Annotated in this window: 47 protein-coding genes (1 of these 47 running past the window's edge); 29 read left to right on the forward strand and 18 right to left on the reverse strand. The window is 34.6% G+C overall.

The window, feature by feature from the left end; genetic code table 11:
• Window positions 1-464: 464 nt before the first annotated feature.
• Window positions 465-2,504 (reverse strand): dipeptidyl peptidase 3, encoded by a 2,040-nt coding sequence (locus M0214_RS01100; RefSeq protein WP_248723633.1) that lies wholly within the window; start codon window positions 2,502-2,504, stop codon window positions 465-467.
• 255 nt (window positions 2,505-2,759) lie between these two features.
• Here M0214_RS01100 and M0214_RS01105 point away from each other — a divergent pair, with 255 nt between their 5' ends.
• Window positions 2,760-3,782 (forward strand): GyrI-like domain-containing protein, encoded by a 1,023-nt coding sequence (locus M0214_RS01105; protein ID WP_248723634.1) that lies wholly within the window; start codon window positions 2,760-2,762, stop codon window positions 3,780-3,782.
• Window positions 3,783-4,151 carry a fluoride efflux transporter CrcB gene (gene crcB, locus M0214_RS01110; RefSeq protein ID WP_248723635.1) on the forward strand — a complete coding sequence of 123 codons (369 nt, stop codon included), beginning with the start codon at window positions 3,783-3,785 and terminating at the stop codon, window positions 4,149-4,151.
• Between the two features lie 38 nt (window positions 4,152-4,189).
• On the opposite strand, the gene M0214_RS01115 is transcribed toward crcB, so the two are convergent.
• Entirely contained in the window at window positions 4,190-6,451 is a 2,262-nt protein-coding gene (locus M0214_RS01115; protein ID WP_248723636.1) for a tetratricopeptide repeat protein, read from the reverse strand.
• Window positions 6,452-6,629: 178 nt separating this feature from the next.
• On the opposite strand from M0214_RS01115, the gene M0214_RS01120 reads away from it, so the two are divergent.
• The 5 genes from M0214_RS01120 to M0214_RS01140 are packed head-to-tail and all read left to right on the forward strand — an operon-like array spanning window position 6,630 to window position 11,044.
• Window positions 6,630-7,532 (forward strand): MerR family transcriptional regulator, encoded by a 903-nt coding sequence (locus M0214_RS01120; RefSeq protein WP_248723637.1) that lies wholly within the window; start codon window positions 6,630-6,632, stop codon window positions 7,530-7,532.
• A gap of 48 nt (window positions 7,533-7,580) precedes the next feature.
• The gene (locus tag M0214_RS01125; protein ID WP_248723638.1) at window positions 7,581-9,047 is read left to right on the forward strand and encodes an NAD(P)/FAD-dependent oxidoreductase; all 1,467 of its coding nucleotides are present in this window, start codon (window positions 7,581-7,583) and stop codon (window positions 9,045-9,047) included.
• Window positions 9,044-9,883, forward strand: a complete 840-nt coding sequence (locus M0214_RS01130; RefSeq protein WP_248723639.1) for a phytoene/squalene synthase family protein — start codon at window positions 9,044-9,046, stop codon at window positions 9,881-9,883. Before M0214_RS01125 ends, M0214_RS01130 begins: the two co-directional genes overlap by 4 nt.
• Window positions 9,884-9,900: 17 nt before the next feature.
• The gene (locus M0214_RS01135; protein ID WP_248723640.1) at window positions 9,901-10,353 is read left to right on the forward strand and encodes a sterol desaturase family protein; all 453 of its coding nucleotides are present in this window, start codon (window positions 9,901-9,903) and stop codon (window positions 10,351-10,353) included.
• A 1-nt stretch (window position 10,354) separates the two neighbouring features.
• Window positions 10,355-11,044 carry a lycopene cyclase domain-containing protein gene (locus M0214_RS01140; protein WP_248723641.1) on the forward strand — a complete coding sequence of 230 codons (690 nt, stop codon included), beginning with the start codon at window positions 10,355-10,357 and terminating at the stop codon, window positions 11,042-11,044.
• On the opposite strand, the gene M0214_RS01145 is transcribed toward M0214_RS01140, so the two are convergent.
• From M0214_RS01145 to M0214_RS01180, 8 genes are all read right to left on the reverse strand, one after another.
• The gene (locus M0214_RS01145; protein ID WP_248723642.1) at window positions 11,041-12,006 is read right to left on the reverse strand and encodes a D-2-hydroxyacid dehydrogenase; all 966 of its coding nucleotides are present in this window, start codon (window positions 12,004-12,006) and stop codon (window positions 11,041-11,043) included. The genes M0214_RS01140 and M0214_RS01145 overlap by 4 nt on opposite strands.
• 4 nt (window positions 12,007-12,010) lie before the next feature.
• Window positions 12,011-12,580 carry a TlpA disulfide reductase family protein gene (locus M0214_RS01150; protein WP_248723643.1) on the reverse strand — a complete coding sequence of 190 codons (570 nt, stop codon included), beginning with the start codon at window positions 12,578-12,580 and terminating at the stop codon, window positions 12,011-12,013.
• A gap of 253 nt (window positions 12,581-12,833) precedes the next feature.
• On the reverse strand, window positions 12,834-13,703 hold the full coding sequence (locus M0214_RS01155; protein WP_248723644.1) for an anti-sigma factor: 870 nt from the start codon (window positions 13,701-13,703) through the stop codon (window positions 12,834-12,836).
• A gap of 74 nt (window positions 13,704-13,777) precedes the next feature.
• A complete protein-coding gene (locus M0214_RS01160; protein WP_248723645.1) occupies window positions 13,778-14,449 on the reverse strand; it encodes a Crp/Fnr family transcriptional regulator in 672 nt (223 codons plus the stop codon).
• Between the two features lie 101 nt (window positions 14,450-14,550).
• Entirely contained in the window at window positions 14,551-14,979 is a 429-nt protein-coding gene (locus M0214_RS01165) for a DUF5606 domain-containing protein (RefSeq protein ID WP_248723646.1), read from the reverse strand.
• A gap of 53 nt (window positions 14,980-15,032) precedes the next feature.
• Window positions 15,033-15,623 (reverse strand): peptide deformylase, encoded by a 591-nt coding sequence (def, locus tag M0214_RS01170; protein ID WP_248723647.1) that lies wholly within the window; start codon window positions 15,621-15,623, stop codon window positions 15,033-15,035.
• Between the two features lie 44 nt (window positions 15,624-15,667).
• Window positions 15,668-16,078, reverse strand: a complete 411-nt coding sequence (gene ruvX / locus M0214_RS01175) for a Holliday junction resolvase RuvX (RefSeq protein WP_248723648.1) — start codon at window positions 16,076-16,078, stop codon at window positions 15,668-15,670.
• Window positions 16,079-16,314: 236 nt separating this feature from the next.
• Entirely contained in the window at window positions 16,315-16,626 is a 312-nt protein-coding gene (locus tag M0214_RS01180; RefSeq protein ID WP_248723649.1) for a hypothetical protein, read from the reverse strand.
• Between the two features lie 454 nt (window positions 16,627-17,080).
• Here M0214_RS01180 and M0214_RS01185 point away from each other — a divergent pair, with 454 nt between their 5' ends.
• Together M0214_RS01185 and M0214_RS01190 are read left to right on the forward strand one after the other, a co-directional pair.
• Window positions 17,081-17,896, forward strand: coding sequence for a 2,3,4,5-tetrahydropyridine-2,6-dicarboxylate N-succinyltransferase (locus M0214_RS01185; RefSeq protein WP_248723650.1), 816 nt, complete (start codon window positions 17,081-17,083; stop codon window positions 17,894-17,896).
• Between the two features lie 86 nt (window positions 17,897-17,982).
• Window positions 17,983-19,041 carry a glycosyltransferase family 9 protein gene (locus tag M0214_RS01190; RefSeq protein WP_248723651.1) on the forward strand — a complete coding sequence of 353 codons (1,059 nt, stop codon included), beginning with the start codon at window positions 17,983-17,985 and terminating at the stop codon, window positions 19,039-19,041.
• Here M0214_RS01190 and M0214_RS01195 read toward each other — a convergent pair.
• Entirely contained in the window at window positions 19,034-19,849 is an 816-nt protein-coding gene (locus M0214_RS01195) for a glycosyltransferase family 2 protein (protein WP_248723652.1), read from the reverse strand. The genes M0214_RS01190 and M0214_RS01195 overlap by 8 nt on opposite strands.
• Window positions 19,850-19,891: 42 nt before the next feature.
• Between M0214_RS01195 and M0214_RS01200 the strand changes: the two genes are divergently transcribed.
• Window positions 19,892-20,662, forward strand: coding sequence for a glycosyltransferase family 2 protein (locus M0214_RS01200; protein WP_305879789.1), 771 nt, complete (start codon window positions 19,892-19,894; stop codon window positions 20,660-20,662).
• Between the two features lie 4 nt (window positions 20,663-20,666).
• Here the strand turns inward: M0214_RS01200 and M0214_RS01205 are convergent, their stop codons facing one another.
• A complete protein-coding gene (locus M0214_RS01205) occupies window positions 20,667-21,461 on the reverse strand; it encodes a lipopolysaccharide kinase InaA family protein (protein ID WP_248723653.1) in 795 nt (264 codons plus the stop codon).
• Between the two features lie 90 nt (window positions 21,462-21,551).
• Here M0214_RS01205 and M0214_RS01210 point away from each other — a divergent pair, with 90 nt between their 5' ends.
• The 5 genes from M0214_RS01210 (at window position 21,552) to M0214_RS01230 (ending at window position 26,331) form a co-directional block, all read left to right on the forward strand.
• Entirely contained in the window at window positions 21,552-22,640 is a 1,089-nt protein-coding gene (locus tag M0214_RS01210; RefSeq protein WP_248723654.1) for a glycosyltransferase family 1 protein, read from the forward strand.
• Window positions 22,621-23,184: an L-threonylcarbamoyladenylate synthase gene (locus M0214_RS01215; RefSeq protein WP_248723655.1), complete on the forward strand. Its 564-nt coding sequence runs from the start codon at window positions 22,621-22,623 to the stop codon at window positions 23,182-23,184. Before M0214_RS01210 ends, M0214_RS01215 begins: the two co-directional genes overlap by 20 nt.
• 43 nt (window positions 23,185-23,227) lie before the next feature.
• Window positions 23,228-24,646 carry a CCA tRNA nucleotidyltransferase gene (locus tag M0214_RS01220; RefSeq protein WP_248723656.1) on the forward strand — a complete coding sequence of 473 codons (1,419 nt, stop codon included), beginning with the start codon at window positions 23,228-23,230 and terminating at the stop codon, window positions 24,644-24,646.
• Window positions 24,647-24,828: 182 nt separating this feature from the next.
• Entirely contained in the window at window positions 24,829-25,782 is a 954-nt protein-coding gene (locus tag M0214_RS01225; RefSeq protein ID WP_248724917.1) for a COX15/CtaA family protein, read from the forward strand.
• 36 nt (window positions 25,783-25,818) lie between these two features.
• Entirely contained in the window at window positions 25,819-26,331 is a 513-nt protein-coding gene (locus M0214_RS01230; protein ID WP_248723657.1) for a plasmid pRiA4b ORF-3 family protein, read from the forward strand.
• On the opposite strand, the gene M0214_RS01235 is transcribed toward M0214_RS01230, so the two are convergent.
• Complete coding sequence (locus tag M0214_RS01235; RefSeq protein ID WP_248723658.1) at window positions 26,328-27,392, reverse strand: hypothetical protein; 1,065 nt, start codon at window positions 27,390-27,392, stop codon at window positions 26,328-26,330. The two genes, M0214_RS01230 and M0214_RS01235, sit on opposite strands and share 4 nt — an antisense overlap.
• Window positions 27,393-27,511: 119 nt before the next feature.
• Here M0214_RS01235 and M0214_RS01240 point away from each other — a divergent pair, with 119 nt between their 5' ends.
• From M0214_RS01240 to uvrB, 6 genes are all read left to right on the forward strand, one after another.
• Window positions 27,512-28,420 (forward strand): ABC transporter ATP-binding protein, encoded by a 909-nt coding sequence (locus M0214_RS01240; protein WP_248723659.1) that lies wholly within the window; start codon window positions 27,512-27,514, stop codon window positions 28,418-28,420.
• Window positions 28,421-28,425: 5 nt separating this feature from the next.
• Window positions 28,426-29,259, forward strand: coding sequence for an ABC transporter permease (locus M0214_RS01245; RefSeq protein WP_248723660.1), 834 nt, complete (start codon window positions 28,426-28,428; stop codon window positions 29,257-29,259).
• Between the two features lie 28 nt (window positions 29,260-29,287).
• Window positions 29,288-32,014 (forward strand): T9SS type B sorting domain-containing protein, encoded by a 2,727-nt coding sequence (locus M0214_RS01250; protein WP_248723661.1) that lies wholly within the window; start codon window positions 29,288-29,290, stop codon window positions 32,012-32,014.
• 145 nt (window positions 32,015-32,159) lie between these two features.
• Window positions 32,160-37,085 carry a T9SS type B sorting domain-containing protein gene (locus M0214_RS01255; RefSeq protein WP_248723662.1) on the forward strand — a complete coding sequence of 1,642 codons (4,926 nt, stop codon included), beginning with the start codon at window positions 32,160-32,162 and terminating at the stop codon, window positions 37,083-37,085.
• 154 nt (window positions 37,086-37,239) lie between these two features.
• Entirely contained in the window at window positions 37,240-43,011 is a 5,772-nt protein-coding gene (locus M0214_RS01260) for a T9SS type B sorting domain-containing protein (protein WP_248723663.1), read from the forward strand.
• Between the two features lie 76 nt (window positions 43,012-43,087).
• Window positions 43,088-45,091, forward strand: coding sequence for an excinuclease ABC subunit UvrB (uvrB, locus tag M0214_RS01265; protein WP_305879790.1), 2,004 nt, complete (start codon window positions 43,088-43,090; stop codon window positions 45,089-45,091).
• Between the two features lie 72 nt (window positions 45,092-45,163).
• Here uvrB and M0214_RS01270 read toward each other — a convergent pair whose 3' ends face one another.
• Window positions 45,164-45,571, reverse strand: a complete 408-nt coding sequence (locus M0214_RS01270) for a TerB family tellurite resistance protein (protein WP_248723665.1) — start codon at window positions 45,569-45,571, stop codon at window positions 45,164-45,166.
• A 403-nt stretch (window positions 45,572-45,974) separates the two neighbouring features.
• The gene (gene sucC, locus M0214_RS01275; RefSeq protein WP_248723666.1) at window positions 45,975-47,165 is read right to left on the reverse strand and encodes an ADP-forming succinate--CoA ligase subunit beta; all 1,191 of its coding nucleotides are present in this window, start codon (window positions 47,163-47,165) and stop codon (window positions 45,975-45,977) included.
• 187 nt (window positions 47,166-47,352) lie between these two features.
• Between sucC and lysA the strand changes: the two genes are divergently transcribed.
• The 7 genes from lysA to M0214_RS01310 all read left to right on the forward strand — a co-directional run bounded on the left by lysA (window position 47,353) and on the right by M0214_RS01310 (window position 55,239).
• Window positions 47,353-48,588, forward strand: a complete 1,236-nt coding sequence (gene lysA / locus M0214_RS01280; protein WP_248723667.1) for a diaminopimelate decarboxylase — start codon at window positions 47,353-47,355, stop codon at window positions 48,586-48,588.
• A gap of 208 nt (window positions 48,589-48,796) precedes the next feature.
• Entirely contained in the window at window positions 48,797-49,525 is a 729-nt protein-coding gene (locus M0214_RS01285; protein WP_248723668.1) for a hypothetical protein, read from the forward strand.
• 95 nt (window positions 49,526-49,620) lie between these two features.
• Window positions 49,621-50,502, forward strand: a complete 882-nt coding sequence (locus tag M0214_RS01290; protein ID WP_248723669.1) for an ester cyclase — start codon at window positions 49,621-49,623, stop codon at window positions 50,500-50,502.
• Window positions 50,503-50,515: 13 nt separating this feature from the next.
• A complete protein-coding gene (locus M0214_RS01295) occupies window positions 50,516-51,565 on the forward strand; it encodes a hypothetical protein (RefSeq protein WP_248723670.1) in 1,050 nt (349 codons plus the stop codon).
• 18 nt (window positions 51,566-51,583) lie between these two features.
• The gene (locus tag M0214_RS01300) at window positions 51,584-52,621 is read left to right on the forward strand and encodes a hypothetical protein (RefSeq protein ID WP_248723671.1); all 1,038 of its coding nucleotides are present in this window, start codon (window positions 51,584-51,586) and stop codon (window positions 52,619-52,621) included.
• Window positions 52,622-52,623: 2 nt separating this feature from the next.
• Window positions 52,624-54,039 (forward strand): MBOAT family protein, encoded by a 1,416-nt coding sequence (locus tag M0214_RS01305; protein ID WP_248723672.1) that lies wholly within the window; start codon window positions 52,624-52,626, stop codon window positions 54,037-54,039.
• A gap of 15 nt (window positions 54,040-54,054) precedes the next feature.
• The gene (locus tag M0214_RS01310; RefSeq protein WP_248723673.1) at window positions 54,055-55,239 is read left to right on the forward strand and encodes a DUF1624 domain-containing protein; all 1,185 of its coding nucleotides are present in this window, start codon (window positions 54,055-54,057) and stop codon (window positions 55,237-55,239) included.
• On the opposite strand, the gene M0214_RS01315 is transcribed toward M0214_RS01310, so the two are convergent.
• Both M0214_RS01315 and M0214_RS01320 read right to left on the reverse strand, forming a co-directional pair.
• Window positions 55,240-55,797 (reverse strand): hypothetical protein, encoded by a 558-nt coding sequence (locus tag M0214_RS01315; protein ID WP_248723674.1) that lies wholly within the window; start codon window positions 55,795-55,797, stop codon window positions 55,240-55,242. It lies immediately after the preceding gene.
• Window positions 55,790-56,641: a PPK2 family polyphosphate kinase gene (locus M0214_RS01320; protein ID WP_248723675.1), complete on the reverse strand. Its 852-nt coding sequence runs from the start codon at window positions 56,639-56,641 to the stop codon at window positions 55,790-55,792. The genes M0214_RS01315 and M0214_RS01320 overlap by 8 nt, the downstream gene beginning before the upstream one ends.
• Window positions 56,642-56,763: 122 nt before the next feature.
• On the opposite strand from M0214_RS01320, the gene M0214_RS01325 reads away from it, so the two are divergent.
• Window positions 56,764-57,414, forward strand: a complete 651-nt coding sequence (locus M0214_RS01325; RefSeq protein WP_248723676.1) for a hypothetical protein — start codon at window positions 56,764-56,766, stop codon at window positions 57,412-57,414.
• Between the two features lie 19 nt (window positions 57,415-57,433).
• On the opposite strand, the gene M0214_RS01330 is transcribed toward M0214_RS01325, so the two are convergent.
• Window positions 57,434-57,671 carry the end of a sigma-54 dependent transcriptional regulator gene (locus M0214_RS01330; RefSeq protein WP_248723677.1) on the reverse strand. The gene runs 929 nt beyond the window's last position, so only the last 238 of its 1,167 coding nucleotides appear in the window; its start codon lies beyond the right edge, outside the window; the stop codon is at window positions 57,434-57,436.

Raw genomic sequence — 57,671 nt, forward strand, 5'->3', positions numbered from 1 at the left:
TTTTTATTGTCTTTGCAATAATTATTGCATTTACCTACAGAAAAGATTTAAAGCTCCATAAACGCTTTTATGCCGGAAGCGTATGGATTCTTATTGCCTTTATCTCCTTTATTCTCTTCATAGCTGCCATAAAATTTTTCTTTAAATAAATTTATTAAGTTCGCTTTAAATATTTACCAAGCTATATGGTTTAGTAGCACATGACTCGTAGAGTGGAAAAATCAAAAAAAAGAAGGTAGGAAAAACATGTTTTAAACTGTTTAATAAATAAAAGCAATAATCAACGCAACCTTTTTTTGTCCTGTACATCTAGTTAATAACTAAACCAACTATTAAATATGAAGACGCTATTAATTATCTCCATTCTCTTAGTAATTAATCTACTCTTACTGGTATTTAGTGTAAATAAAAGAACAGATCCCTGAAACAGAAATCCGTTCTTATTTTTTACTAAAAAATTAGTTTTAATTCACTTCTGGCAAGAAACTATAGTTTTTGCTATAGTCTAACATTTGAGATGTAAATGCCTCTGGTTGTATTACTTTAATAGCGATTATTTCGCCTGATTCATTTTTATCAGCAACCAAAACCGGATTCACAAACCCTGAATATGGTGCCGAGGTAAATTGCTTGTTTCTTTCTAAAACCTCTGCATGAATATCTTGATCTACCTTAACACCGTAACCTTCTACTAAAGCCTCTACTGCAGCGTAATCACCTTCAGATTTTATACGTTGTGTTTCTCTTAATAACTCTCCAAAAAGACTATGTAACTTATCATAATCAGTTATATTAAAGAATGTCTTGCCCTCTCTTGTTACTTTTTCAATGACATTATCCTGTTCTCCTTTTTCCAAAACCCATGCACTTACCCATTGCCTGTTTCGCATGTGAGCCTCTTCAACGTCATCGCCTAGATTTAGTCTTATTAGCTGCATGAGCAAACCATTACGAATGTAATTATCGTATGCAGCCTTCCCAACCGCTTTCCAATCTTCAACTAAACCTAATTCTTGCAATTTAGGATTGTACAAATAATAAAGCCCTACTAAATCTGCTCTTCCTTCTTCTAGTGTGGAGGCATAATTTTTTAGTGTCTCTTTGGTTTCACCAACTCCTGGGTTTAATTTTCCAGAGGCATGCCCAATCACCTCGTGTAACGCCGTATGAAGTTTATCGGCTAATTGCCCATATTTTTCCTCTAAATCATACTCTTCTTGATCATGAACAAATTCCTTTAACCTTCCTGAACTACCTGCATTATTGTAAGCTTGAATAATATTTCCTAGAGAGACCGATTTACTTCCTACTTCTGCTCTTATCCAATTTGCATTAGGTAAGTTCACACCAATAGGAGTACTTGGCGAGGCATCTCCAGCTTCTCCAGCTACATTAACAACCTTATAGGTTACTCCTACCACATTAGCTTTTTTGTGCTCTTCCATTATTGACGAATTATCTTCAAACCATTGTGCATTATCAGATAGCACTTTCATTTTTTGAGACATGTCAAAATCATTAATCTGAACAATATTTTCGTATGAGCCTCTATATCCAAGCGGATCATTGTACACTTCAATAAAACTATTTATGTAATCTATATTACCATCTGTGGCATTAGTCCAAGCTACATTATAATCGTCCCATGTTTGAAGATCACCTGTTTTGTAGTAAGCTATCAATAACTCCAATGCTTTTCCCTGAGCTTCATTTTCAGCTACACCAACAGCTAACTCTAACCATTTTACAATTTCATCAATAGCACTACCATAAAGTCCACCTGATTTATAAGTACGCTCTTTTAAAACACCGTTTTCTTTAACTAGCTGAGAATTTAAACCAAAAGATAGCGGCTGTTCTGGATTGGGTGATTTTTTTGCAGCATAGAAACTTTCCACATCTGCATTAGTAACATTAGGTCCATAAAAATTTACTGCAGACAGAGCAACATTATCAACACCTTTACTTTGATTTACCTTTTTTGAATCAAGGTCATTAAAAATTACATCGAACGCCTCTCCTTCTAAAACCGTATTTGTTTCTGCCAATAGCTGTTTGAAGTAAGCCGGTGAAAAGTCTGGCTTCAACTTATCGTTTGAGTAGTGATGATGAATGCCATTACTGAACCAAACACGCTTCAAGTACACTTCGAAAGCATTCCATTCACTGGATTTTTTATCACCTGTATATGTTGTGAAGATATTTTCTAGAGCCTTCCTTATGGTTAGGTTGTGACGATAGTTTTGATCCCACATAATATCCCTACCACTTAAACCGGCCTGAACTAAGTAGTATACTAATTTTTGCTCTTTCAAAGTTAATTGTTCCCACCCTGGAATTTGGTACCTTAAAATTTTTAAATCTGCAAACTGCTCAACATTGTAATTGAATTTAGAATTTTCTACTACTTCGGCAGTAGCTGGGTTCTTTTCGCTTTTTGCATCAATACACCCAAAAAACAAAGCTGCAAGACATAAGGTACTTAAAACGGTATTTAGTTTCATTTTGTAAGTTTATTTATTATTAAATATCTAAAATTTGAATCAAAAAAAGATTATGATTATTAATTAAAACAAAAATACATTATTTAACTATAAACAGATATTAAAAAACATACTTTAATGACAATTAAAAATGATTATCTTTGATTGACCAACCACCTAACTCCCTAAAACGAAATAAATATTTAACATGTTATCTTACATGAGTCTATTTTTCTGTAAGATTACTTAAAGATTTTTAAATTAATAGACACATTCATGAAAGCTCTTAAATATATCTTATTTCTGTTGCTCATAATTATCATAGGTACATCTATCTACATAGCGGTTCAACCAAATAATTATGAATTTTCCAGGAGCAGAATAATTCAAGCTCCAGCCTCCTTGCTTTTTGAAGAGGTAAATGATTTTAAAAATTGGCCTAGTTTTTCACCTTGGATAGAGAAAGAACCTAATGCTAAACTTACTTTTGGTGATGTTACCTCTGGTGTTGATGGTAGTTATGCTTGGAACGGTAAAATTCTAGGTGAAGGAAGTATGAAAACCATTGATGCAACAGAAAACAAGTCCATTGCGCAGCGTATTGAATTCATAAAACCTTTTGAATCTCAATCTAATATCAATTGGACTTTTGAAAAGACCAACGAGGGCACCAAGGTGACTTGGGGCATGAAAGGGGAACAAGATTTTATGACCAAGATATACACCACTTTTATGGGTACCATTGAAGACAATACAGGTCCAGATTTTGAGAGAGGCCTGTTTAAACTGGATAGTGTTATAAGCTCCAATATGAAAAAGTTTTCAATACATATTGATGGAGAAACAGAATATGGTGGCGGTTTTTACATGTACAAGACAACAGCAGCAACCGGCGCCAATATCAGTCAAATAATGGGTAAACAGTATGGAGATATTATGAGCTATATGGCAAAAAACAACATTGTTGCCAACGGTATGCCTTTTACTATCTACAATGAAATGAATCCTGAAAATGGGAGTATCATCATGAGCAATGCCATTCCTATTATGAGTAAGGTTAAAGTTGAAAAAGAAAGCGATATTATATGTGGCTTCATACCTAAATTAAAAGTTCTTAAAACAACACTTAAGGGCAATTACAGTAACTTACCAAAGGCTTGGGAGGCCGCTATGCAACATGTAACAGAAAATAATATGGTATTATCTGAAATGAAACCCTTTGAAATCTATGTTAATGACCCAGGGGATTTTCCTAACCCAGGGGATTGGATTACCGAAATTTATATCCCTATAAAGTAAATGAAACAGCTTTTTTTCGTTTTTATTGGCGGAGGTTTTGGTAGCGTGCTCCGCTACATTCTTGGCAAGTATTTAAACAACAGCGAAACCGGAATACCTTATGGCACGTTTGCAGCAAACATTTTAGGCAGCTTGCTCATTGGTATTATACTAGGATTAGCAGCTAGAAACAATACTTTAAACCAAAGCCAAACCTTGTTACTTGCAACGGGTTTCTGTGGAGGTTTCACTACATTTTCAACATTTGCTTACGAAAATCATATATTCTTAAAATCTGGAGACTTCACAAGCTTTGCGATATATACTGTTACTAGCTTTACCGTTGGATTTTTAGCAGTGTTTTTGGGCATGTTTTTGGTTAGGCCGTAATATACCAAAAAACTAATGATTACAATTTAAAAATAAAATTACGCACCGCTTAAACCATTTAGCAGAGCCATATATTGTCTGTTATTTGGATATAGTTCAATAAGTTGTTTAGCAATATTTCTAGCTTTATTGATTTGCCCTCCTTTCTGATATATATAGGCTAACACATATAGCAAATCTCCGTTTTGTGGAGAAATTTCTAGCCCCTTAACAATAGTAGTCTCTGCTTTTTTCAAATTATTTACCTTATCATACAAAAGGCTTAAGTTATAGTAGAACCTTATATTATCAGGCATATACTTAATCGCAAGCTCCATTTGCTCTATGGCTTCTTCGTTTCTATTTTGTTCACCTAAAAGTAACGCATAAGAATAATATGTTTGTCCAAATTCTGGTTCCTGAGAAATGACAGTTTTAAAAGCTTCCTCAGACTCTTTTAATTGTCCATTTCTGTAGTACAAGTTCGCCAGGTTAGTACGTATAATATTATTTTGGTTATCAATCTCAAGAGCACTTTCATAAGATTTAATGGCATTTGGCACATCACCTTGTTTCAAAAAGAAACTACCCCGCTTGGCTCTCCCTCCAGCAAAATCTGATGTAACCCGCAAATGCGTTTCAAATTCCTTTTTTACCTTATTGTAGATTTCCTTATACTCTGGAGGTACTTGCTGTGAATTTAAATTACCCAGTGCAAAGAAAGCTTTAACCCTAACACTTCTTTTTTCATCTTTTAAAAGAGGCAAAAAGTAATTAATATAGTCGACATTAGTAATTTCCCCAAGTACATCTAGTGTAGCTCCACGCACAAGGGGCGAATCATCTTGTAAAAACTGCAGCATGTTTTCTATGGCATCGGCGCTATAATAATTTGCCATGTTATTAATTGCAGAAGCTCTAGCAATATTTGGGTAAATAGTATCGTGCGCAAGAGCCAACAAACTCTCATAACCGTTGGTTTCTCCAGCAATACCGGGTGCAAGCAAATCTGAAAAATGATTACTATCTGGCTCGCCATAATTCTTCTTAAAATGATCCAAGGCCCATTCATTAGTTTTATCATCATGACAACTCACACAAGCATTTGGAGTACCATATTTTAAACTCTGGTCTGGTCTTGGAATTCTAAAACTATGATCCCTCCTATAATCATTACCCATATAAAACTTACCATCCATATGGCAATTTATACACTTAGCACCTTCAGAATCTATCTCATGAAAATGATGGGATGACACATCGTATTTTGGTTTTTCATGGCATTGCAAACAAAGTGCATTTCCTTCAAATTTTAATTTTAGGCTATGAGCATTATGACAGTCTGTGCAAGTTACATCGTTTTGATACATCTTACTTTGTACAAAAGATCCATATACATAAACCTCGTCCAGAATTTGGCCATCTGGATGGTATAAATTGTTCGTCAATAACTGCGGAAAATAATGGTCTAAAGTTGTTCCTTCGAAATTAAAATGTGAAGAATATTGCTCCCTGCGCATATGGCATCGAGCACATTGATCTACCAATGTTTTAGGCGGTGTTTTTGAAGTCATCCACATACTTTCTGTGGATTTATATTGCTCACCAAGCTCCTTAACTTGATTCACGTGATTTTTCCCTGGTCCATGACAGGCTTCGCAATTCACATTGATTATGGCATATTTGGTATTATAACTATGAGTAGCTTGATCATAATTCTTTCTAACGTTAGTAGAATGACAGTCTGAGCACATGTTGTTCCAGTTAAGCCCTCCCCGAGACCAATGCAACCACTCTGAGTGAATCACTTTAAAATCTGGATATAAATCGAACCACTTATTTTTCTCGGTATCCCAGGCTGTTCTTAAACACTGGTAATGACCATTTGGAAACTTAACGATATATTGTTGCAGAGGTGTTAAACCAAAAGTGTATTCAATTTTATAGTCATGGTATTCACCATCAGGCCCTTCGGTATTAACATAGAATCCATTGTCTTTTGTGAAAAATCTGGATTTTACATCTTGACTTGTAAAAGTTGTGTCATTGAAATTACCAATAACTGTATTTTTGTCAGCTACCTGCATAGCTTTATCATGATGCGACCCTTCCCACTCCTCTGATTCTCCTTTATGACATTCCGCACAAACTTTATCTCCCAAAAAGTTACTATCCGGAATTAAATGGTCCGAAACGAAAACATCACCATCTTTGGCGTCAACATAACTTGGCTTCTTTTCATTACACGAGAAAAACGATGTAAAAAAAACAAATAAGACCCCAGCAGCAAGCGACCGAAATAACAAAGAAGTTGAATACATAAAAATCACTAAGTGTTGACCAATAAAAGTATTCAAAAATATGCTTTGCAATGGTCGTATCAAAGAAAATAATATGATTAAATAAATATAATTTTCATCAAATAATTAACTTTTTCAAGCTTTTACTAGAATCAGAGCATTAAAATTCGTAATTTTGTTTAACTTATATCTATTTTTAATGAACAACATACAAGTTAATTTTAGCATTAAAGACCTTGAAAACCTAACGGGTATAAAGGCGCACACCATAAGAATATGGGAGAAGCGCTATAATTTGTTGCAACCTAATAGATCGGACACAAACATAAGAAGTTACAGCATAGGAAGTTTTCAAAAGCTACTCAATATCTCCTTTTTAAATAATAACGGCTACAAAATATCTAAAATCGCTAATCTTAGAGAGGAAGAAATACCAATCAAAGTAAGAGAAATTGCATCCAGATCTAAGGTAGAAGACCATGCCATTAATGCTTTAAAAATGGCAATGATTAATTTCGATCAAGTATTATTTTACAATACCTATAACAACCTGATCGAAAATAAAACTTTCAGTGATATTTTTTATACTGTTTTTCGTCCCTTGTTAAACGAAATAGGCATATTGTGGCAAACAAGCACGATAACCCCAGCTCATGAACACTTTCTATCTGTTCACATAAAACAGAAAATACTTTTAAATATTGAAAGACTACAGAGCCTTGAGCCTAAGCCCAATTCTAAAACTTATATATTGTACCTCCCAGACCACGAGATACATGATATAGGTTTATTGTTTATCAATTACCAACTTAGGAGCAAAGGGTTCCACACCATATTCCTTGGCGAAAGTGTACCTGTAGAGAGTCTTACTAGTGTCATTGAATTTTTCAGTGAAATAACTTTCATATCTTATTTTACAGTATATCCTGAACTTGAGAAGATACCAGATTACATAAACGACTTCCATGATTTATTACTTAAAGACTACAGTAATAATGAACTTTATCTCTTAGGACAAAAATTAAATGGCCTAGAAGATTTCAAACTACCAGAAAAAGTCACTATTTTTAATAACATAGAGGAGTTAGTAGAAAAATTTTAGCTTATAAATTTCTTTTTGTTTAACTTTTTTATATTTTTGTTAAACAAAATGAAAAAGACAATTTTAATAATCGGTTCTGGGTTTTCTTCACTAGCAGCTTCGTGTTACTTAGCAAAGGCTGGATATGAAGTTACAATACTAGAGAAAAATGCGACCATTGGTGGTAGAGCAAGACAATTAAAAAAGGATGGTTTTACTTTCGATATCGGTCCAACCTGGTATTGGATGCCAGATGTATTTGAAAGATTTTTTAATGACTTCAATAAAAAACCATCTGATTATTACACACTAGACAAACTCAGTCCTGCTTACAGTGTTTACTTTGGAAAAAACGACTTAATAACCATTGATGATTCCTTAGAAAAAATATCAGAAACCTTTGAATCTAATGAAAAAGGGAGCGCCTTAAGCCTAAAAAAGTTTATTCACAAAGCCAAAACGAATTATGACATTGCTATTAAGGATTTGGTCTACAAGCCTGGTGTTTCTCCTCTTGAACTAGTTTCGCTTACAACAATGACTCGCCTTAACCAATTTGTCAGTAACGTTAAGCGAGATGTAAGAAAGCGTTTTAAGAGTGATAAACTCAGGAAAATACTTGAATTCCCAGTATTATTTTTGGGAGCCAAACCAAGTAACACTCCATCTTTCTATAACTTTATGAATTATGCCGATTTTGGTATGGGGACGTTCCATCCAAAAAAAGGAATGTACCAAGTTATTTTAGCCATGGAACAATTGGCTAAGGATTTAGGTGTGAAAATCCAAACAAATTCAGCAGTTTCAAAAATAAACGTTTCTAAAGGAAAGGCTTTAAGTGTTATTGCCAATAACATGATACACAGTGCAGATGTTATTTTAAGTGGTGCAGATTATTGGCATTCTGAAACTTTATTGGACAAACCTTATAGACAATATAGCGAAAACTACTGGATAAAGCGTGTCTTTGCTCCATCTGCACTACTATTTTATGTAGGCTTTGACAAAAAATTAAAAAATGTAGACCACCATACTTTATTCTTTGATGTGGACTTTGACATTCATGCCAACGCCATTTACGATAACCCTAAATGGCCCGAAGAACCTCTATTCTATGCTAGTTTCCCTAGCATGACAGATGATAGTTCTGCTCCAGAAGGTAAAGAGGCTGGAATTTTCCTAATACCCTTAGCTCCTGGACTAGAAGACACCGAAAAATTAAGAACTACGTATTTCAATAAAATAATAGAAAGATTTGAAGACCTAACATCTCAAGAGGTTAGAAATAGCATAATTTTCAAAGAGTCTTTTTGTGTAAAAGATTTTGAAAAAGACTATAACTCATACAAAGGAAATGCCTATGGAATGGCCAACACCTTATTACAAACCGCCTTTTTACGACCAAAACTTAAGAGCAAGAAGGTAAAAAATTTGTATTTTACAGGACAGCTTACTGTTCCTGGTCCTGGTGTGCCTCCATCTTTGATTTCTGGAAAACTAGTCGCAGAATTAATAACCAAACATCATCAACTATGAAACAATTATTCGATTCCATATCCTACAACTGTAGCAAAACAGTAACTAAGACTTACAGTACTTCGTTCTCTTTAGCTACTAAAATGTTATCAAATTCTATACGTAATGACATCTATAATATTTATGGTTTTGTAAGACTAGCTGACGAAATAGTTGATACTTTCCATGATTATGACAAAGAAAGACTGTTTAATAGTTTTACTAAAGACTTAGAACAAGCACTAGAAGACAAGTTAAGTTTAAACCCAATATTGAATTCATTTCAATATACATTCCACAAATACAACATAGACAAATCGCTTGTAAATGCTTTCATGAAAAGCATGCGTCTTGATTTACACAAAACCAACTACCTCACCGACACAGAATATAAAGAGTACATATATGGTTCTGCCGATGTTGTAGGCTTAATGTGTTTAAAAGTATTTGTTAAAGGTGACGATAAAAAATACAATGAACTAAAAGATACCGCCATGTCCCTTGGTTCTGCGTTCCAAAAGGTAAATTTCTTAAGAGACTTAAAAGCTGATTTCGATGAATTGAATAGAAGCTATTTTCCAAATGCAGACCTATCTAATCTTGATGAGTATTCCAAACAAGACATTATAGATGATATTGAGGCAGACTTTGCTGAAGGTCTAAAAGGGATTAAAAAATTACCTATGGAGGCAAAGTTTGGTGTTTTTATGGCTTATAGATATTACAGACAATTACTAAAAAAACTCAAGAAAACACCAGCATTACAAATAAAAACGACTCGCATAAGAGTATCTAACCCAAAAAAAATTGAACTTTTGATGCGTAGTTATGTAAAATATCAATTAAATTTAATGTGATTAAATCACACTCACTTATGCAAACATTACTTTGGATTATCATTTTTTTAGGCGCTTATTGTATCATGGAATTCATGGCATGGTTTACCCACAAATATATCATGCATGGTTTTCTTTGGAGTTTGCATAAAGACCATCATAAAAAAGACCATGATAGTTGGTTTGAACGTAATGACCTGTTCTTTATCTTCTATGCCGTTGTGAGTATTACTAATATTTTACTTTGGGAATTCAACGATTTTTGGGCTGGACTACCTATTGGTTTAGGGATTTTAGCTTATGGCATATCCTATTTCGTGGTCCATGATATTTTCATTCACCAACGTTTTAAAATGTTCAGAAACGTAAACAACTGGTATGCTAAAGGTGTTAGGAGAGCCCATAAAATACACCACAAAAATATTGGTAAAAAAGACAGCGAATGCTTCGGTATGCTATTCGTACCTTTTAAATACTTTAAAAAAATCTAAAATGAACTACTTGTACCTATTACTTAATTTAGGTTCTATAAGTGTTCCATTTTTATTTAGTTTTCATCCTAAACTAAAATTTTACTCTTTCTGGAAGTCCCTGTTTATCAGTATGGGAATTACCATGCTTATCTTCATTCCATGGGATATCATTTTTACTGTAAATGGGTTTTGGGGCTTTAATAGTAAATACCTACTAGGAGTTACCATATTCAATTTACCTCTTGAAGAATGGCTATTCTTTATCTGTATTCCCTACGCTTGTGTATTTACCCATTTTGCACTCTTGTACTATTTCCCGAACATGAAACTCTCTAGCGGGTTCACTAAGCTTATAAGCTATATCCTCATACTACTTTTTGCCGTATTGGTAATCTACAATTTTGATAAATGGTATACCTTAATAAATTACTCTTTAGCTTTAGTTTTAACTTTTTTATGTGTCACAAAAAAACCTGAACTACTAAGTTCATTCTTTCTCACTTTTTTAGTGATGCTCATACCATTTTTTATTGTTAATGGTATCTTAACCGGGAGTTTTATTGAAGACCAAGTGGTCTGGTATAACGATTATGAAAACCTAGGCATTAGGTTATTCACCATACCTATTGAAGACAGTATATACGCATTCTCATTAATACTAATGCACCTGTTTTTAATGTCTTTTCTTCATAAACCAAAAACGTCTTAAACGTTAACTACGTTAATAGGTTTCCCGTTTAAATAAGCCTTTAAATTATCAATCGTAATATTTAATAATCGAAGTCTAGCTTCTTTAGGAGCCCAAGCTATATGGGGAGTGATAATACAATTGTTGGCTTTTAGCAACGGATTATCAGATTGCATTGGCTCTACCGACACAACATCTAAAGCCGCTGCAGCTAGTTTACCGGAATTAAGAGCATCTGCTAAATCCTGTTCTATGACCAAGCCGCCTCTTGCTGTATTAATAATCATAACACCATCTTTCATTTTTTTAATATTGGCAGAATTAATAATACCTTGAGTACTATCAAAAAGTGGGCAGTGCAGCGTAATAATATCAGATTTCTTAAATAATAAGTCTAGATCAACAAATTGTAAAGTTTCAGATTCAAAATCTGCTTTTTTCGTTCTACTAAAAACTAAAATATTCAAACCGAAAGCCTGTGCTACTCTGGCAACAGCCTGTCCTATTTGTCCAAAACCAATAATCCCAAGTGTTTTACCTTCTAACTCAATTAAAGGGTAATTCCAAAAACAAAAATCTACCGAATTCACCCAATCTTCATCATGGACTGCTCTGCTATGGTCACCTACTCTATGACACATTTCAAGTAACAAAGCCATTGTAAATTGCGCTACAGATTGAGTACTATAGGCAGGAACGTTAGTTACAATCATACTTAAAGATTTAGCTGTATCGACATCAACAACATTATAGCCCGTCGCTAAAACCCCAATAAACTTAACTTGTGGTACTTTTTCGAGCACCTCTTTAGGTAGAGGTGTTTTGTTTGTATATATTATTTGAGCATCTCCAATGGTCTTGATAACCGTTTCTACATCATACGGTGTTCTATCATGTACTGTTAAATCACCATATGCTTCTAAAGCAGACCAGTTCAAGTCTCCTGGGTTTAATGTGTACCCATCTAAAACTACAATTTTCAATTTATTAAGATTTTGTTAGAATTAATTTGTCTATGATTTCCCGAACAGTTTCGCTATTCCAATTTGCTGCTCCAGTTTTATCTATTATAATTTTACCGTTTTTATCAACCAAAAATGTTCTAGGAATACTCTTTAGCTCAAATATCTTATTAAAATTTGAAACCGATCTGTAAATAGGTAAATTATAATCATTCTTTTTCAAAAATTGATTTACTGTCTTAAAGCTATCATCGGTAACAAAAACAAACTCAATCTTCTGATTATAATCGTCATAAAGCTCCTGTAAACTGGACATTTCGGCGATACAAGGCGGACACCATGTCGCCCAAAAATTCACCAAGATTACTTTACCTTTTAATGTTTCAAAATTAAAGTTTTCACCATTTTCTTGTACTAAACTCCAACTATAGCCAGCAATATGCCCTTGATTTTCTTCACTTAATACCGAAGGTGAAATAAGCGCTAAGCCTTTATTTAAAAATACTTGAATGGGTTTTCTTGTTTGAGGTATAATTAAAAGGGCTACCACAATTAAAAACAGTACATCCCTAAATTTTGGTTTTTTTAATTTCATGAACAACTTAGTTCTAGCACAATATTTTGAAATACTTAACAATGAATCATTCTAAATGTCATAGAAAATATTCCTTAAAAAAAGAAGCATGGTTAAAAAACCATGCTTCAAATCTAACAAAAACAACTAAAAGAATTTCTGAAAAAAAACTTTTAGTTTAGATCCCGAAACAAGTTCGGGATGACAATTTATAGGAAACCCCAATGTAAAACATTGGGGAACTGCAATTAATCTTCTTCATAGCACTTTTAAATTATCTACTAATTACTCCTGATAGACTTTTTACAGGACCATCTCCCATAGCAATAGCGGTGTGATTCATGGCATCGCTTGGCACCATATGAGCCAATGGTTTTAACGTAAATGGTGCTGGACTGTTGTCTGGATAGGGTTCTACAGAAACAACAATAGTCTTGCCTTTTAAATCTGTTGGGAAGCTTAAACCAGATGGTGCATTTTGTAAATAGTCTTCTCCTGGGTAAGCTGGTCCATTTCCTGAATCACCTTTAAAAATAGACGTTGCAGCGTTATCATCTGCTGTGTTCATTGCTAAAAAAGTTCCTGTACTTACTGGTGTACCATCGAAAACCACCCAACCTTCGTACTTCCAACCTGCTGAAAGTGTAGGTAAGCTTAATCCTGGTGCAGGACTTCCGCTAGAATTATCTAAAAACCAAACACCACTAGCCTCGTTCGTGTCATCCATATCGGTAGGAGTAGCTAAAATATACTTCCCAGTAGAGGCACTAAAATCCCCAACAATACCATTAGAGCTAACACTGGCCAGATTTCCTGAAAAATCTCCTGCTAAGATTTTGGTATCAGCTGGAGCTGGATCCGGATCTACAGCTGGCTCTATAGATAATACGAATGTAGTCGCACGTGCCAACTGTTCGCTATCTACATTAAAAGTTTGAGGAAACGTCACCGAAGAGAATGTTCCCGTAGACACAGGACTACCATCTACTATAATCCATCCTTCATATACAAAATCATTTCCAAGAGCTTCTAAACCGGTAAGGTCTAAAGTTAAATTAGAGGTTGTTGTTGGATTATCGTCTTCACTACATGAAACCGTTAAAAATCCTAAAGCTAAAATCGCTAAAAATGCTTTTCTTATCATTACAATATCTTTTAAATTATTTAATACTTCAAAAGTATATTGCGACGATTTCTCAAAATGTTAGCTAACTAACACTAGGCAATTTTTTTATGGATTCTTATCTCTTTTCTACCAAATTCAATCACCTCTTCTTCTTTAAGTTCGTTAAGAAGTATATTTAATGTGGGTCTGGAAGTTCCAATAAGAGAGGCGATATCTCTTTGTGTATATGGATGATGGATTACCTTATCTCCTGTTTTTTCACAATCGTATCCATAATCTGAACACAATTCCTCTAAAAACTCCACCAACCTTGTTTTGGCATCTTTAAAAAGTAAAATCTGTAAACGCCTTTCTAACCGCTTCAGTTTAAAACCAATGAGTTTATAAATTTTCAAACTAAACGTTTGGTTATCACGCATTAAATCGTGCATGGTCTCAACGCCAACAGGGCAAATACTGGTTGTATTATCTACAGATTGGGCAAATTCTTCTCTCTTTTCCTCGCCTAGAATAGCAGTTTCTCCAAATAATTCTCCTCTGGTCAATATGGCTTTTACTACCTCTGTCCCATCTTCGTTGTAGTAACCAATCTTTACTTTTCCTTTTTCTATTAAGTAGACTTTATTCGCAGAATCCTCTTCAAAATAAATATAATCTTGTTTTTTGTATGAATCTAGATCATGATTGGCCTTATAGGCTTTAAATTTATGGGGACACAATACTCTAAAGAGATTTACATCATCAAAAAACCAAAGCGATTTCATAAAGATTGAGATTGAATTTATTAGCTGTTTATAGGTCGCACAACAACTCATTAGCTTACAAAATCGCATAAAAAAACCTCCTTATTTAGGAGGTTTGTATTTTATTCTTCTTCGTCTGTACTAACAGCATCTTCATCATCATCTAAATAATGAAGCATATCGTGACTCTGTAGAAGATTATACCATTGTACCACTTTTTTTATATCGCTAGCATATACGCGGTCTTCATCATAATCTGGTAATACATCAAAGAAATATTCTTCCAGCTTATCTTTACTATCTTTTGGTTTTACAGAAGCCTGTTCTCCATTTTCTTTTTCCTTTATTTTCTTGAAAACTTCCTTTAACGGCACTTCTTCTGCTAGTGTATAAATAGCGATTTCACTTAAAACGCTTACATTATTTTGAAGACCAACAGACATTCGCTTATTATCTATTAAAGATTCGGCCACAAAACCGCCACGGGTTTGGGCTATTAATTTGTATAACCCAGGTTTTCCTGATATTGAAAGTAATTTTTCTAAACTCATACTATTTTATTGAAAGGCGCAAATATCTAGCCTTTATTATCATATTACAAATATTAACGTTTCTTTTTTTGATCTGGAAAGCGCATCCTGTAGTCTACTTTTATCTTTCCTTTGGAGATATTATTTAACCTTCCTTTTATCAATCTTTTCTTTAAACTAGAAAGTTTATCGGTAAATAAAATGCCTTCTATGTGGTCGTATTCATGCTGAATAACACGAGCTATGAGTCCATCGAATGTTTCGGTATGTTTTTCGAAATTTTCATCGAAATACTCAACAGTTATAGTTGGTTGCCTAAAAACATCTTCCCTAACATCCGGAATACTTAAACAGCCTTCGTTAAATGCCCATTCATCGCCTTCTTCTTTTAGAATATTGGCATTGATGAAAACACGCTTAAAGGTCTTTAATTGTGCTTTCTCTTCTTCTGAAAAATCCTCATCATCGGCAAAGGGTTCTGTATCTACTAAAAAAATTCTAATAGGCAGCCCTATTTGCGGAGCAGCTAATCCAACCCCATAAGCACCATACATGGTTTCGAACATATTCTCTAAAAGCGTATCTAAATTGGGGTAATCTTTAGAAATCGTTTTTGCCTTTCTTTTAAGAACGGGGTCGCCATAGGCTACTATAGGTAATATCATAACTGCATTTTGCTTTTAAAGTCGCAAAAATACGAATACTTAATTTATTTAGAATACAAATAACTCTGAAGAATAAGGGTTGCACTAATCTCATCGACCAAAGCCTTGTTCTTTCGTTGGTTCTTTTTCAATCCGCTATCAATCATGGTCTGAAATGCCATTTTGGATGTAAACCGCTCATCTACCCTTTTGATTGGAATTTGAGGAATTTCTTTTTTTAGAATCTCCATAAACTTTACAATAAAGACTTCGCTTTGCGATGCTGTATTGTTCATTTGTTTGGGCTCACCGATTAAAAACAATTCTACGGTTTCTTTACTAACATAGTCCTTTAAATAATTAATCAATTCATTGGTGTTAACAGTAGTAAGACCGGAGGCTATTATTTGAAGTTCGTCTGTAACTGCCAATCCTGTTCTTTTGGTACCGTAATCTATTGCTAAAATTCTTGCCATTAATGAATTAATTTTTGGTAAAAGTAATAAAGAATTTGAGCAAACTCTTCATTTAGATTCCCGTTTTATTAGTAGGCTCTCACTTCCTACTATTGAATTCATGAATCTTCAATTTCACGGGAATGGCAACTTTAACGGATACTATGAGTAAACTCAAGAGGTTTTTCTCAAAAAAAAGGCTGTTCATTACGAACAGCCTTTTTTAATTTAACCTACTTATTAAACCTTTGAGAGTCTTAGGCTTTTTTTGCCTTATTTACTTTAGGGAACAATAATTTAATGTTGTCAACATTTCTTTCTCTGTTGAAATAAGTTCTTATATCACTTGCAGTACCTGCGATAGATGTTCTTAATTCTTCTTCGCTAATTAACAACACTTCTTCTTTTTCAGTATTTAAAGTATCGTTAGCAACAACCGCAGTATCATTATCTTCAGAAACAGTAACAGTTTTAGTAGTTTCAACAGTAACCTCAACAGTAGCTTTTTGAGCGTTTGCGAAAGTGAAGCTTAAAACTAAAACTAATAATATGTAGATTCTTTTTGTCATGATTTGGATTGTTTTACACTTCAAAGATATATCGACACCAAAGCTGAAAAGGAAAAAAATAGTTGTAAAACCTCGAATATTCGTTTATTAGAGAATGTGTCTAAAACCCCAGATTAACTGGTAAAAAGCAGATTTTTTTCGGTTAAAATACATTAAGCATGCATTTCATCGATGTTTTTGTTTCTCTTCTGGAAAATCAGAAAAACACACTCTATAAAGTGCATTTCATATCAGATTAAAAACATCCTATTTTTAACCTATTTTGTACGCTAATCGGTAAAGTGCATCCACTCCATACTTATGTAATGCTTTTGAACAGGCTAAATATTGATTAAATAAAAATTGAATGCCTAAAAACAGTAAAGTTCTATTTTAAGTTGTTCATTGTATTTGACATTGATGCATTTTTTAATGACAAAAAATCATGTACTTTTGCCCAAACAAAAAAATACAGATGACTGAATTACAACAAATAATTGAAGCAGCTTGGGATAATAGAGAGCTTTTAAAAGAAGAAAAGACAACTAATGCCATTAGAACCGTAATAGACTTATTAGATAAAGGTGAATTACGAGTTGCCGAACCAATTGAAGGTGGTTGGCAAGTTAACGAGTGGGTTAAAAAAGGGGTTGTACTTTATTTCCCTATCCAAAAAATGGAAACTATCGAGGCTGGTCCTCTAGAGTTCCACGATAAAATACCATTAAAGACTGGCTATGCTGAAAAGGGAATTCGTGTAGTTCCTCATGCTGTAGCAAGACATGGCGCTTATATTTCTCCAGGCACAATTTTAATGCCTAGTTATGTTAACTTAGGTGCTTATGTAGATGAAGGCACCATGGTAGATACTTGGGCAACTGTTGGTAGTTGTGCTCAAATTGGAAAAAACGTACACTTATCTGGCGGTGTTGGTATTGGCGGCGTATTAGAGCCATTGCAAGCTGCACCTGTTATTATAGAAGATAATGTGTTTGTAGGTTCAAGATGTATCGTGGTAGAAGGTGTTCATGTTGAAAAAGAAGCAGTATTAGGTGCTGGTGTTGTTTTAACCATGAGCACAAAGATTATTGATGTTACTGGTGATGAACCTGTAGAAATGAAAGGTAAAGTTCCTGCTCGTTCTGTTGTAATACCAGGAAGTTATACTAAAAAGTTTTCTGCTGGCGAATACCAAGTACCATGTGCTCTAATTATTGGTAAACGTAAAGAAAGTACAGATAAGAAAACATCATTAAACGATGCCCTTAGAGATAACGAGGTAGCGGTTTAAATGACAAACCAAAAAAATTAAATTCCAAATTCCGAAATATACCAACTTTGGAGTTTGGAATTTTTTATTTGTAATTTAACCAGCGTATGAAGATTTTAGTGATTCAGCAAAAAATGATTGGCGATGTGCTTACCAGCAGTATCTTGTTTGAAGCACTTAGAGAAAAATATCCCAAAGCCGAATTACACTATCTAATAAATTCCCATACTTTTCCAGTTGTTGAAAACAATCCGTTCATAGACAAGTTTGTCTTCTTTACCCCAGAAACAGAAAAAAGCAAAACGAAGTTCTTTTCGTTTCTTAAATCGATTAGAAAAGAAAAGTACGATATCGTTGTTGATATTTATTCTAAATTCTCAAGTAATTTGGTTTCGCTATTTTCTGGAGCTCAAACTAAAATCTCGAAATACAAGTGGTATACATCAGCCATTTACACCCATACATTTAAAGAAGCTAAACAACCTAAAACCAATGCCGGATTAGCAATTGAAAACAGATTACAACTTTTAAAGCCACTAATTTCTGAAGATGTAAAAGTATTCAAACCAAAAATCTATTTAACAAACTTGGAAATAGAACAGGCTAAAAAATACCTAGTAGACCATGGCATCGATTTAACTAAACCCTTGTTTATGATAGGTGTTTTAGGAAGCGGAATACAAAAAACCTATCCGCTTCATTATATGGCTAAGTTGTTGGATTTTATAATTACTGAAACTAAAGGGCAATTGTTATTCAACTATATACCTTCTCAAATAAAAGATGTAAAAGAGCTTTACAAACTTTGCAAAAAAGAAACCCAAGAACACATATATCTTGATGTATTTGGTAAGAGCCTAAGAGACTTTATGGGTTTAACTACACACTGTAATGCTCTAATAGGCAACGAAGGAGGTGCGGTAAACATGGCAAAAGCTCTAGACATCCCAACATTTGCTATCTTTTCACCTTGGATCATTAAAGAAGCCTGGAATATGTTCGATGATGGCATAAAAAATGATTCGCTTCACCTCAAAGATTTCAAGCCTGAATTATTCAACCAGAAAACCTTAAAAGACATAAAAAAAGATTACAAGAATTATTACAACCTCTTTACACCCGAATTTATATTAGAAAAGTTAAGGGACTTTTTAAAAGTTATTTAGAAATACCAAAAGCAGTACGAACTACTTTGTTTTTTTTTGTTAAGGCTCTAATTTGTTTGTTATTTTCAATCATTTCCGGACTTACATATCCACGTTCGTGGTCTAAATGCAAACAAATAGCACTATATCGTATTTGTATAGCTTTAAGTCCTTTGTTAAACAAACGCTCTCCCAGCTCTCTATCTTCACCTCCATATTGCATACGTTCATCAAAACCGTTGGCTTCTATTATGTCCTGTTTCCAACCTGAAGCGTTATGCCCATTCCATGTAGCTGTTGTTGGTGTGAACCTATTTAATAACTTTTCCTTAAAGCCTTTAGCTGTTATTTTGTTATTCTTGAATGAAGCCTTGAGACCATTACTTTTCAACCAATCAATATCAAAACATCGTTGTGTTTCAATATCGTCTCTGGAGATTAGTTTGCTAATATGCATAGAAAGCTTAAAATAACCACCAGATAAAAAACAACCTTTCTTTCTTTTGCTTACATGCACCTGCAAAAAATCGTTCCTCGCAATACAATCACCATCAGTAAAAACTAAATACTCACCTTTACTAGAGACAATTGCTTTGTTTAATATAGCTGTTTTTTGAAAACCTCTATCCGGATGCCAAACATGTTGAATAGGATAACTAAGCTGACCTCTTAACCTTTCTATTAAATCCGCAGTATCCTCACCAGAGCCATCATCTGCAATAATAACTTCAAAATCCCTGTAAGTCTGTTCCTCAAAACTCCACAGGACCTTTTCTAACCATTCCGGCTGATTGTAAGTTGTAAAAATTACAGATACATCTATTTTCATTGCTGCAAAAATAACTATTTTTACCCAACACTTTTTTGTTTTATGATTAAACTATCTGGAGTAATTATTACTTATAATGAAGAGCGAAATATTGAAAAATGTTTACAATCTTTGGTTCCTGTTGTAGATGAAATTATAGTAGTCGACTCCTTCTCTACCGATAGTACAAAATCTATATGCGAAAAATTTAATGTTACCTTTATTGAGCAAGAATTCTTAGGCTACGTAGAACAGAAAAACTTTGCTCTTGAACAGGCTTCAAATAATTATATAGTATCTCTGGACGGTGACGAAGCTTTATCTGAAACCCTTCAGAAATCCATAAAATCATTAAAATCGAATTGGAAGTTAAATGGGTATTACTGCAACAGGCTCAATAATTTTTGCGGACAATGGATAAAACATTCCGATTGGTACCCCAACAAGAAACTAAGAGTTTTTGATAAACGAAAAGCCCGTTGGAAAGGTATTAACCCACATGATAATGTTAATTTGAATGACCAAAGTGATGAAGTAGGTTTTCTAAATGGAGATATCTTACATTGGACCTATCAGTCCTACTCAGAATTCAATTTGAAAACTGAACATTTTTCTAGTATTTCTGCCAAATCGTATTATGATTTAGGAAAGACTTCAAACCTATGGAAAATAGTATTCAATCCCACATGGGCTTTTTTCAAAGCTTTCTTTTTAAGACTAGGGTTTTTAGATGGGTTGAATGGTTTTGTTATCTGTGTTCAAACTGCAAATATTACATTCTTGAAATATACCAAACTAAGGGAACTTCAAAAACGTAAAAACAACCAGACCTAGCTCATTAAAGAGGACTTCTTGTCGGCCTATTCGCGTACTTTTTTTTCCAAAAAAACACACGCTTCTTTAATCTTATTTTTCTGTAGTAGCGTTCTTGAAAGGCTTTGGTATACTTTAACATTAGATTATATACCTTATCGTAATCTTCATTAATGCATTTAGCATACTCATCGCTCATAATTTCAATCATAGATTTATGAACAGTTAATCTTGAGAAATTCTTTATTCTAGTTTCAAAATCCAGAGGTTTAAATTCCATTCTGTTTAAATCTACAAGACTAAACTCGTAAGAGCCATTGTTTATTTTAATTAAAGTGTTACCTGGAGAATGGTCTAAAAAGTGTATACCTTTCTCGTGCATGTTATAAGTGAACCTTGTAAACGCCCTTAAAATAGCTTCATGGTTAGGAAAGTTCAAGTCTAAAGTAAGTTCTCTGTAAGTTAAATCACAGTCTAGCTGTTCACTAACATAATAGCTCTTATTAAAAAACAGGAAGGATTTAAACTCAAAATAAGCTATTGGTTGTGGTGTACCAACTCCCAAAGCAATAAGCTTGTTGGCATACTCGAAAGAACGCTGTGCTTTACTCTTTCTAAAAAAATTATAGGCTAATCTGTTGAAAAAATTGGGTACTCTAAAAGACTTGATATTAATAACATCATCTCCTATTTGAAACAACTTGAGTGAATTCCTGTCTTGGTCACCAAACGGAATACCGTCAACATCAAAATTATCTACAAATTCATGAATTACAGATTGTTGCTGTAGATATTGTTCATTTATCTCAAAATGCTTCATAACGCAATATTACAACTACTTTTTTTCTTTTAATAGAATACAAATAGAATTCATTTTAATAATTTGTCTTTCTTTGCAAAAAGCTTAAAAATGTATAAAATCTTTCTAGAGACCCATAACCTTAATAATCTACATACTGGTTTTGGACAATTCAACCTACATATACTTAAAGCATTAGAGGCTATCAATGACCCAGAACTTCAATTTACCATACATGCTGGTTTTAAGGATTCCATAAAAAAAGAATTCGGCTCGTTTTTTAAATATAAGATTTACTTCGGGGCACGCAGATATAAATTGGCTAGGATAAAAAGCCGATATGATGTTTGGCATTCCTTGAATCAAAATACCAAAATAGAACCTTACAAAGACATCCCTTACGTTTTAACAATTCACGATGTTAATTTCATCAATGAAATTTCAAACGACCCAAACCACAAGAGAAATCTTAGATTTAAAGAAAAACTAAATAAGGCTCATGCTATAACATATATTTCTGAATTTGCTAAAAAATCTACTCACAAGCATTTTAAAATCCCAAGTCATATTCCAGAGCATATTGTCTACAATGGAAACCCAACAACAGGTTTTTTAAATCTTGAAAATTTTAAACCAAATGTAGACACAACTACTCCTTACTTTTTTGCTATTGGTGACTTTAGAGCAAGAAAAAATTTCCATGTACTAGTAGAAATGATAGCACATCTTCCCAATTATAACTTGATTATTGCTGGGAACAATTCAAGAAGTTATGGCGAAACTGTAAAGAAAAGAATTGAAGATTTAAATCTCCAAACTAGGGTAACCCTAGTTGGAAGAATAAGCGAAGAAGAGAAACAGTATTACTTAAAACATGCTTCCGCTTTTGTTTTTCCTTCGTTAAATGAAGGGTTTGGACTTCCTATAATTGAGGCTATGAAATTTGGTATTCCCGTTATGCTGGCAAATACCTCCTCACTACCAGAAATTGGTGGTAAGCATGCTTTTTATTGGGAAGAATTAACTCCAAAACCTATGGCAGAAAAATTAGTTCAGTGTTTAAAAGAATACGACAGCAATAAAGAATTTTACAAACAGAAATATATTGAACGGGCCAATATGTTTACCTGGGAAAATGCTACCAAACAATATATAGAAATCTATAAGCAGGTTATTGAAAATGCAAAACGAAGTAAATAAAGCTTTACAAACCTTAAAATCTGGTGGGGTTATCTTACTCCCTTCTGATATTGGCTGGTCCTTGGGGTGCAATGCTTCAAACGAAGATGCCATAAAAAAAATGCTTTCCATAAAAAAAACTAAAAACACAAACCTTCTAACCTGCCTAGTCGCCGATGATAGGATGCTAAAAAAATATATACGAGAAATCCCTTTTGCAGCACAAAGTATTATCGATGCTACCGATAAACCTACTACTATTATTTACGATGAGGCAAAAAATCTTCCTTCGGTTTTAATAGCCAAAGATAAAACTATACCCATTAGAATACCCGACAATGAATTATGCTACTGGCTTTGTAGAAGACTAAATGGTGCTATAGCGCATATAAGTGCCAATGTAATAGAAAAAACTACTCCAAAATCTTATAAAGAAATAGCTCCAGAGGTTTTAAAAGGAGTAGACTATATCGTAAATTTGCATAAAGATAAAGTTTACGTAAAATCAACTCCTTCAATTATCAAATTAAGTAATTCTGGAATTGTAAAAATAATTAAAGCGTAAGCTTCTTTTTATTAGAAAACGTGCTCATTTTTAGGAATTTGCGATGAATTACAAAGAAGCGTTAAGACACCCTGTTTTTAAAATAATATCAAAATCGGTCGAAGAGCTCGATTTATGTGCTTACGCCATAGGAGGTTTTGTTCGCGACTTTTTACTAAAAAGAGGCGACGCAAAAGATATAGATATTGTAGCCATTGGCAGTGGAATTGAATTGGCTAAGCAAGTATCAAAAAACTTACCCAACAAACCCAAAGTTCAAGTTTTTAAAACTTATGGTACCGCAATGCTGCGCTATGAGGATATTGAAATTGAGTTTGTAGGCGCTCGTAAAGAGTCTTATTCTGAAGATAGCCGAAACCCTATAGTAGAAAACGGGAGTTTACAAGATGACCAAAACCGACGGGACTTTACCATAAACGCCTTGGCTTTGAGCTTAAACGAAAGTACTTTCGGTAATTTATTAGATCCTTTTGATGGTACACAAGATCTAGAAAATAAAATAATAAGAACGCCATTAAACCCAGACATTACCTACAGCGATGACCCTTTAAGAATGTTAAGAGCTATTCGGTTTGCAACACAATTAGGTTTTAAGATTGAGGAAAATAGCCTAGAAGCTATTACTCGCAATTCGTCTAGAATAAAAATCATAACTATGGAAAGGGTCGTTTCAGAACTTCATAAAATTCTAGAAAGCGATAAACCCTCAATAGGTTTTTTACTACTAGAAAAAACAGGGTTATTGGATTATATTCTGCCAGAGTTAACAGCGCTTAAAGGTGTTGAAGAAGTAGAAGGTCAACGTCATAAAGACAATTTTTACCATACTCTAGAGGTTGTAGATAACATCTCAAAACACACTAACAATCTCTGGTTGCGCTGGGCTGCACTATTACATGACATTGGAAAAGCGCCTACAAAAAAGTTTCACAAACGCATTGGCTGGACCTTCCATGGTCATGAATTTGAAGGTTCAAAAATGGTTTACAAACTTTTCAAAAAACTCAAAATGCCTTTGAATGATAAAATGAAGTTTGTTCAAAAAATGGTACTAATGAGCTCTAGGCCCATTGTGCTAGCTCAAGATATGGTAACCGATTCTGCGGTAAGACGCCTTGTTTTTGATGCTGGTGATTATGTTGATGATTTAATGACGCTTTGCGAAGCCGATATAACCACAAAAAACCCAAAGAAATTCCAGAAATACCACAACAACTTTAAAATTGTACGAGAAAAAATTATTGAAGTTGAAGAACGAGATCATGTACGTAATTTCCAACCACCAATTTCTGGTGAAGAGATTATGAAAACTTTTAATCTGAAGCCCTCTCGTGAAATAGGAGTTATTAAAGAATTCATCAAAGAAGCTATATTAGAAGGAGACATCCCTAACGAGTACGAAGCTGCATATACATTAATGCTCAAAAAAGGAAAAAAATTAGGGTTAGAAGTTAGAAGTTAGAAGTTAGAAGTTAGAAGTTAGAAGTTAGAAGTTAGAAGTTAGAAGTTAGAAGTTAGAAGTTAGAAGTTAGAAGTTAGAAGTTAGAAGTTAGAAAATTAAAAATCTGTAAAGAAGTGGCTAAAACAAAAGACAATAAAAAAGTAATATACTGGTTGCTAACAGGTTGCTTCCTGATCTTTATAATGGTTGTTGTTGGAGGCATTACCAGATTAACCCATTCGGGATTATCTATGTCCAACTACAAGTTAATTTCAGGAACCATACCACCAACAAACGACGTTGAATGGCAAGAGGCTTTTGAACTTTACAAACAATACCCTGAATATCAAAAGCTAAATAGTCATTTCACCTTACAAGATTTTAAGGACATCTATTTCTGGGAATGGTTACACCGTGTTATTGGCAGGCTAATTGGCATCGTATTCCTAATACCATTCGTCTATTTTTTAATTACAAAACAACTGAGTCGCGCTACTATAAAGAAATCTGTGATATTAATGTTTATGGGAGGTTTCCAAGGATTCTTAGGTTGGTACATGGTAAAAAGTGGCCTAGTAGACAATCCTGATGTAAGCCATTATAGACTGGCTGCTCATTTAACTACGGCATTCTTAACTTTCGCTTATACGTTTTGGGTTGCATTAGATTTAATGTTCCCCCAGAAGAAAGAAATTAATACTAAATTCAGAAATCTGGTTCGATTTGGTTTAGCAGTCCTTTTAATACAAATTATATACGGTGCATTTGTGGCAGGACTAGATGCTGGTTTTATTCATAATCACTGGCCCTTAATGAGCGAAGGTAAATTTATGCACCCAACTGTTTATATTGAACAAGACCCATTATACAAGAATTTTATTGAAGGTAAAAGTGGCGTGCAGTTTGTTCATAGAATACTAGCCTATATTGTTGTAGTTTTTGTCTTTTTAATTTGGATAAAATCTAAAAAACTAAGTGTTTCCAAAGACCAACTCAAAGGTCTTAAAGCACTTAATTTCGTAGTAATATTACAGTTTATTTTAGGCGTTTTCACTATTCTCTTACAAGTTCCTGTTTGGTTAGGTGTTGCACATCAAGTTGGAGCATTTTTCTTGTTAAGCGCCATGACATTTACCCTGCATCGCTTTAGCAAATAACCAAAAAAACGTAACTTTGTGACATAATTTTTTATCATGATTTATAGGTTTAGAGTAATACTTGACAATGATACGGAAGATGATATTTTTCGTGATTTAGAAATTAGAGAAACTGATACTCTTGAAGATTTACACAATATAATCACACAGTCTTTTGGTTTTGACGGAAGTGAAATGGCTTCGTTTTATTTAAGTAATGATCAATGGGATCAGGGTGAAGAAATATCATTGTTCGATTTAAGCGATGATAACTCTGCAAGATTAATGAACGAAACCGCCATTAACGATGTGGTACACGAAGCTAGCCCCAAGCTTATTTATATTTATGATTTTTTAAGCATGTGGACGTTTTATGTTGAACTAGCTGAAATTGTTGACGAAGCCGAGAGTACCGATTACCCTAATCTTATGTTTGTTCACGGTCAAATTCCAGACACAGCACCAGACCGTATGTTCGAAGCAGAAAGTGAAGATGTTTTTAATGAATTTGAGGATAATCTTGACGTAGACGATTACAACAGTCTAGATTTTGATGAAAACTGGAACTAACCAATAAGTTTTAGTGGGTTTACGTTCTCGTAATTCGTCGTTAAAAACTCCAATCCGCACTTTAGAATCTGTCCCATCGTGTTACATTTCAAAAACTTTTCATCTTTAGAATATTTGTAAATCTCCTTCTTGAGTTGATCTATATGTTTCTTTGTAGAAATAGTGTCTTCTCTCATACAGGTCAATAATACTTCAATACGATCGTTAAAACTTTTTAAACGCTTAACTAAAATAGAGCGCTCTTCTGTCTTATATTGGTCTATTGACAATTTTCCTAAAATTTGCGAAACCATTTGTACTATTTCAAGATTTTCCTTAAAAAATTGCGGCCTGTAAATATTAAACTTTCCTTCGTAAGCCTGTTGATCAAAATCTATAGCCCTAATTTTATAGACTACATGATCAAAATCGTGCGTAGGAACAATTACATAATTGTATGATCTCATATCACCTAAGAGCCTAATCATACATCGTTCATTAAACTTAACAAACTCTTTAGCAATTTGAGATTTTTCTGATTTAGTACAATTTGGTAACATTGTTTTTATAAATACATCACCAGGAATGCCAGAAATATGTTCCTCTATAAGTGTATTTTCATAAACTAAAAAATTCAAATTATAAGGAGACAGCATGTGTTCAAACTCCAAACCGTAAATTCTTGATGCGTCTGCAGTTTTAACATAAAAGTAGGTGAAGTTATCATTCAGGATGTTTCTTATCTTTATCCTAAACGGCCGGGAGTTACCAAAAGTACAGTAGTCTATAGCATCAACACTTAAAAAAGGATGCGCCTCTTCATTTCCATCAGAATGTAAAATCGTGTATACTTTTTTTAAGGATACTTCAATTTCTTCGCGTTCATAATCGTTATAATAGACCCGTACCCACAATGTGTCATTTTCATCTTTATCGTAAACCACTACCGAACCTTGAAAACGCAATAAATCATCATAATTTATTGGTATTTTTATGTTTCTATTGTATTCTGTTAAGTAAGCACTTAGCTTTTCACTTATTGGATAAGATGGTTTTCGTTTCGAAATTTTTAGGTCCTTCATACCGTAAAATTAATCATTTTATAAGGTTTTATTACTATCGTGTAACAAAATATAAATAGACTCGTCATACCCATGTAACCAATTAACACCAAAACTTTTTTGGTATAAAAAATAATCATTTGGAAACCATTCTAACAATAAACAACCTTACCAAAAAATTTGGAGCTTTAACTGCTGTTAAAGACCTTTCATTCACTATAAACAAGGGCAATGTTTATGGCATTTTAGGACCCAACGGAAGCGGGAAATCCACAACTCTTGGTATAGTTCTCAATGTGGTAAATAAAACCTCTGGATCGTTTCAATGGTTTGATGGTAATACCTCAACGCACGATGCTCTAAAAAAAGTAGGTGCGATTATAGAACGTCCCAACTTTTATCCTTACATGTCTGGTTATGATAACCTTAAGCTAGTTTGCAAAATAAAAGGAGTAGGTTACGATAAAATAGACGAAAAACTCAAGACCGTAGGATTATTGGAACGAAGAAACAGCAAGTTTAAAACGTTTTCTTTAGGTATGAAACAACGTTTAGCCATTGCTTCGGCGCTTTTAAACGACCCTGAAATCTTAATACTAGATGAACCTACCAATGGCCTAGACCCTCAAGGTATCCATCAAATTAGAGAAATTATTAAAAATATAGCCGCCCAAGGCACTACTATCCTTCTAGCTTCGCACTTGCTAGATGAAGTAGAAAAAGTATGCTCGCACGTTGTTGTTTTAAGAAAGGGAAAAAAGCTTTATGCAGGTAGAGTGGACGAAATGATTTCTAGCCATGGTTTCTTTGAGCTAAAATGTAACGATAATGAAAAATTAACTAGTCTGCTTAAAACCCATGATGCTTTTGGTGAAATAAAAATTGAAGGCGATTTAGTTACCGCCTTTCTAAAAGATAAAATGAAATCGGATGATTTAAATAAATATCTTTTTGAGAAAGGAATCATTCTAACACAATTAGTGCAGCGTAAAGAAAGTTTAGAAGAACAATTTTTACAATTAACCGACAACCAAACCACTCAAAATTAGTTGAAATGCTACGATTATTAAGTATAGAATACCATAAACTTATTCACAGTAAAGCCAGTAGGGTACTTATTATAATTTACTTTGCGCTTCTTAGCCTAATATCCTTATTTGCGACTATCAAATTTGATATTGGTCCTATTAAATTTCATTTGGCAGAACTTGGCATATTCAACTTCCCCTACATATGGCATTTTAACACTTTTGTTGCCGCTTTACTTAAGTTCTTCCTATTATTGGTTATAGTTTCTATGGTGGCCAATGAATATAGCAATAAAACTATTAAACAAAACCTCATTGATGGTCTTAGTAAAAAGGAATTTATTTTATCCAAGTTCTATACCGTTATTGCTTTGTCTCTCATTTCAACAATTTTCGTGTTTGTAGTATCGCTTATTTTAGGTTTAGTATACTCGAGCTACACAGAAATAGGTATCGTGTTTTCGGATTTGGAATTCTTGGTGGCCTTCTTTGTTAAATTACTAGGTTTCTTTTCCTTTGGTCTTTTTATGGGTATGCTAATAAAACGTTCTGCTTTTGCTGTTGCGGCCATGATTGTACTATTTTTCATGGAATTCTTCAGTTATCTTATTGTTTCTGGATATAATAGAGGAACTGAGGTTGCAGACAACATATATCAATTTTCACCTTTTAAATCGTTGTGGAATCTAATAGACGAACCTGGCTCAAGGCTTTCTGCTGTTAAAGAAGTTGCTGCTCAAGTTGGTGAGGACCTGTCTTATGATTATGCTGTGCATTGGTACGAAATTGCAATAGTACTGGCTTGGACAGCATTATTTATCTTTTTGTCGTTCAGATTATTAAAAAAGCGTGATTTATGATATCTTTGATAGTCTAGGCTATTGAAGAATGAATAAAATTACCATATCCCTCGTGTTGTGTTTTTTTAGTGTGCACCTGTTTGCTCAAAGACAGGCCTCTAATTGGTATTTTGGCTATGGTGCTGGAATTCAATTTGACCTTGCCAACAACACAATTAATTCTGTAGATAATGGCTTTTTGTTCACCAACGAAGGTTGTGCTTCAATTTCCGATGATGACGGTAACCTATTATTCTATACAGACGGAAAAGTGGTATGGGACAGAACTCACGGTGTTATGATTAATGGCACTGGTCTTTATGGAGACTCTTCAAGCACACAATCGGCAATTATAGTCCCAAAACCTAACGACGACAATATATACTACGTCTTTACAGTAGATACAACGCTTAGAGAGACTGACCCTAATTTCGGATTAAATTACTCGATTATTGATATGAGTATGAACTTCGGACTTGGTGCAGTAACTCAAAAAAACATAAATCTGCTCTCGTTTTGTTCTGAAAAACTTACTGCAGTCTTAAAAGATTGTATCACAGATTCTATATGGGTAATTACTCTGGCGTCGGAGAACGGAAACACCGATATTTATGACACCTTCCATGCTTATGAAGTCAGTGAGCTTGGAGTAAATACAACCTCTATTAAATCTACTTTTCCAGGACTCGCCCTTACTGAAAGAAGAGGTTATTTAAGACTATCTCCTGATGGCTCCAAAATGGCAGCAGCTAGCGTTACTGAAGGTTTACAGCTATTCGATTTTGACAAAGCATCCGGTATGGTGAGCAATATTAGATATTTAAATATAAACAATTTCCAAAGTCCGTTCCCATATGGCATAGAATTTTCTCCAAACAGCCAATTACTTTATGCGCATGCCTCTAACGATTTTTTTGATGAAAATATAGCTGAAACCGAAAACCCAGCCAATCATACTTCTGTTCTTGTTCAATATAATCTTTTGGCTGAAGACGTAGAATCCTCTCAGGTTGTAATCGATGATAGAAACTTATATCGTGGCGCCCTTCAATTAGGACCTAACGGTAAAATTTATAGAGCACTAAGTGCCACTTATACTCAGGGGTTACCTTACCTTGCTTCTATAAACAACCCAAATAAAATTGGAAGAGAATGTAACTATCAGCATCAAGCCATCTCACTGTCACCTAATGACTCTTCGCAAGGTCTCCCACCTTTTATCACCTCATTTTTTAACAAACAAATTGATATTATAAAAAACGGTAGAAGCAGTACTAACTTAGATTTGTGCGATGGAGATACTTATACTTTAACTTCAATTGAAATTCCCGGGGCAACATACACATGGACAAAAGATGATACCCCCTTAACAGAAAACAACAGTAGTCTAGAAGTTTTGGAATCTGGTCATTACGAAGTTTCTATAGACCCAAACAATGGTGAATGTGCCATAGAAGGAGATGCGTTTGTATTGTATAACAGAAATCCCATAGCTAAAGACCATATCATTTTACAATGTGAAGATGATGACAATCCTGACGGACTTACCATATTTAACCTAAATGAAGCAAATACCGAAATTAACGTAAATAGTGCTTCTGCCACTACAAAGTTTTATTTAGATAATGCCCGAACCCAAGAAATAAATGGTGATTCTTTTTCTAACACCTCTAACCCTCAAATTATCTACGTTGAACTAAAGAATGAAAAAACTGGATGCTCAGACTATTCAGAACTCACACTAAAAGTAAGTACTACCAATGTAAAGGATGTTTCTATTATACTTTGTGATGATGACACCGTTGAAGATGGTTTTTACACCTTCAATCTTCTTGATATAAATAACCAAATTATTGATGGCTTACCAGACAGCCTCAACATTACCTACTACGAAAACTATGAAGACGCCCTGTTAGAAAACAATAAATTGGAAGAAGCATACACCAATAACACCCCATTTCAGCAAACGATTTTTGGTAGAGTAGAAAACGATAATAATTGCTACGGAATAAGCGAGATAGAATTAGTCGTAAACACGCCTCCTGATATAGAACAAAATGCTGAAGTTTATTATTGTTTAAATCAATTCCCCTCCACAATCTCTATAAATGCTGGTATTTTAGACGGAAATATACAAGACTATTCATTCAATTGGTCTACTGGAGCCACTACTTACAGTATAGACGTGAACGAAATTATTGAATATCAAGTAGTAGTTACCAACCTAAATACCATGTGCTCCAAAACAAGGACAATTTCGCTACTAGCATCTGATGTTGCAAGCTTTAGCTCCCCACCTTTTACATCAAACGCACCAGCTGATAATAATATAATCTCATTATTTGTAACTGGTAACGGTGAATACCAATTTCAGTTACAAGATGAAAGCGGCAATATCGTAGCACCCTACCAAAGCAACAATACCTTCGAAAATATTAATCCAGGTATTTATACAGCAAGTGTAAGAGATACTAAAAACAATTGTGGCATCGTTAACCAATTAGTTTACGTTATCGGTTTTCCTAAATTTTTTACACCAAACAATGACGGTGTAAACGATACTTGGGAAATTTATGGAATTTCAGAAATGGATATGCCCGATATTAAAGTACGAATATTCAATAGGTATGGTAAGCTACTTAAAGAGTTTAACCCTATAATAAGTGGCTGGGACGGTATCCTAAATGGTCAAACATTACCACCAGATGATTATTGGTTTTCAATTAAGCTACAAGATGGAAGAATTTTTAGAGATCATTTTACCTTAAAAAACTGATGAGATGATTCATAAAACAAAAAAATACGCATTTTGTCCTGTATTTTTTGTATTTCATCTAAAAAAAACATAATTTTCGGCATTGATTTTCGGTTTCAATTGCCGATAATCTGTGCCAAAAAATCAAGAAGAAACACCTACCGCTATGAGATTTGTTTATCTTTTCATATTTACCATGTTCTGTAGTTACAGCATGGTATTTTCTCAACAAATCTCTGTTGATAGTTCTGTTGGTCTTCAACAGCTCATAGAAGACAACCTCGTAAACGGTTGTGTAGAAATTTCTAACATTACATCTCCTATCAATGGTAATTCTTCTGGTCATCCAAGTTATGCCTATTTTGAAAGAGGCATGTCTAATTTCCCTTTTCAAAATGGAATAATGATTTCCACTGGTTCTGCAAATTCAGGAGGAAATACGGTTAATACAGGGGTTTTAAGCGAAGGAGATGCTTCTTGGGGTTCCGACCCAGATTTAGAAACCACACTAGGAATTAGCAATACACTAAATGCCACTTCTATCGAATTTGATTTTGTTTCAATTTCAAGTCAATTCCAGTTTAATTTTCTTTTTGCTTCAGAAGAATATTTCGATATACTACCATGCCAGAACGTAACAGATCATTTCGTTTTTTTAATAACAGAGGTAGGAAGCGGAAATCCATACAGAAATATTGCTGTAGTCCCAGGAACAACTACACCTATAAACTCTGTAAATGTACATAATGAAGTTTTTGGAGTATGTCCCGGTTCAAATGACCAATACTTTGATGTTTTTAACGCTGGTGACACAAATTATAATGGTAGAACGACTGTTTTAACAGCTTCGGAAACAATTGTTCCTTACGTACAATATCATGTTAAATTGATAATAGCAGATCAAAGAGATGGAACTTTCGATTCTGCAGTTTTCATTGAGGGTGACAGTTTTGAGGTATTAGATTTAGGTGAAGATATAACAACTTGTGCAAGCTCGGTAATGCTGGACGCTAATTTGCAAAACCCACTTGCTTCTTATGCTTGGTATCGAAACGATATTCTTTTACCAGCCGAAACAAACCCTACCCTTAATGTTAATCAAGATGGAACTTATCGCGTCGAAGTGAGTGTTCCTTTGAGCTCTAATAATTGTATCGAGGAGGATGATATTACTATTGTTTTAAATGCCGAGGAGCCCATTGACCCTATAACCGATTTCCAGTTATGTGATGATTTAACCAATAATGATGGTACAGAAGTCTTTGATTTAAATACCAAAGACACAGAACTAATTCCTAACATTCCATTTACTAACTACACATTTTCTTATCATTTATCAGATTCTGGTGCTAGAAATAATACAGGAACAATAACTGGCCCTATATCCAATACGAGCAATCCCCAAACAATTTATGTTAGAGTAGATGATTTGGATAGTGATTGTTTCGCCTACACCAATTTCGACTTAGTAGTTAATTCGCCACCTACAGCTACAACGCCATCACCTCTAGAAGTTTGTGACAGTGATGATACTCCAGATGGTTTCACAGTAATTGACCTTACCGTTAAGGATAGTGAAATATCGGGTGGACTTACCAATCTACTTGTAAGTTATCACTACAATGCTCTAGATGCTTCAACTGGTGATAATGCCATACCGGGGTCTTATGTAAACACGAACACACCCATCGATACCGTATTTGTTCGAATTCTTGACACAGATACTGGTTGCTACAATACAACCACATTAACGGTGGATATGACCACCAGCCCTGTTGTTAACAGAGATACACAATTTTTGGACGCTTGTGATACAGACCAAGATGGTAATGCTTTTTTTGACCTAGAATCTGTACGTAGTACTATTGTTGGAACTCTTACTGGAGTAACTGTAACCTATCATGAAAGTTTCGACGATGCCAATACCGGAACAAACCCTGTTGGTGATCCAAACAATTATGAATATACAAATCCAGCAGGTGAACCTGGATTACGCAACTTATTTGTAAGGGTTGAGGACGACGTTACGGGTTGTGCTTCAATTGTTCCTCTCGAAGTTCACACAAATTTATTACTAACTGGTACAGATACTGGAGATTTTGCTCTTTGTGATACTAATGATGATGAGAACGACACACTCAATTTTAATTTAATTACGGTTGAGACCTTTATTAATAATGACCTACCTAACCCTGTAAACGTTACATTTTTTGAAACAGAAGAAGATCGTAATAATAATGTAAACGCTGTTAATAAAAATTCAATTTATGCAGCTGTTAGTCCAACTGTGCTATATATCAGACTGGAGGATACAGTTAGTGGTTGTGTTGAAATGTCTGAGATTACCCTTTTAGTAAATCCCATATTATTATTTGAACCGGCTGATCCCGTGCCTTATTGTGATACCGATGACGATGGAATAGTTAGCATAGATTTGCATTCACTTGACGAACTTGTAACAAACGGTAATACAAACTTCTTGGTAAGCTATTTCAGTTCTGAGACTGATGCCCTGAATAACACCAATGCTTTACCAGATTTTTATCCAAATTCGGCGCCAATCGAGACTATTTTCGCTAGAATAGAGAATATAGATTCTGGATGCTCAACGGTTAATGAATTTGAAATAGAGGTAGTTGTAGCCCCTGGAACTAATATTCCAACGCCAATAGTGATCTGCGACGATGACCAAGATGGGCTTTTTGTGGTTAATCTGGAAAGCAAAATTCCTGAAATGATTAGCAGTACAACAGGAATTAACATCTCCTTTTTCTCCTCTGAAGATGATGCTATCAATAATACCAATCCAATACTAGACCCCTCTAATTTTAGTACGCAAACGCAAACCATCTACACCAGGTTTGAAAGTTCTATTTCAGGTTGTTTCAATATCACTCCTCTTGAAGTAATAATAAATACGCTGCCACAACTACCAACAGATTTACTATACCAAATTTGCGAAGTTACAGGAACAACAGTTGCCGACTTTTTGTTAATTGACATGGATGCTGATATTCTTAACGGACAAACAGGAAAGGAAGTCTACTATTTCGAAAATGAATCTGATGCATTGGCAGGGAACTTAACAAACGCCATAGATAAAACTAATATTTACAATAATACAAGTAGTCCTCAAACGATTTACGTAAGAGTAGAAAATACAACAGCTGATACCAATACTTGTTTTGCCACATCCTCTATAACATTGCAAGTATCTCCTGAACCGATATACAATCCTATAGTAGATTTTTTAGTTTGTGATGACATTACTAATGATGGTTTCCATATTTTTAATCTAATTGAAAAAAGTGATGAAATTGCACTTGGCTCTACAGACAACCTAAATATATCTTACCACCTAACTTTCAATGATGCGGATACCAATACAAATCCTCTTGGAGATACGTACACAAACACTCAAAACCCTCAAACTATTTTTGTTAGGATAGAAAGTGATGATTCTTTATGTCATGTTGTAGAACCAATAGGTATCAATATTATAGCTGCACCAGATATAACGCAAGTATCGGAACCTTTAATATCTTGTGATGAAGATTACGACGGCTTAACATCTTTCGATTTAACCATAGCTAATTTTCAGTTACTAGACAGAATTCAAGACGATTTAGAAATCAATTATTTCGAAAACTTCGAAGATATTAATCAGTCTGATGGATTTGATAATAGTCTAGCTATTGTAGATCCTTCAAATTTCATTTCAAATACACAAACAGTGCACATTAAAGTTTGGAACAACCTAACAGGCTGTTTTAGCGTTATTGACTTAGAGCTTGTGGTAAATCTACCTCCTGCTACAAATAACATAGGTACAATTGAATTTTGTGATAACGACACCAATACTTTCGATTTATCAACTGTAAATGGTAGCATAGTAAATGACACAAGTACTGTAATTATTAGTTATCACAATTCTTTCGCTGATGCTTCTAACAACCTATCTCCTTTACCACAAAACTTTACTTACACTTCTAGTAATCATGAGATTTTTGCCAGAGTTAGTTACACAGACACAGGTTGTACTATAGTCAACTCATTCTTTTTACAAGTCAATCCTAATCCGATTGCCAATACAACTCCAGACTTAATAGACTGTGACGACGATTACGATGGCCTATTACAGTTTGATTTAACACAAACTAGCACCACTATTTTAGGCGCTCAAAACCCAGCTAATTTTACAATAACATACTATGACGATGCCCTAAATGCAGAAGCGGCTACTTCGCCAATAGACCACGGCAACTATTTGTTTAGCGACGCCCAAGTTATTTATGCACGCATCGAGAATAATACCACTGGTTGTTATGAATTAACCCAATTTTCAGTTAGAATTAATCCTTTACCGGTTGTACCTATTGAGGATATTATTGCACTTTGTATCAATGATTTGCCTTTAGTTATAAATGCAGAAACAGGAAACAGTAATGATTCTTACTTTTGGTCGACTGGAGAAACGACTCCTCAGATAATTTTAGATGACCCCTCTGACATTGGAGACTATTGGGTAACGGTTACTACAGACAACATTATTGGTAATGACTGTAATTACACACATAACTTTTCTGTAATAGAATCGGAACAAGCTATTATTGATATAGATGCTACAAAAGCTGAGAATTTTGGTGACCCTAATAGCATAACCGTAAACCTAATAAACGCAAGTAGCAGTGGTGATTACGTTTATATTCTCGATGATGGAGAGCCTCAAACATCAAACGTATTCCACAATGTATCTTTTGGTAGGCACACTATAACAGTAAGAGATTTAAATGGATGTATGGATGCGTCACACTCAATAGTTGTTATTGATGCACCCAAATTCTTCACTCCAAATAATGATTCTTTCTATGATACTTGGCACATTATAGGAATTGAAGAAATCCCAGGAACAGTAGTCTCAATATATACCAGACAAGGTAAGCTCATTAAAACCTTAACCCACAATTCTTCTGGTTGGGATGGTACTTATAATGGGTTTAATATGCCATCAGACGACTATTGGTTTGTAGCTGAAGTTATCGAAGATGGCCTATCCTACGACGTAAAGGGACACTTTGCCTTAAAAAGATAAAAAACAGTAATATAAAACCTACTTTAAATCATTTTATCTATAAGTTTTAAACCTTTGAGGAGTTATGCTGTCTAAAGTAAATTAAATAATTTATTTTAGACAGTTGTTTCTTCCTGACAATGACTGAAACATCGACTAAATTATAAAATTGACTATGTACAAAAGCACCCATTTTAGCAACCTACTATTTGTGTTGTTGATACTTACCTCTATTGCAGGATATTCACAATTAAACAAGAAGCACTACATACCCCCATTAACAAGTGCCGAGTTTGGAAATGCAAACCCAGAGGACCAATACTTATATATCTCAACCCCAAGTAATGGTCTTGTTCCTTACACCATAATACCTGTAGGTCAGCCAGCTGCAAATTACATAACAGGAACAGTATCTAATACCACTCCGCAAACCATACCTGTAGGTTTTGGCACTACTCAACTGTTCGTAAGCTCAAGTACTACCAGTAATGTTTTCAACGATAAAGGTTATATTATCGAGGCAGAGGCTCCAATTTATGTATCGGTAAGATTGAATGCTGGTAACGGTGCTCAGGCTGGCGCCCTAGTAAGTAAGGGGCTTTCGGCTTTAGATACCGCCTTTAAAATAGGAACTTTTACAAGTGTTAATCCGCAAAGCAACTATTTAAGTTTCGTTTCAGTAATGGCCACAGAAGATAATACAAATGTTGTTTTCGATAATTTACCTGCAGGTTTAAACATTAAGAACTATACAGGCACAACCCCAATTAATGTCTCTTTAAACGAAGGAGAAAGCTATGTGGTCGCTATAAATATTTTAGACAACGGTCCCACGGCAAATAATTTAATGGATGGCTTGATAGGAAGCACAGTTACCTCTACAAAGCCTGTTGTTGTAAACTGTGGTTCAGCAAATGGTAGCTTCGGGGTTGGTGGTGCTCGGGACTATGGAATCGATCAAATTGTTGGAGTAAGCAAAATAGGTAGAGAGTATATTTTTGTTAGAGGTAATGGAAGTGACGATTGGGAAAATGCACTACTCATTCCTGCAAGCTACCCTGCAAATGTATTCGTAAACGGTAGCACAACACCAATTACAATAAACGCAACAGATAAGTATTTAGTTTTAGAAGGAACCAATTATAATGCCGATGGTAACCTATACATACAAAGTGATGTAGATATATTTGCTTATCAAGGTATTGGATCTTCATCTGAGGCCAATCAGGGTATGTTTTTCGTACCACCGCTAAGTTGTGAAACTAGAGGAAATATAGATAATATTCCAATTATTGATTTTATTGGATCCACAGATTATTCGCAAGAAAGTGGCGTCTCTATTGTTACTAAACAAGGGGCTTCAGTATCAATTAACAACACAGCACTAGGAGCGCTACCCGGAAACATTAATGTTACTGGACCAACAGCAGTTACCGGTAAAAACGACTACGTCACATATAGGGTAACAGGCTTAACAGGAAACGTTTCGGTTCAAGGAAATGATGAATTGTATGTTGCTTACTTTAACGTTAATGGCGCAGCAACTTCGGGTAGTTTTTATTCTGGATTTCCTACCAATCCTGAAATTAACTTTGATGCGCAATTTGCAGCACTTGGTAATTGTATTCCAAATATTACTCTAGAGGCTGCCAACGCCCAAAACTTCGATACTTTTGAATGGTTTTTTGATGATGGTACTGGTGGAGGTTTCCAACCTGTACCCGCTTCACTCAATGTAGCTTCTATTACACCATCAGTTCCAGCTAAGTATAAATTAATAGGAACTATAACCTGTACCGGGGAAACCCTTGAATCTGTTGAAGTCCCCGTTAGTATTTGTCCTGATGATATTGATAACGATGGTATAATAGACAATATAGATATTGACAATGACAATGATGGTATCTTAAATTGTACCGAATCAAGAGGTGATGTCGTTTTGGATTTATCTGATACTAGAGATCCAATTTTAAGATTTCAAGACGGTACTTCGGATGCTTCGATAGCAGTAGACAATATTACCTCAAATAGAGCTACTCCTGGCACTAATACTGTTAGACTGAGAGGAACAGGAAATATTACTAGTGAAATCCCACAAGATAGTAGCGGGGAGAATATTTATAACGTCACGTTTTCCGAACCTGTAAACATTAAATTTTCTGAAGATTTAAGTTATACCCATGTATCTGTAGATGGTGAATTTTTCGTAGCCAAAATTTTACCTGCAAATAAAAACATCACTTTGGTAGACCCTGATGATCGACTACTTGTTGATTCTAACTTCGATGGTCTATTCGAAACAGGTATTACTCAAATTTCGGGTTCAGAGATTCGCTTCAAACCTAATCCTGCAGCTACGGGAAATACTCCCTATGAATTTTTAGCCAACCAAGTGGATGGATTTGAATTCATTCACACATTAAGTAGTTTGACAAACAACTCAAACTTTCAGGCAAACTTAGCTTTAACATGCTTTAAGATAGATTCTGATAACGATGGAATCAAAGACGAGCTAGACCTTGATAGTGACAATGACGGTCTACCAGATTTCATTGAGAACCAGGGCACCCTTATTACATTATCCGGTGTGGATGCAGATAACAATGGTTTAGATGATGCCTATGATATTAATGCATTACCGATAGACTCCGATGGAGATGGTGTACTTGATTTTTACGATCTGGATAGCGACAACGATGGCATCTACGATTTAATTGAAACTGGACAACTTGGTACGCTTTCTGATACGAATTTAGATGGCATTGAAGATGGCCCTAATTTTGGAACAAATGGATGGGCTGACGCAGCCGAAACAGCTCCAGACAGTAATCTTATAGGGTACACTCCCAATGATCTCGATGCAGATACTATTTTCTCCTATATAGATTTAGATAGTGATGGCGATGGTTGTAGCGATGTTATCGAAGCAGGATTCTTAGACGGGAACAATGACGACTTACTCGGTAATTCTGCCATTACAGTTGATGCAAACGGATTGGTTAACAATGCTACAGATGGCTACACGTTACCAAATGCAGACTACCTAGACTTTGCTCCTATTACGATATCTACACAACCAGTTAATACTATTGTTTGTGAATTAGGCAATGGTATAATAACTATTGTTTCTCAAGAAGCAGAAACGTATCAATGGGAATTTAGTACCGACGGCACTACTTGGACGCCATTAATTGATAACGCGAATTATTCTGGAACAAATACTGCAGATTTAAATATCACCAATGCACCATTATCCTTTAATAATTATCAGTACAGGGTATTTTTAAATAGAAACGGTAATAGTTGTGGTTTATACTCTGATGAAGTTTTATTAACAGTTGATGTTCTTCCTGTTGCCAATGCAGCTCCTAACATGCTATTATGTGATGATGACAATAATGGCACTATGCCTTTTGACCTAACCTCACAAGATGCTATTATTGGAGTTACTCCAGGGGTGACTACATTAACCTATCACGAGTCTCAAGTAGATGCAGATAACAATACAAACGCAATTACCAGTCCTTTTGAAAGTGGAAATACTACAATTTTTGCTCGTTTGGAAAATGATGCAAATACCTCGTGTTATGACACGACTAGTTTTAACCTAGAAGTTTATGACAGTCCGTTTCCAGAATTAAATGTTTCTCCGATTCAAGAATGTGACGACACCTCTTTCGGTACAGACACAGACGGATTAAGAGTATTCGATCTAACCCAAAAAGAAACCGAAATCCTTAATGGTCAAAGTGCTACAGATTTTTCTATAACTTATTTTACAGATGCTGGATATACAAGTCAAATCGCGACCCCTGCATCATTCACAAATACAGTACCGGGCTTACAGACTATTTATGTTAGGGTTACAAACAACACTAATAATTCATGTTTTGCAGATACCACATTTAATGTTGAAGTATTTAGCCTGCCAACTGTAAACAATCCAAGTACTTACACACAGTGTGATGACGAAACTAATGATAGAGTAGCATTTTTTAATTTAACGCTAGATAACATAAAAGAAGAAATTAACGTTAATCATGTTGCGGAAGGTTTAACATTTACCTACTATAATGACCAAACCCAAGCAGAAACCATTGGAGGAACAGAGATACCCGATGAAACTAATTACTTTGTAGACCTAACAACCAATACCTCTGAGACGGTCTGGATTCGTGCCACCAACCCAAATGGATGCTTTAGAGTCGTTCCCCTCAATCTAGAAATAAACCCATCTAGTGCGGCTTTAAATAACTACAACCCAGGCTCTATTTTCGAATGTGATGATGGTTTAGACCTAAGAGATGGTGTATCTACGTTTGATTTCTCATTTGCAAGAGATTTTATAACAAATAATATATTTACAACATTCAATGTCTCTGTTCACTTCTACGAAAGTCTAATGGATGCTGAATTGGAAACTAATGAAATACCTGATATTTCTAATCATCAAAACACAAACTCACCCAACGTACAGACCATTTGGGTCCGTGTAAAAAGTAGCCTTGGTAATGATTGTTTGGGACTTGCAGAATTAACAGATTTATTGGTCGTTGAAGCGTTGCCTGTGGCAAACCCAGTGTCTATAGGAAGACAATGTGATTTTGACACCTCTGATACTCAAATTTCTTTTCCTTTCGACACCGCTTCAGTAGAAGCTACCGTGTTAAACGGGCAATCCCTTGCTGATGTTACTGTAACTTACGATTATCTAGATATCACAGGTGCTGCAGTAACTTCGAACACCTTACCAAACCCGTTTTTAACCGAAACCCAAACCATAACCATTACAGTAACCAACAATACCACACAAGATCCAGATGGTGCATGTTTTGACCAAACAACTCTGGAATTTACAGTTGATGAACAACCCATAATTGCCGCTCCTGTATCTCCTCAGATTGTTTGTGATGGAAGTGCTGGAGATATTGATGATGATGGCTTTTATGACTTTGACACCTCTAATTTTGCGAGTACAATTTTGGGGACTCAGTCTTCTGTTATGGAAATATTCTTCGATTACGAAGATGAAAATGGAAATTTAATTAGTGGAAGTCCCACATTACCAAACCCATTATTTTCTAGTAATCAAACCATAACAGCTACTGTTGTTAATTCAATAAACAACACCTGTACGGCTACTACTAATATTGAATTGATTGTAAATCCACTACCGGAGTTTACCATAGATTCTGAAAATATTGTTTGTACTTCAGACCCGACTTTTACTATAGAACTCGACCCTATTGAAGCAAATATTACAGAAACCTTCACTTATGAATGGCGTTGGACAAGTCTTGACGGAAGTTCCGTTAACGAGTTACTTCCGCAAACCACACCAACCATTGAAGTATCTACTCCAGGTACTTATCATGTAACCCTAACGAAAACCGACGGCACAGGCTGTTCAAGAACAAGAGATATATTTGTTAATGCTTCAGAAAAAGCAATAATTAATATTGAAGATGTTACTATTGTGGACTTTACCGAAAACAATAATACGGTAAGCATAAATACGACTAATCTTGGACAAGGATCTTATGAATTTGCTTTGGTTGAAGAAGGTTCTAACTTCATAACCTATCAAGACTCCCCAGAATTTACAAGAGTCCGACCTGGTTTTTATTCAATCTATATCAATGATAAGGACGGTTGTGGACTAACAACTCTGGATATTTCTGTTTTGGGATATATGAAATTCTTCACCCCAAACAATGATAGCTTTAACGATGTATGGAAAATCATTGGAGTTAGTGCGGCTTTTCAAAGTCAGAGTCGAATTTTAATTTTTGATAGGTATGGTAAACTACTAAAACAAATTTCTTCTCTGGAAGAAGGCTGGGATGGTACCTCTAGAGGAAATATTATGCCTACAGATGACTATTGGTTTAAAGTTTTCCTAGAAGACGGACGTGTTTTCACAGGTCATTTCACGTTAAAACGATAAATTTTAATCAACATATTAAAAACTCAACTGCTTTAAGTAATTTTAATAATTCATATTTTGAAGACGTTGAATGCTTATGAAATTTAAAATCGAATCGGATTTTAGTCCTACAGGAGATCAACCAGAAGCTATAAATCAATTAGCTGAAGGTATTATTTCCAACGAAAAATACCAGACCCTATTGGGGGTTACTGGGTCTGGTAAAACCTTCACAGTTGCCAATGTTATTAAGGAAGTACAACGTCCTACATTAGTACTAGCTCACAATAAGACCCTTGCAGCACAATTATATTCAGAGTTTAAACAGTTTTTTCCTAGTAATGCCATTGAGTATTTTGTATCCTATTACGATTACTATCAACCAGAAGCTTACATTCCTGTTTCTGGTGTCTATATAGAAAAAGACCTTTCTATTAACGAGGAAATAGAAAAAATGCGCTTAAGTACAATATCATCCCTTCTCTCAGGAAGAAGAGATGTATTGGTAGTGGCATCGGTTTCATGTTTATACGGTATTGGAAACCCTCTTGAATTTCAGAAAAATGTAATCACCATAGAAAGAGATCAAGAAATATCTCGAACAAAGCTCCTTCACCAACTGGTTCAAAGTCTATATTCTAGAACCGAAGCCGAATTTAATCATGGGAATTTCAGAATCAAAGGAGATACCGTTGATATTTTTCCTGGTTATGCCGATAATGCATACCGTGTTCATTTTTTCGGTGATGAAATCGAGGAAATTGAATCTTTTGATATTCAAACCAATCATGTTCTTGAAAAGTATAATAGACTCAATATATATCCAGCAAATATGTTTGTGACCTCTCCCGAGGTTCTACAAAATGCCATCAAAGATATTCAGGACGATTTAGTAAAACAGCACGACTATTTTAAAGATATTGGTAAACATCTTGAGGCCAAACGTCTAAAAGAACGTACAGAGTTTGATTTAGAAATGATTCGCGAATTGGGTTATTGCTGGGGCATTGAAAACTATTCGAGGTATCTAGACGGAAGACAAGCTGGATCAAGACCCTTTTGCCTATTAGATTACTTTCCAGACGACTTCTTAATGGTAATAGATGAAAGCCATGTTACCATTTCGCAGGTACATGCTATGTACGGTGGAGACAGAAGTAGAAAAGAAAATTTGGTAGAATATGGATTTAGATTACCAGCGGCCCTTGACAACAGACCTTTAAAATTCGAGGAATTTGAAGCACTTCAAAATCAAGTCATTTATGTTAGTGCTACACCTGCAGATTATGAATTACAAAAAACAGAGGGCATCTATGTTGAACAAGTTATACGCCCAACAGGACTATTAGACCCAGAAATAGAAGTGAGACCTAGTCTAAACCAAATTGACGACCTAATAGAAGAAATCCAACTTCGTGTTGAAAAAGATGAACGTACCCTAGTTACAACACTAACTAAGCGTATGGCAGAAGAACTCACGAAATACCTGGATAGAATCCAAATAAGATGTAGATATATTCATAGCGATGTTGACACCTTAGAACGTGTTGAAATTATGCAAGACTTACGTAAAGGTCTTTTTGATGTTTTAGTTGGTGTAAACCTATTAAGAGAGGGCTTAGATTTACCGGAAGTGTCACTTGTGGCTATTCTTGATGCAGACAAAGAAGGTTTTTTAAGGTCTACGCGTTCATTAACACAAACTGTTGGTAGAGCCGCCAGAAACATTAATGGTAAGGCCATAATGTATGCAGACAAGATAACCAGAAGTATGCAAAAAACTATAGATGAGACCAATTACAGGCGAGAAAAACAAATAAACTACAATACTAAAAATAATATTACCCCTAAGGCTTTAAACAAAAGTTTGGACAATGCTTTAGCTAAAAATTCAGTTAGCACCTATAAATATGAGATGGATGCCCTAAAAGCCGCTGAGCCTGAGAGCGAATACCTAAGTAAACCAGAACTGGAGAAAAAAATAAAAGAGAAGCGCAAGCAAATGGAAACAGCAGCTAAAGCATTAGACTTTATCGTTGCTGCCCAATTACGAGATGAGATAAAAGCATACCAAGAAAAAATAGAAAAGCTAAAGGTGTAACCTTTAGCTTTTCTACATTCCTCTCAAGAATGAACAACACTGTATTTCTAAAAAATATTAGCAGGTTATCGTTTAGTTATACTGAGTTTTAAAAATATCTATTAATACATCCGGTGGGACAATCTTATTTGGAAAACTTTCCATGAGGTACAGAACCTTTGTTATAGATTCATGGCTCAATCCCATACGTAAACCAAAATTATATAACTTAATAACTCCCGCCGAATCATTATTATTATCCTGATCAATATTCATAAGTAAAACTAACCTATGGAATTGTACAATTCTTTCGCTATGAGATTTTAAATGAGTGTAATTAACCGGGTGGTCAATTAGATATTCAAAATCTTCACGAGATATATCTAATTGTTTAGCTACGCCCAATAAAAAATTATATTCTATTTCCTTAATGTCTTTGTCATAGCTTGCAAAAGCAATCATTTCAGACAAAAGACTTAATTTTTCTACTCTATTAACCATTTCCAAAGGCTTTTTATTAATACTATAAAATTAAGTAGAAGAATAAATTATTAATCGTAGATATAGTGCCACTTATCGAAAAACAGATTACAGTTAGTCGTGGTTTTTTTCTAGTTTAACTACAGATTAGGTTCATTCATCTAACAAAGCCGTATTTTAACATTTAACTTTTTAAATTAAAAAACCTCCTCATTAATATATAATCAACTGATTTTCAATATTTTAAAAAATAAAATAAATAAAAACTTCTGTTCCTCTTTAAACGTAAAAAAAAGTACTACTGGAAGAAATCAGGAAAACGCTAGAAGACTTACCTCAACAAATGAAAATCGATGAAATACACATAAAAAAAAAGGAGCGACCTTAGGTCGCTCCTTTTAGTATCTTGAATTGCTTTCTTTACTTAAGCTAGTACTTCTTGTACTTTATCTGCAGCCTCTTGGAACTCGGTAGCACTCAATACAGCTAGACCAGAATTATCAATTAACTCTTTTGCTATATCAGCGTTAGTACCTTGTAAACGTACGATGATTGGTACTTCAATATTACCCATATTTTGATAAGCATCGATAACACCTTGTGCCACACGATCACAACGTACAATACCTCCAAATATGTTTATCAAAATAGCTTTAACCGCTGGATCTTTTAAAATAATTTTAAAAGCTTGTTCAACACGAGCAGCATCTGCTGTACCTCCAACATCAAGGAAGTTAGCAGGCTCACCACCAGCTTGTTTAATTAAATCCATTGTAGCCATGGCTAAACCAGCTCCATTTACCATACAACCCACATTACCATCTAAATCTACATAATTTAGACCAACTTCTTTTGCTTCAACTTCGATTGGATTCTCCTCTCTAATATCTCTTAAGTCTACATAATCCTTATGTCTGTATAACGCATTATCATCTATCGTCACTTTAGCATCAACAGCTAAAATCTTATCATCACTTGTTTTTAAAACCGGATTGATTTCAAATAAAGATGAATCTGATTTTACATAAGCCGTATAAAGCGCCATAACGAATTTGGTCATTTCTTTAAAAGCTGTACCGGATAAACCTAGATTAAAGGCAATTTTTCTAGCTTGGAATGGTAATAATCCAACAGCAGGGTCAATTTCTTCGGTAAATATTAAATGTGGGGTTTCTTCTGCCACTGTTTCAATATCCATACCACCTTCTGTAGAATACATAATCATATTACGACCAGTACCTCTGTTTAAAAGCACGGACATGTAATACTCCTCTGTTTCACTATCCCCTGGGTAATAAACATCTTCTGCCACCAAAACTTGGTGCACTCTTTTTCCTTCTGCGGAAGTTTGAGGTGTTACCAAATCCATCCCAATAATCTGTCCAGCTAACTCTTCAACTTCTTGTAAATTCTTAGCAAGCTTAACACCGCCACCTTTTCCTCGTCCTCCAGCATGAACTTGTGCTTTGATGACATGCCAACTCGTTCCGGTTTCGCTTGTTAATTGCTTCGCAGCTGCTACAGCTTCCTGAGCATTTTGGGCAACAATACCACGTTGTATGCGTACTCCAAAACTGCTTAATATTTCTTTACCTTGATATTCGTGTAGATTCATAATTTGCTCAATTTTAAGAGTAGCAAATGTAAATAATAGCACTTACTTACCCTAATATAAATTCTGAAAAACCCACTAAATTTTTAGATTGTTAAATAATTAACATATTGTTTATTTTATATAATTTTTTTAGTTATTTATTACTAATTCGATTATATAAAATATCTTTGGCAAAAATTTGAAAATTATGACGGACAATCAATTGCTCGAAGTAGTACAAGAGTTTGGAAGCCCAGTTTATGTTTATGATGGTGAAAAAATTGCCAGTCAGTATAAAAGGCTTACCAATGCATTTAAAAGCGTTAAAAGTTTAAAAATAAACTATGCCGTAAAAGCATTGTCCAATATTTCCATATTAAAGCTTTTACATTCCTTGGGCTCTGGAATAGATACAGTTTCTATTCAAGAGGTACAATTAGGTTTGGCTGCTGGATTTAAACCAGAACAAATAATTTTTACTCCTAATGGTGTTTCTTTAGATGAAATTGAAGCAGCAGCTAAATTAGGTGTTAAAATAAACATTGACAATCTGTCTATATTAGAACAGTTTGGAACCAAACATCCTAACATTCCGGTATGTATTAGAATTAACCCACATGTAATGGCCGGTGGTAATGCCAATATTTCTGTGGGGCATATCGATTCTAAATTCGGAATTTCCATTCACCAAATCCCGCACATACTTAGAATTGTTGAAAATACTAAAATGACAATCAACGGTATTCACATGCATACAGGAAGTGACATATTAGATGTTGAAGTTTTTCTATATGCAAGTGAAATATTATTCGAGACGGCTAAACAATTTAAAAACCTAGAGTTTATAGATTTTGGTTCTGGATTTAAAGTGCCTTACAAATCGGGCGATATAGAAACTAATATTGAAGAACTAGGGAAAAAATTATCTGCTCGTTTCAATACATTCTGTAAGGAATATGGCAAACAGTTAACATTAGCTTTCGAACCGGGTAAATTCTTGGTAAGCGAATCCGGTAATTTTTTGGTTCAAGTAAACGCCGTAAAACAAACAACATCGACTGTTTTTGCTCAAATAGACTCCGGTTTTAACCATTTAATAAGACCTATGTTTTATGGTTCACACCACGACATCGTCAATATTTCTAATCCAAAAGGCAAAGAACGCTTTTATACTGTAGTAGGCTATATATGTGAAACCGATACTTTTGGAAGCAACAGACGCATTAAAGAGATAAGCGAAGGAGATGTTTTATGTTTTAGAAATGCTGGTGCTTATTGTTTCTCTATGGCCAGTAATTACAATTCTAGGTTTAGACCTGCCGAAGTATTATGGTATAATGAGAAGGCCCACTTAATTAGAAAAAGAGAAACCTTTGAAGATATAACGAGAAATCAAATTGAAGTAGATTTTGGTGTTCAAAAAGAAAAAGAATTGGTTAAATAAATCAAGGTTAAATCTTAGTTATGAATGCTCAACTTAAGTTGAGCATTTTTTTTGTATCAAAAAAAACACTACCTTTAAATATGGTCTCTTAGTTTTTAGGCCATTTTATCCCTTCTCTTAATAGCAACAAAATACTTGCCCTAAATTAATTATGATGTTAGAATAGTTCTAACACGTTTAACTATTAATTAATTTAAACCAACCTAAAATGAAAAAATTATTGTTTTTAGTATTGATACTGCCAATGTTGGTAGTTGCACAAGAGAATGAATCTTATTTGCTAAATCTATCTGAGATTACTGTAAAAAATGGTCATAACGCTCAGTTTATTGAAGGTGTAAAGGCTTGGAAAGAATGTTACCTAGAAAATAACGGCGAAGACAAATGGAATATGTGGAAACGTGTTCAAGGTGAAGGCACTGTTTATACCATGACAAGTGTTATGGCTAATTGGGCAGAAATGGATGAAAAAGGCGACGCCGCTGGAAAAGAATGCAGAATGATTGTTGTTAACTTAATCATGCCGCATGTTAAAAGTGTACATTATAACATAGCACGCTCAATGCCTGATTTTAGTAGAAATGGCCCTTTCCCCGAAGATACTGAGCTAGTATGGGTTTACAATGTAAAAATTAATAATTCAACTAGTTTTAGAGAATGTGTAAAAGAAACTTCTACTGCTTTGAAAAATACATCAGATGGCATTAGAGCAATCTGGTATAATGTTGTTGGAGGAGCACCAGAAGTAGCAGATTATTTTGTAGCAGTTCCACACAAAAACTTTGCTGATTTAGATGTTAAACGAGATGGCGTATGGAAAGTTCACGAAAAAGCTAACGGTAAAAAGAAAACTGACGCATTAAGAGCAAAATTTAGAGCTGTTGTTGATAAGGATTGGGCTTATATGTACAGTCTCAGCAAAAAACTTTCAAACTAATCTTAAAAATAGTTTTAAACATAAAAAGTCCATCACCACGTTGGACTTTTTATGTTAATCCCTAATTAGAATGTACAAACATAAAACCAACCAATATGAAATCCACATTAAAACTAATATGTCTTTCACTGTTTCTTTCTACCATTTCGTGTAACGATGTAAAAGTAGAGAAAAACATAACCATGTACTCCAACGTATGGGATGAAATTATTAATAAAGCAAACCTTGATGCTATTAATGATTCCAACTTTGACTCTAACATTACCCTTGTTTCAAGCCCAGAAAACGTTGTTGGCATTGAAGACTTCAAAGCTTATTATTCAAACTTTACTACCGGTTTCTCTGATGTTGAATTTACTATCGATAACATTTTTGGCCAAGGTGACAACTTAGTAAAACATTGGAGCTATAAAGGAAAACATACTGGTGACTTCTTCGGAATACCGGCCACAGGAAAAACAGTAGACTTAACGGGAGTGACTCTAGTTAAAATGAAAGACGGTAAAATTGCTCAAGAACAAGATTTTATGGACAACCTGGCTTTTATGAGTCAGCTTGGAATTGATCCTTTTTTAAATCCCGCTAATGCGTCAATTATTCAAGAGTTGTATAGCAATTTCGCTACAGGTAACATAGAAGCAGTTGGCGCAGCAATGGATGAAAAGATTATTTGGAATGAAGCTGAGAATTTCCCGCTTGCAGATGGCAATCCTTATGTTGGTTTTGATGCTATTTTACAAGGTGTATTTGCAAGAATTGTTAGTGATTGGGAATACTGGAAACTCAACGATATTAAGCTTCATGAAATGACTAACAACCAAATTTTAGCTACTGGCCGCTACGAAGCCAAATATAAAAGGAATGGGGCATTATTAGATTTGCAAATGGCACATTTATGGACACTTAAGGACGGTAAAATTATTTCCTTCCAGCAGTATGCAGACACTAAAGGGATTGCAGACGTAATGTCTAAATAATTCTCATTCTAAAATGAAATTGAAACATTCGCTTATCACCGCATTGGCACTAACCATTGTCAGCATTACTATTTGGGAAGGCTATTGGCGCACCCAAACAGATTATTATATAGCCTATTTAGAAGACGACAGAAACTTGTGGTCTCAAGAAAGAGCAAAAGTTGAGACTGCAACTGCTGAAGATATTATTCTGTTAGGAGCTTCCAGAACGGGGTATAACTTTAATACCCATGTTTGGGAAGAGGTACAAGGCGTAAAACCAATCCACTTAACAGCTAATGGTAAACCTCCAGGGCCTTTTTTAGAAGATATTGTAAAAAACACCTCTTTTAATGGCACCATTGTGTTTGGCGTAACACCAGTTGCCGTTTTTGTTTTTAACGGAGATAGGAGATGGCGAGTAGCCGAAAAATGGATAGACCATTATTATAACAGAACCCATGCTCAAAAATTGGGGTTTGCACTGTCAAAACCCTTACAAAGGAACCTGGTCATGTTAAGTGCCTCCGAAGCTAATTCCTATAACAATTTAGATTTAAAGTCACTAATCAAAAGGATTTATATTGATGACAATAGAATTAAAGGAAATAATTTCAAACTAGTTAATATTGGCTATAATGATGAAGACAGAAATTTAATTATGTTCCCCAGATTAACAGATAATCCTATTTATCAAAAAGAAATCACGGATGAATGGGAAAAGGTTATCCCTATTGTTCTTACAGAATATTCAGAGGATGTGGAAAAAACAATATCAAAATCAATACATAATTTATCCCATTTAATCAAAATTTTCAAAAATAGAGGCGGCAAAATTATATTTGTCCGACATAAGGCAGAAGCAGGTTGGAACAAATATTCAAAAAGAATGATGCCTAGGGATAAAGTTTGGGACAGATTTATTGAGACCGTTAATTGTCCCAGCTATCATTTTGAAGATTATGAGTTCATGTCTAAACACTACTTACCAGACTGGTCACACATGAATGCTGAGGATGCGAAAACATATACCAGAGATATGGTGAATCAATTAATAAAAGATGGGCATTTAATAAAACACTAACAACCAAAACCAACCAAAATGAAACTCAAAAAATCACTAATCATTGCCATAGCAATAACACTTATTGCTACGGTAACCTGGGAACTCTATTGGCGGAACCAAGGTTTTCACCCTACGTTAAATGATGAAAAAGCCCTTTGGGCCATGACACGATATAAAGTTGAAAAAGCTACCAAAGATGAAGTAGTTATACTAGGTTCCTCGAGAGCTTACTTCGACATACAAGTGGACCAATGGAAAAAATCAACCGGAAAAGCACCATTGCAATTAGCATCAACGGGGTCATCTCCCCTTCCTACATTTCATGACATCGTAAATAATACTGATTTTAACGGAACCGTCATAGTGGGAGTAACTCCAGGCTTGCTATTCTCTACAACCTATCCCAAAGCTTTTCCTTGGGAACGCCCACAATCGAAAGTAGACTTTTATCAGGATAGAACCTATGCCCAACGACTCAATTTTTTGCTATCGGTTCCCTTGCAAAACAATTTAGTATTGATGTCTGCCGATGAAGAAGAATGGGATAACGATATTGACTTAAAATCTTTGTTAAAGCGTGTAAACTTAGGAAAACGTGATACCATACCGCCTCCACCCCCATTCTATAATTTTGGAGATGTATCAATTCCTAGAAATATTAGTATGATGCCTCGTACTGTAAAGGACACCACCTTTGCCAATTCTATCATTAAAGTTTGGCATTTCTTTGGAAAAGGAGCTCCTCCACCAGATAAAGATGCCACCACAGCATTCTTTATGAAAGATGTTGAAAAATTTAAAGCCAAAGGAGGGAATCTTATCTTGATTCGCCCACCTTCTAGCGGAGGCGTTAGAATGGGAGAAAAAATGGGACTACCCAGAGAACAATTTTGGGATTCACTAGTAAATGTAGCCAATGTTAAAAGCTATCATTTTGAAGACTATGATCAATTCAAAGATTTAACCTGTCCCGAAGAATCACATCTTTCTCTTGCAGACGCCAATTTTTATACTGAAGAGTTAGTGAAAATTTTGAAAGAAGACAATGCATTAACCAACCAAAAACCTAACTAATCATGCTATTTAATTCACTAAGTTTTATACTGTTTTTAATCATCGTTCTTGCCCTATACTACGCTAAAATCCTGAACTGGACCAATAAAAAGCGTATGCTTTTACTTTCCAGTTATGTATTCTACGGTATGTGGAATCCACCATTAGTAATTTTACTTTGGATATCTACGGTTGTTGATTGGAGCGCAGGAAAAAGGCTGGCCAAAGAGGAAGACCAGAAAAAACGTAAAATGTGGTTGCTGTTAAGCATGTTTGTTAATCTTGGCTTCTTGGGTTTCTTTAAATATGGTGATTTCCTTTTAGAGAATTTTGTTCTTTTAATGAACAGTATGGGTGTTGATTTTCAGGCAAAACCTATGGATATTATTTTGCCAATGGGGATTTCGTTCTACACCTTCCAAACAATGTCATATACCATTGATATGTACAAGAGAAAAACGGAACGAGCTAGAACATTTCTAGACTTTGCTCTGTACGTTACGTTCTTCCCTCAATTAGTAGCAGGACCAATTGTTAGAGCAAAAGATTTAATCACTCAGTTTTATGAAGAAAAGAAAGCAACTACCAATCAATTTATTTGGGGATTGTTTTTACTGACTATCGGACTTTTCCAAAAAGTGGTCATGGCAGACACACTCTTGGCTGGAACTTCAGATAAGGTTTTTGGTTCGTCAAAACTACTCCATGGAGTTGATGCTTGGGTAGGAACTATTGCTTTCTCCGGACAGATATTTTTTGACTTTGCTGGTTATTCAACCTGTGCTATTGGTATCGCTCTAATGCTTGGTATTGTTTTACCAGACAACTTTAGGTATCCTTATGCATCACTAGGTTTTTCAGATTTGTGGAAACGTTGGCACATATCACTATCAAGTTGGTTAAGAGACTATTTATACATTCCATTAGGTGGAAATCGTCATGGTATTACAAGAATGTATGCGGCCTTAATGATAACCATGTTACTTGGTGGCCTTTGGCACGGCGCCGCTTGGACTTTTATGGTTTGGGGAGGCTTGCACGGAACTTATTTAATATTAGAACGCCTACAGAGACGCTATTTTCCCTTTGAAATCACTAAATGGAATGGCATGTTTTTAGCTTTTATTACGTTTAGTTGTGTGAATATAACTTGGGTGTTTTTTAGAGCTAGAACCTTTGAAAAAGCTTGGAATATGGTAAAATCGATGTTCTACATGCAAACTGGAGGTGAAAAGATATTGGATACCTTTACAATTGTAAAAATATGTACGGTAATTGGAATAATGTTTTTGTGCCATTGGTATATGAAGAATACTTCAATGAAAGAGGTATCGCTTAAAACATCACCTTATGTTTTGGGTATAGTCTGGGCTATTATGACATTTTTATTAATCATAGCTCAAGGTAGTGGTGAACAGTTCATTTATTTTCAGTTTTAAAACTTTTCTATATACATGACCAATATCAAATCTACCAGAATACAATCAATAGATATATTAAGAGGTTTGGTAATGGTTTTAATGGCCCTGGACCACACAAGAGATTATTTCCATTTAGGAGCATCAACAGGTTCTCCCACTAATTTAGAGACCACAACACCAATTTTGTTTTTCACGAGGTTTATAACGCACTATTGTGCTCCTGTATTTGTGTTTTTAGCTGGCTCCTCTGCTTTTCTTTATGGCAGCAATAAAAGTAAGCTACAGCTTTTTAAGTTCTTGTTTACTAGAGGTATTTGGTTGATACTCCTGGAAATATTCATCAATAGTTTAAATTGGACATTTGATTACACCTATAGCTTTGTGGTATTACAGGTTATTTGGGCTATAGGCATAAGCATGCTTATACTGTCTTTCTTGATATGGTTACCTAAACAGGTTATTTTAATAATTGGGATAGTTCTAATTGCTGGACATAACCTATTAGACACTATAGTCATGGAGGGTAGCAGTATAAAAGCAACGTTTTGGTATATTCTCCATCAACCCAATATGGTTCCTTTAGGTGAGAATAGACTGGTTTATTTCGCTTACCCCATTATACCTTGGGTTGGATTAATTGCTTTGGGGTATTGTATGGGTACATTGTATTCAAAACATTTTAATTTTGAAAAACGTAAAATGTGGCTTCTTGGCTTAGGAACAGCTTCAATATTTTTATTTATTGTTTTAAGAACTTGGAATATCTATGGCGATTTAACCCCATGGAGCATACAGGATACAACCCCTAAAACTATACTATCCTATTTTAATGTTACCAAATACCCACCCTCATTGGCTTACTTATTGATTACAATAGGGCCTTCACTACTATTTTTATGTGCTATTGAAAAAATTAAGAATAAAACTACCGATTTCCTTCTGGTCTTTGGGCGTGTTCCGCTTTTCTATTATTTCCTACATATTTTTATTATCCACATTTTTGCCATTTTAGGTGTTGTTATATTTAATGAAAACTGGCAAGAAATATTAGCAAATATGTCTAGTAGACCTATAATGGGACTCGCTAAACATGGTTATTCGCTGTTTGTTGTTTACATAATCTGGATAGGTATAATTACACTACTTTATTTTCCTTGTAAAAAGTATATGACTTACAAAGCAGGGAATAAAGAAAAATGGTGGTTAAGCTATTTATAGCTACGATTTAAGTTTTCCCCTAAAAACACTTATATTAGAATTGAAAGGATTTCCTGAAGCACGCCTCAACATAACCAATTGACCACAATGCCAAAGTGCATCAGATATTGGTCCATTAATAATGTTCCAGAAAGGCACGGCAATGTCTTCAAAATTAAAATCATCCTGAGATTTTTTAAAAGTATCAGATACTATTTTAAGATTTATTAATGTCTGTTTTCGCAATCCTTGAAAATTTAACTTCGTATCGGTTTCGTCTTTGTTTTCATCTAAAACACTATTTCTAATAAATCTGGAAAGACCGTAAATATGACTTATGGTTTCTTCGGATGTTCGGCCTGATTCACTTGCTTTATAAGCCAAATCGACATCCCGAAGGCCTTCGGTGGCCCAGTAATATCTAAACCCTAAACCATCAATCATTCTCGCTACCAACAAATTAGAACTGTAGGTTTCCGGATAGGTTTCGATTTCACGAAAAGGAAGTTCTTCTAAATCGGTTTGGGCAACACTTGTAAGGGATAGCAATAAAATAAAGATGAAAATTAACCTACTCATTATTCAATTGTTGTTTATATAATTCAATATTGGCCTTTACTTCTTCTTCTAGCTCTGGAGCCTGTATATCTGTATAAGTTTTTAATGTATCGTAAATTGTTTTAGCAACAATATATCGTGCTGAGGGCTTATCATCGGCCGGAATAGTATACCATGGTGCATGTACTTTCGAGGTTCTGTTAATGGCATCTTCGTAGCACTCTTGGTATTTACCCCATAACTTACGCTCTTTTAAGTCTCCGGGAGAAAATTTCCAGTTCTTTTCTTGCTTATTTAACCGTCTTAGCAAACGAAATTTTTGCTCCTCTTTAGATAGGTTTAAAAAGAATTTCAGAATAATTGTACCATTTTGAGCTACATGCTTTTCAAAAGCATTAATCTGCTCAAATCGGTCGCTCCAAAACGTGTCATCTATGTCTTCAACCGAATTAATTGTTGGAATGTTTTCACCAAGAATATACTCTGGATGCACGCGCGTAACCAGTACATTTTCATAGTGTGTTCTATTAAACACCCCAAACTTACCGCGTTCGGGCAATACCAAGTAATGACGCCATAAATAATCATGTTTTCGTTCTAAATCTGTTGGAACTTTAAAACTATGTACCTCAACGCCTCTTACATTAAAATCTTTAAAAACCTCTCTAATCAAGCTATCTTTTCCTGCAGTATCCATACCCTGTAAACACACCAAAACACCATATTTTCCATGGGCATACATGGTATCTTGAAGTTTGCCGAGTTTCTTTCTTAACTTCTTTAATTCTTTTTCAGCGTTATCTATTATTACCTTACTTGGGCAGTCTTTTAACGATATATTCGAAACAACTTTGTATTCATTCATTACCTAACAATATTAATTTTCATAAATATAAGAAAACCATAATTTCGATGAACTGCAAGTTGGTTAATTTTGTTTTTTATAACTTTGAATTACCTACAAAAAACCAACCAACCCCAAATACGATGAAAAAAAACCTTTTTCCTCTAATCACCTTATTATCCTTCTTACAGATTTTTTCACAGGACAAATGCATGGATGCCGACTCTAATCTTATATATGCTTACTCAAATATAAAATCGGCTTATGAGGCCAATAACATAGATCACTTAAAGTTTTATTCAAAAAAATCATTGACCTCTTTTAAGGAAGCTAAGGACAACCTAAAAATATGTGGCTGTGAAACAGCCTATAACTTAGCATACGATGCTATTGACTTATTGAATAAAGTTGAGAATCAACACACCTATGAAGATGGACGCTTCTATGTAAAACGAATAAAAGAAATTGCTCAAAAAGGCATTACAGCATTAAATGAATTTACAACCAAAAAAGATTCTACAGTAGCTGAAAAGTTAAATATTGAAAGCAACGATAAACCAAATAATATTTTAGAAAAAGAAAAGCTAATAAAACAATACGAGGAAACCATAGCCTTAAATATTAAAACTTACAATGAGTTATTAAAGCTTTATGGAAGCGATCTGAAAGTCAAAAAAGATGATACAGATAAAGAAATCCTGCTTAGCAAAAGCATCAATGAAATTAAAGCTTACTATATGGTAAATATTAAAAACATTACAAATTCTTATTTAGCTAAACTGAATAACTACTAATTAAAAAGACTAGATAAACTTATTTTGCCGCAAAGAGATTTACATCTTGTTCACTTACTTCGTTTCCACCAAGGATTATCAACCTTTCTACTACGTTTCTTAGTTCTCTAATATTACCTGTCCAGTCGTAGTCTTGAAGTAATTTAATAGCCTTATCTGAAAACGATTTAGCTACCGTGCCCTGCTCTCCAGCAATTTTAGCAGCAAAATGATTGACCAACATTGGAATATCATCACGTCTATCATTTAATGCCGGT

Source organism: Seonamhaeicola sp. ML3, from assembly GCF_023273855.1.
In the GTDB taxonomy this organism is placed as follows: domain Bacteria; phylum Bacteroidota; class Bacteroidia; order Flavobacteriales; family Flavobacteriaceae; genus Seonamhaeicola.

What these genes read in the sequence shown, in the direction of transcription:
- M0214_RS01300 (WP_248723671.1), top strand. Translation starts at nt 51,584, where the DNA reads ATGAAACTCAAAAAATCACTAATCATTGCCATAGCAATAACACTTATT.
- def (WP_248723647.1), bottom strand. Translation starts at nt 15,623, where the DNA reads ATGATATTACCTATAGTAGCCTATGGCGACCCCGTTCTTAAAAGAAAG.
- M0214_RS01180 (WP_248723649.1), bottom strand. Translation starts at nt 16,626, where the DNA reads ATGACAAAAAGAATCTACATATTATTAGTTTTAGTTTTAAGCTTCACT.
- M0214_RS01210 (WP_248723654.1), top strand. Translation starts at nt 21,552, where the DNA reads ATGTATAAAATCTTTCTAGAGACCCATAACCTTAATAATCTACATACT.
- M0214_RS01305 (WP_248723672.1), top strand. Translation starts at nt 52,624, where the DNA reads ATGCTATTTAATTCACTAAGTTTTATACTGTTTTTAATCATCGTTCTT.
- M0214_RS01115 (WP_248723636.1), bottom strand. Translation starts at nt 6,451, where the DNA reads ATGTATTCAACTTCTTTGTTATTTCGGTCGCTTGCTGCTGGGGTCTTA.
- M0214_RS01290 (WP_248723669.1), top strand. Translation starts at nt 49,621, where the DNA reads ATGAAATCCACATTAAAACTAATATGTCTTTCACTGTTTCTTTCTACC.
- M0214_RS01205 (WP_248723653.1), bottom strand. Translation starts at nt 21,461, where the DNA reads ATGAAGCATTTTGAGATAAATGAACAATATCTACAGCAACAATCTGTA.
- M0214_RS01225 (WP_248724917.1), top strand. Translation starts at nt 24,829, where the DNA reads ATGGTTGTTGTTGGAGGCATTACCAGATTAACCCATTCGGGATTATCT.
- M0214_RS01155 (WP_248723644.1), bottom strand. Translation starts at nt 13,703, where the DNA reads ATGATAAGAAAAGCATTTTTAGCGATTTTAGCTTTAGGATTTTTAACG.
- M0214_RS01230 (WP_248723657.1), top strand. Translation starts at nt 25,819, where the DNA reads ATGATTTATAGGTTTAGAGTAATACTTGACAATGATACGGAAGATGAT.
- M0214_RS01255 (WP_248723662.1), top strand. Translation starts at nt 32,160, where the DNA reads ATGAGATTTGTTTATCTTTTCATATTTACCATGTTCTGTAGTTACAGC.
- lysA (WP_248723667.1), top strand. Translation starts at nt 47,353, where the DNA reads ATGACGGACAATCAATTGCTCGAAGTAGTACAAGAGTTTGGAAGCCCA.
- M0214_RS01235 (WP_248723658.1), bottom strand. Translation starts at nt 27,392, where the DNA reads ATGAAGGACCTAAAAATTTCGAAACGAAAACCATCTTATCCAATAAGT.
- M0214_RS01320 (WP_248723675.1), bottom strand. Translation starts at nt 56,641, where the DNA reads ATGAATGAATACAAAGTTGTTTCGAATATATCGTTAAAAGACTGCCCA.
- M0214_RS01270 (WP_248723665.1), bottom strand. Translation starts at nt 45,571, where the DNA reads ATGGTTAATAGAGTAGAAAAATTAAGTCTTTTGTCTGAAATGATTGCT.
- M0214_RS01260 (WP_248723663.1), top strand. Translation starts at nt 37,240, where the DNA reads ATGTACAAAAGCACCCATTTTAGCAACCTACTATTTGTGTTGTTGATA.
- M0214_RS01125 (WP_248723638.1), top strand. Translation starts at nt 7,581, where the DNA reads ATGAAAAAGACAATTTTAATAATCGGTTCTGGGTTTTCTTCACTAGCA.
- M0214_RS01190 (WP_248723651.1), top strand. Translation starts at nt 17,983, where the DNA reads ATGAAGATTTTAGTGATTCAGCAAAAAATGATTGGCGATGTGCTTACC.
- M0214_RS01195 (WP_248723652.1), bottom strand. Translation starts at nt 19,849, where the DNA reads ATGAAAATAGATGTATCTGTAATTTTTACAACTTACAATCAGCCGGAA.
- M0214_RS01250 (WP_248723661.1), top strand. Translation starts at nt 29,288, where the DNA reads ATGAATAAAATTACCATATCCCTCGTGTTGTGTTTTTTTAGTGTGCAC.
- M0214_RS01100 (WP_248723633.1), bottom strand. Translation starts at nt 2,504, where the DNA reads ATGAAACTAAATACCGTTTTAAGTACCTTATGTCTTGCAGCTTTGTTT.
- M0214_RS01130 (WP_248723639.1), top strand. Translation starts at nt 9,044, where the DNA reads ATGAAACAATTATTCGATTCCATATCCTACAACTGTAGCAAAACAGTA.
- M0214_RS01315 (WP_248723674.1), bottom strand. Translation starts at nt 55,797, where the DNA reads ATGAGTAGGTTAATTTTCATCTTTATTTTATTGCTATCCCTTACAAGT.
- M0214_RS01160 (WP_248723645.1), bottom strand. Translation starts at nt 14,449, where the DNA reads ATGAAATCGCTTTGGTTTTTTGATGATGTAAATCTCTTTAGAGTATTG.
- M0214_RS01215 (WP_248723655.1), top strand. Translation starts at nt 22,621, where the DNA reads ATGCAAAACGAAGTAAATAAAGCTTTACAAACCTTAAAATCTGGTGGG.
- M0214_RS01285 (WP_248723668.1), top strand. Translation starts at nt 48,797, where the DNA reads ATGAAAAAATTATTGTTTTTAGTATTGATACTGCCAATGTTGGTAGTT.
- M0214_RS01140 (WP_248723641.1), top strand. Translation starts at nt 10,355, where the DNA reads ATGAACTACTTGTACCTATTACTTAATTTAGGTTCTATAAGTGTTCCA.
- ruvX (WP_248723648.1), bottom strand. Translation starts at nt 16,078, where the DNA reads ATGGCAAGAATTTTAGCAATAGATTACGGTACCAAAAGAACAGGATTG.
- M0214_RS01165 (WP_248723646.1), bottom strand. Translation starts at nt 14,979, where the DNA reads ATGAGTTTAGAAAAATTACTTTCAATATCAGGAAAACCTGGGTTATAC.
- M0214_RS01120 (WP_248723637.1), top strand. Translation starts at nt 6,630, where the DNA reads ATGAACAACATACAAGTTAATTTTAGCATTAAAGACCTTGAAAACCTA.
- M0214_RS01310 (WP_248723673.1), top strand. Translation starts at nt 54,055, where the DNA reads ATGACCAATATCAAATCTACCAGAATACAATCAATAGATATATTAAGA.
- M0214_RS01185 (WP_248723650.1), top strand. Translation starts at nt 17,081, where the DNA reads ATGACTGAATTACAACAAATAATTGAAGCAGCTTGGGATAATAGAGAG.
- M0214_RS01200 (WP_305879789.1), top strand. Translation starts at nt 19,892, where the DNA reads ATGATTAAACTATCTGGAGTAATTATTACTTATAATGAAGAGCGAAAT.
- M0214_RS01245 (WP_248723660.1), top strand. Translation starts at nt 28,426, where the DNA reads ATGCTACGATTATTAAGTATAGAATACCATAAACTTATTCACAGTAAA.
- M0214_RS01325 (WP_248723676.1), top strand. Translation starts at nt 56,764, where the DNA reads ATGAAAAAAAACCTTTTTCCTCTAATCACCTTATTATCCTTCTTACAG.
- crcB (WP_248723635.1), top strand. Translation starts at nt 3,783, where the DNA reads ATGAAACAGCTTTTTTTCGTTTTTATTGGCGGAGGTTTTGGTAGCGTG.
- M0214_RS01105 (WP_248723634.1), top strand. Translation starts at nt 2,760, where the DNA reads ATGAAAGCTCTTAAATATATCTTATTTCTGTTGCTCATAATTATCATA.
- M0214_RS01220 (WP_248723656.1), top strand. Translation starts at nt 23,228, where the DNA reads ATGAATTACAAAGAAGCGTTAAGACACCCTGTTTTTAAAATAATATCA.
- M0214_RS01150 (WP_248723643.1), bottom strand. Translation starts at nt 12,580, where the DNA reads ATGAAATTAAAAAAACCAAAATTTAGGGATGTACTGTTTTTAATTGTG.
- M0214_RS01135 (WP_248723640.1), top strand. Translation starts at nt 9,901, where the DNA reads ATGCAAACATTACTTTGGATTATCATTTTTTTAGGCGCTTATTGTATC.
- sucC (WP_248723666.1), bottom strand. Translation starts at nt 47,165, where the DNA reads ATGAATCTACACGAATATCAAGGTAAAGAAATATTAAGCAGTTTTGGA.
- uvrB (WP_305879790.1), top strand. Translation starts at nt 43,088, where the DNA reads ATGAAATTTAAAATCGAATCGGATTTTAGTCCTACAGGAGATCAACCA.
- M0214_RS01295 (WP_248723670.1), top strand. Translation starts at nt 50,516, where the DNA reads ATGAAATTGAAACATTCGCTTATCACCGCATTGGCACTAACCATTGTC.